The sequence below is a fragment of the Pontibacillus marinus BH030004 = DSM 16465 genome, from assembly GCF_000425225.1.
Taxonomy (GTDB): domain Bacteria; phylum Bacillota; class Bacilli; order Bacillales; family BH030062; genus Pontibacillus; species Pontibacillus marinus.
In genome coordinates this window covers 10278-67948 of sequence record NZ_KE384332.1, presented here as the reverse complement: position 1 = coordinate 67948, position 57671 = coordinate 10278, and the positions used below count along the sequence as shown (strand labels likewise).

The window sequence follows — 57671 nt, the reverse complement described above, 5'->3', positions numbered from 1 at the left end:
CATATTTGTTGATTACACAAATATCAGGTGCAACACGGTACCGATTCTTCATGTTTTTTATTCATACATTTGCTTATTCATTTCTTTAATAGCTGCTTTTTCTAAACGGGATACCTGCGCTTGGGAGATGCCAATTTCATCAGCAACTTCCATTTGAGTTTTCCCCTGGAAAAAACGATAGTTGAGTATCATCTTTTCACGTTCATTTAACCTTCTCATGCCTTCTTTAAGTGCAATTTCATCGATCCAAATTGTATCTTTGTTTGTATCGTCACTTAATTGATCCATAACAAAAATAGGGTCTCCACCATCATTGTAAATAGGTTCAAATAATGAAACAGGATCTTGAATAGCGTCTAATGCGAATACAACATCGGAATGTGGTACGCCCATCTCTTCAGCAATCTCCATGGGTGATGGATCCTTTGATGTTTTACTCATTAGCTTCTCTCTTACTTGTAAAGCTTTATAAGCGATGTCACGTAGTGAACGGGACACTCGAATTGGGTTATTATCTCTTAAGTATCGTCGAATTTCCCCAATAATCATTGGAACTGCATAGGTGGAAAACTTAACATTCTGACTCAAGTCAAAATTATCGATTGATTTCATTAAGCCAATGCAGCCAACTTGAAATAAGTCATCCACATACTCGCCTCTGTTATTGAATCGCTGGATTACACTTAAAACCAGACGTAAGTTACCATTAACGAGTTCTTCACGGGCCCAATGTTCCCCTGCTTGCATGCGTTTAAATAGTTCTCTCATTTCATCGTTTTTAAGTACTGGTAATTTGGATGTATCGACTCCGCATATTTCAACCTTATGTTTTGTCAAATCTATACCCTCCTATGTGGAGATGCTGTCAAAAATCAGTATCTCCTCATGAGGGAAAAATATGCAGAACCCAATCCAAAAACACGACAGAAATCGACAGAACCATTCTCTAATCCTTGGTATTAAAGGACTATACCGATATAGTAAATTTTTTCAAAAAATTCTCTATAGCGTTAAGGCTCTTATTCCGTAAAAGCCCCCTATTGTTGAAAACTTAATATCGAGATAAGTTGAGAAGAGTCCGTTGCTTCTGTGAGGAGTAAGGGGTTCGTTGAAACGGCAATACTCCTGCGGAAGACCAGCTGAGCCTCCTCATACGCTACGCTCCTTGCGGGGTCTCATCTGCCCTTTCTACCGCGGGAGTTTGCCGTTTCCCTCACCCCTTTGCTGTTGTGCAGATTAACGGACCCAAGATGTGTGAGTTCTAAACCTTACGGACATCTGTTCCGTTATTTTAATTTAAACTAACTTCTTTGAAGAGCTTACGAACATTCATTCCGTTATTTGCTTCAAATCACCTTGAATAATACCAATTTGTCACAAATAAGGGATCATATGTCCGTAACGATTCTCGAAATGCCTTTAAAGTTCAAAATAAAGGAACAAATGTCCGTAAGCATTGTCCACTTAATATCGCTGCGGTTCCGTTATTCCCCATTCGGCCAAGGTGGGCTGTGGAACGGGTTGACTCCAGCGGAAGAACGGAGTGACGAGACCCCGCAAGGAGCTTGCGAATGAGGAGGCTCGGCGCTTCGTCCGCAGGAAAGCAACCCGTTCCACAGCCTGCCGCACTGCACATTAGCAACGGAACCACTCCACACCTTATTCAACATTACTGCCAGATTGTTGAATAACTAATGAACATAAAATTTGTCCTAAAACACAAAAAGAGGGCTGAATCCTTCTTAGAATTCACCCTCTTTTGACTTGTTATTATATTTTCTTTCGAATTACACCATTTTATTAAATTCTTTCTTCAATCGGCGAATGATTTTTTTCTCAAGTCTCGAGATGTAAGACTGTGAGATGCCTAACATATCTGCTACGTCTTTTTGTGTCATTTCATCTTCACCAATTAACCCAAAACGCAACTCCATAATTTGCTGTTCTCGCTCATTTAACGACTCGAGTGCTTTTTTCAAAAGGCGCTTGTCCACGTGGGCTTCTAAATCACGCGTAATAATATCATCATCCGTTCCTAACACATCAGAAAGTAAAAGCTCATTTCCATCCCAGTCAATGTTAAGAGGCTCATCAAAGGAGACTTCACTTCGAATCTTGTTATTTCTACGTAAATACATTAAAATTTCATTTTCTATACAGCGTGAAGCATACGTCGCTAGTTTGATTTTCTTTTCAGGATTAAAGGTATTTACAGCTTTAATAAGGCCAATCGTACCAATACTAATTAAATCTTCAATATTAATTCCTGTATTCTCAAACTTCCTAGCAATGTACACGACAAGTCGTAGGTTTCTTTCGATTAGCATAGCTCGCGCCGCTTTGTCCTCTTTCGGTAATCTTTTTAAAAGTTCTTGCTCTTCCTCTTTAGATAAGGGAGGCGGCAGGGCATCATTTCCACCTATGTAATAAATCTCATCTGTCTTCCACCCAATCTTGATTAAAAACTTATACCACCATAATTGTAATTTGAGTCGCCATTTACCCATCATACTCCTCCTTTATGAACACGATCTTATGCAGAGTCCACTGCAATCGTCTTTAATAAGTGTGGATGCATTAAGCAATGATAGCTATCATCTGGAGCTAGTTGTCCAAATTGAAAGCCAATTAAGACTTGATTGATGTTTACATGCTTCTCTTGAATAGTAACTTCAAGCCAGTCAGGTTTTATCGACATCATAAATGCCCCCTGACCGCCGACACCTTGATACGGAATGATACGTATTTTATCACTCCATCTTTCGGGTAGTTGATCTAAAGCAAGGTCATCATTAGCTTTCTTCAATTGCCCCCATTCCCCCTCTGAAAACCACTTTCTCATCAATGCTTCATCACATATAATGACTGGTCGTTTTGTAATCGGATCGGTCAATTGATTTCCACTATCAATAAGCGCAGTTGTTTCATGAATTTCTCCTTCGATGCTCAACCTTACTTGGATCATCTCATCATATTTCATTTGCTGTACGACCAATTGATCCATTCGTTTTTTTGTAAACCACCAAACAATTGGAAATCCAATAAATACAAACAACCAGCTAATACCATCACCAAATCCAGTTTGATACGTCACAACTACACCATTCGATACTTGAATTTGTTCATTCAATACAAAATAGAGTCCAAACAACCCTCCTCCTATAGCGAAGGTAATAAAATAAAAGTAGAGAATATGACGTACAAAAATACGAAGATTCCTAAACCCGAATGCAGTTAATATAATGATGGCTGAAAAGATTGCCTTGACTAAAGGAGATGACCAAATAGATGCTGGATAGTAGAGGTTTATAGGTACGAGCAATGAGGCAACCATAGCACCTATAACAAGTCTCCACCGGTTATTTTGTGATTTGGATAAGCTATGCGTAAGCATCAAGATCATCCAGTCCAAGAAAAAGTTCAAAAGCCAAACGGCATCTAAATAAATGGTCACAATGTCCTCCCCTTCTTGCCTTCCTACTAGAAAGTTCATCTTGTGAGAGTAAGTATAGCGAAGATAGAAATAGAAGTCTGTCATATTCTGTAGAGAGAGTTGAACTTATTTTTGAAGATTTTCAACGATTTTGTCGGCTAACAAAAACTTATCTTGAATAAAAAAAAGCCTTGGTAAACGCAAGACTTTTTAATCCTAGACACTAATATTTTCATTTACAGTGGTTGGTCTCGCCATGGCTTTGTTCGTAGCGCCCCAGTATAAAACCACTACCACCAAGAATACTATTCCTGTAGTCACCATGATTAAACGAGGGTCAATTACATTCCCTAACCAACCATAGCCCCAATTAGCAATAGACATAAGCCCTGCTGCTAACACATAATAAACACTTGTTACTCTTCCACGGACATGCTCATCGGTCGCTTCTTGAATAAATGCATTTGTTAATGTCATAAATAGGGCTTGTGAAGAGCCAACCAATAAAATAGCGATGATGGCAAACGTTTTATTACTACTTAATCCTAGGAAGGATAAAGATAATCCACTAAGCACAGAACTAGCCCAAAATAACTTAACCTTTAAGGCATGACTTTTTAATCCCGCCAAAGACAAAGTGCCGAATATGGCACCTAGACCTACCATACTCATAAGAAATCCATAAAAGTCTGACTTTGATCCCAGACCTTTGGTGACGAAACTCGGTAACATTCCCATAAATGCCATTGTGAGTGCACAATGCAAACCAACTAAGACGATGATGCCAAATATATATCGATTATTCCGAATATAATTCAAACCTGTTATGAGAGAAGAAATAAAATTCTCTTGATCTACTAAATCGTTCTCAACCATTTTAGGGACGTTCAGGAATCCAACAAATAAGATAGCTAACACATAAATGACAGCACCTATGATATAAACCAATTGCGGTCCCATGAATGCTAAAAGTGGAGTGGCTAATAAAGGACCGACAAACTCGGAACCTCTTTGTCCAACAGCCTTTAAAGAATACGCATTATATAAAGTTTTCTTTGGGACTATACCTGGTACAATTGTGTTCATTACCACATTAATCATACTGGAACCCAGTCCAAACATGAATGATAGAGCAACCATCCCTATAGGTGATAATAGGCCAGTCATTGTGGTAATGGTTAACGTAGTTAATACCAGTAGTGTAAATCCAATAGCTACGTAAATTAATTTTCGGCGTTCAAATTTATCTGCTAATACTCCAACGATAGGTGCCCCTACTAAATTTGGAAACATTAAAGCAAACATAATCGCACCGGACCAAAAAGAAGACTCTGTTATGTGATAGACGTGCCATGTTACACCTAGTGTAAATACCCATTTCCCAGTATTCGTAAATGTAACGGTTAACCATAGCCATAAGTATGTAATATATTGAAATGATAGAAACCATTCAGATACTAACTTTTTCAAACAAGTCACCCCATTAACGTTTAAGCATGTATTTTAAAACAACTTATAATAGCCTAACATAAAAAATCCTGTCATGTTGAGATAACATGACAGGATTTTTTAGACCTTCTATTTTTTTAAAACAATAGAAGCTTATCGTCTGCGATTACGGTTACGCAAGAACGTTGGAATGTCTAATGTTTCTTCCTCTTGGAAGTTCTTTTGATTATTGGATCCAGATGGCTGTCCAGATGTTTGCATATCACGCTGTTTTGGTTCAACGCGCTGCTTTTTCTCAGCTGGCTGCTGTTGTTGCTGTTGTTGCTGCTGAGAATTGATAGATGGACGACCTTGTCCTTTTCTCTCAGCTTCAAGTTGACTTTCATCAAATCCTGTAGCAATAACCGTTACAACAATCTCATCTTTTAAGTTCTCGTTAATGACTGACCCGAAGATCACGTTAACTTCTTGGTCTGCTGCTGATGTTACAATATCAGCTGCTTCTTGAACTTCATACAAGCTTAGGTTTGCTCCACCTGTAATGTTCATTAGAACGCCATGTGCACCATCAATTGATGTTTCAAGTAATGGTGATGAAATAGCTTTCTTGGCAGCTTCTACAGCTCGACTCTCGCCAGTAGCGATTCCGATACCCATCAGGGCTGAACCTTTATCTGCCATGATTGTCTTTACGTCAGCAAAGTCAACGTTAATAAGACCTGGAGTTGCAATAAGGTCTGAAATACCTTGTACACCTTGGCGTAGTACGTTATCCGCTTCACGGAATGCTTCAAGCATTGGTGTGTTTTTATCAACGATTTCAAGTAAGCGATCGTTAGGAATCACAATTAATGTGTCTACGTTACTCTTTAATGCGTCGATACCTCCTGCAGCTTGGTTGGAACGTTTGCGTCCTTCGAACATAAACGGACGAGTTACAACACCTACTGTAAGAGCACCTATTTCTTTCGCTACTTGCGCAATAACGGGTGCAGCACCTGTACCTGTACCGCCGCCCATTCCAGCTGTAACGAATACCATATCTGCTCCTTGTAAAGCTTCCTCAATCTGCTCTTTGCTTTCTTCAGCAGCTTTTCGACCCACTTCAGGGTTTGCACCTGCACCTAAACCTCGTGTAAGCTTCGTTCCAATTTGCATCTTCACTTCTGCTTTGGATAAGTTTAATGCTTGTGCATCTGTATTGACAGCGATGAACTCAACACCTTGAACACCGTGCTCAATCATACGGTTAACGGCGTTACTACCACCGCCACCAATTCCGACAACTTTTATGGTTGCTAATTGATCCATATTTGTATCAAACTCTAACATTTTTTCGTTCCTCCCACTTTGCAAGATTACAAGTTTCTTTTACTAGCTATGATATACGGCCAAGGGAACGCCTTTATTAATCGAAAAAGTATTTAATTAAATTAGATAATCCTGACTCTTTCTCTTTTTTAGGTTCCTTTTGAGTTGTTGGCTTCTTTTGTTTTTTCACTTTTGCTTCAGGTTCTTCAATAGTTACTGCTGGGAATAATTCTTTTCCTTGAATTTTTGCATTGTGATATGCGAACTGTAAAATCCCTACCCCAGAGGTGAATTGCGGTTCTCTAACACCTATGTAATCAGGGATAGCAATTCTTACATTAGACTGAAATACATCTTGTGCAAGATCTAAACAGCCAGGCATGCTCACCACGCCACCAGTTAAGACCATGCCGCCTGGAAGTTCTCGATATCCCATTCGACGTATTTCTTGTTCTATAAATGCATAAATCTCTTCTAGCCTTGCTTCAATCATATCAGATAATTGTAATTGGTTAAATGATTGTTTCCTATCACTTCCTATGATGGAGACTTCAAAAGATTCATCTTCTTGAGCTTCATCGAAGAATGCATGACCATAATTGCGTTTAATATCTTCTGCTTCTTCTGTAGAAGTGCGCATTCCAATCGATAAATCCTTGGTAATGTTATCTCCACCAAGTGGTACGACACTAGTTCCTTGTAATGTACCTTGTTCAAAAACGGATATGGTTGTACAACCTCCGCCAATATCAATTAATGCAACACCTAAGTTCTTTTCATCTTTTGAAAGAGCTACAGAACCAGCTGCTAGTGGTTGCAAGCAAATGTCTAAGACTTCAAGATTTGCTCGCTCCACACATTTTAAGATGTTATGTAAGACCGTTTTAGAACACGTTATGATGGTTCCTTCCATTTCTAGACGAACTCCGATCATGCCGCGTGGGTCTGTAATCTCATCTAACCCATCCACAATAAATTGCTGAGGAATTACATCAATAATTTCTCTCTCTGGTGGAATTGACATCACCTGAGCTGCATCTAGCACACGATTGATATCTTCCTCATCAATTTCTCGGTTTTCACTTTGCACTGCAACGACACCGTGACAAGGTTGTAATTGAATATGATTACCATTGATCCCTACGACAACACGATTAATTTGCATCCCAACCATGCGTTCTGCTTGTTCTACAGCACTTCGTATGGACTGTACAGTTTGATCTATGTCAACAATTGCACCTTTTTTCATGCCGTTAGAGGCAGCTGTTCCTACCCCGATAATATTTAATGAATCATTCATCACTTCGCCAATAATGACTTTTATTTTTGATGTACCTATGTCAAGACTGACTAAAATATCATTGTTGTTCAAATCCAAGGCACCTCCTATGTTAAGGCATATCTGAATAGTTCACATGTTACCTAATCTTATATTATATAGCAATTCATTTTCGACACAGAAAGGAATATTTTAAATATTTTGGATAAATTAATCCAAAAGTCCTATATTTGAAAACGATCTACATAACTAAAACTTTTTTGGATCATACATAGACTATCTCAGAAACTTAATTATAATTTCAACAGAATTAAAGGAATATCCTTTTATTTTCTTCTGTTTTTTTCATCTTCCTTCTTTTTTCTACTTCGTTCAATCATATACCTTCTAATCAAAGCTATATTTTGAAATAATCGAACTCCAAAAGCGAATACAGCTGCTAAATATAAGTCAATTCCAAGTTGAACCCCAAGAAAAGCTAAAAGAGCAGCTAGAGATACGTTAAAGAAAAAACCTGACACAAAAACGCGTTGATCAAACTTTCCTTCTAAATGAGCCCGTATCCCGCCTAACAATGTATCAAACGCTGCAAGAACAGCAATAGACAGATAATCTGCATATTCTTCAGGAACTTGAAAATCTGTTAATAACCCTAATGTTAAACCAATGAGTAAAAATAAAATCGGAAGCCACATTACGATTCACCTGTTTCTCTATTCTCTACTTCTAAATATTTCAGCTTCGGTATTTGCTCATATGCCGGTAATGTCAGCTCTTCTCTTTTTGACATTTCTAATTCTAGGTTTTCAATGGCAAAATCATCTTTTGATTGGCTAACTTGCATGTAATCCAATAGCCTACTCGCATTTTCTGATAATACTTTAATCGTTATCGGCAACGGCGGTATAGGATGATTATTTACATATGTGTGCCCATTTACATCTCGAATGGGTGACACATTTGTAATACGCTCACTAGAAATGGCAATGTCAGAAGCTCCGTATGTATTCAATTCATTGACTAATCGGTGTAAGAGTCCTGGTGATACACTTGGGTACGTTTGCTCTGAATCAATGTTTTGAAAAATGGGTGTGACTTTAATAACGATTCCTTCACCTGAAACTTCAGTAAGCCCGGCTTCTCTTTTAAGCACTTGAATAGATTCCTTTAAGGTTTCTACTTTAGCCGCTTGGGTTTGACCCTCATATTGCGCAATCATTTCATCCAACTCTGCAATTTTATTGTACAGTTGTTGTTGTACTTTTTGCTGGTTTTGTAATTCCTTTCGCACTTCCCACAAGTCACGAGTATCACGTTGTTCTGAGTTCTGTGTACTTTGGAATTGAATGGCGATCATAAAACCAACGCTTGCAAATATGATAGAAAATAAAATTTTGTATCGTAGGCTCACATCCATCACCCCTCCCCTGTCATTTGAGCAGGCATGGATATACGATCTCTTTCTTGCAGGGTAACTTCTACATTATCATTTACAAGTTGATCCACTACTCCATGGGTTAATTGTAAACTAGGCATTAATACATCTGGATCTCCTATAGCTGTGATAACAAATGGTGCAGGATGTTGAACACCATCTACGGATACAACAGGACCGATACAAGCTATATAACTTTCTTTCAGGAGTCGTTGACCATTTATCGCAATTGCATCTGCCCCTGCTGATAGTAATTCGTTAACTACTTTGTGAATGTGACTTTCGTGAACAATATATTGATTAACATTTTCTTCCGAGGGGATGTAATCTGCGTCACGAAGTTGCACTTCAACCCCAGGCCCTTCTACTGGAAGATCTCCAGTTAGTTTTTGTAGTTTCTTTTTTTCCTCAACGTAATTCCCAACCTTTTGTTCCTGGTTAGCCAACTGATCTTCAAGATTTTGAATTCGGTCTTTTTTCTTTTCGACTTCTTCACGAAGCTCTTTATTTTGGGCTTCAATATCAATGAGCTGCTGCCTGTAATAGTAATCTTTTTCAAGCTGATCATCACTCATCTGCACAACTTGAGCATTGTTTTTAGTTTGTTGATAACTAAACGCTACTAAAAAACCTGAGACTAGTAAAACTAAGGAGATAATAACATGCTTACCGGTTATCTTCATTACTGCTCTCTCCCTCAGCCTCTGAACTTGGATAGGCCTCAAAGTAAGCTCCTACATCAATATGAATAATTCCTTTTTGACCCGGATCTAATTGAGACACAATCGATGGATAGGTTCTCATGTTCTCAGAGAAATTTCGAATGGAGGCTTCGACTTCAAACCCATCATTCATGTATAAATGAATTTTATATGGGTTCTTCTCTGTAGGTGTCCAGTACAATTCAGAGATTTGTCTAGTTACACTACTTGGTAACTGCCTTAGTTCACGAGTCATTTCTTCTAAGTATGTCTGTTTTTCCCATCCCCTTAATAATGGTGCATCACTACCAGGAGAAGAAAGACTGTATGAGGTTAAACTCTCTCCTGTTTCAAGGATCGGATAAAAAGCCCCATTTTTTTGTACATAACCCACTCGTTCAAATTCATTCACTTGAATAGAAATGGTTGATGGAAAGTCCTTTTCAACTTTAACAGAGTTGACTTCTGCATGCTCATTAACTTTCTTTTGTATTGCATCTGTATCAACTTTCCAGAAATTATCCTCGTTTGATAAACCAGTCAAAGATACAATCGTTTCCTTTTTGATGTTTGTATTTCCCTTAACGTTTATGGTACTTACATTGCTTAAGGATGATTGAAGATATAGTATGACGACAATCAGTAAAAAGAAAAGAGACAAATACAGGACGAGTCGTCGATTTGCCTTCTTTTTACGGTTTTCTTTGAGCTTTGGTATACGATCTTCAATAGATACAATTTTTTTCTCTGCCATGGAATGTTCCCCTAGACAATTAAATTTTTGCATAATGAAACGGCATACCAGGATGCCGCTTAATATGCATATCAAAATTATATCACAACTTCAACAAAAGTTCGTGATGATACATACCTAGTTCCTGATGTTTTCACCTTTTTCCCATGGCAACCAGTTTATTTAAATGTAGGAAATTACCTGATCATTATTAATGAGTTTCAAAGATCAAGCCTTCTTGCCTCATTCCCCAAATAAAGGAGTGTAAAACAGAAAATCAAAATTCATTTCAAGAAATATATGCTATGTCTTCTAAATTTTTCTAACTCCACTTCTCATTCCATTAAAGCCCCCTTATCTTGAAGACTTGGTTTCGAGATAAAGTGCGTATGGTTCCGTTGCTTTTGTGCAGATCGGCGGGCTGTGGAACGGGTTGCTTTCCTGCGGACGAAGCGCCGAGCCTCCTCATTCGCAAGCTCTCTGCGGGGTCTCGTCACTCCGTTCTTCCGCTGGAGTCAACCCGTTCCACAGCCCACCTTTGCAGAATGAAGACTAACGGAACCGCCGTAGTTCTGGGAGAGGTTGTTCTGATTCCAGTAGTATAATCCTATCATGACAAGGGTGTGAGCAACTTCTATGAATAAGAATTCCAATCCATATGAGGTGGGACAGTCCAAATTATGGTCCGTTAATCTCCATAATCGTGTGGAGGGAAGGAAACGGCAAACTGTCGTGGTAACAAAGGCAAGACGAGACCCCGCAAGGAGCGTAGCGTATGAGGAGGCTCGGCTTGTCTTCCACAACAGGCTTGCCGTTTCACTGACCGCAACAAACTACTCAACAGCAACGGACTCCTCTCAATTTCAAGTCTTCTACAATCCTGCCATAATACTGAATAATTCATAAATACATCCAACAAAAAACCCCTGACCATGTCAGAGGTTAAAGTTTGGCGTATCGACTTATATTTAAAAGAATTCCGACTGAACACAGCGTGAGGGTTAGGGATGAACCTCCGTAACTTAAAAACGGTAAGGTGATACCTGTTACTGGCATTAGTCCTGTCACAACACTAATATTAATCATAACCTGAATCGAAATCATACCTACAATACCTAAAGCAAGCAAACTACCGAACATGTCCGGAGCTGCCAAGGCCACTCGAATGCCTCGCCATAACAGAAGGAAAAATAACAGTAAGGTAAATGTCCCACCTATAAACCCTAACTCCTCCGCAAGAATGGCAAATATAAAATCGGTTTGAGGTTCAGGTAGATAAAAAAACTTTTGTAGGCTTTGTCCTAATCCAAGGCCCATTAATCCACCAGGTCCAATTGCGTATAAGGATTGAATGATTTGAAACCCTGCACCTAGTGGATCTTCCCAAGGGTTTAGAAAGGCTGTAATACGTTGGATTCGGTAAGGTGCGGATATAATCAATCCCGCAAATCCAACTACCCCTAAGATTCCTAGTCCTACAAAATGGGCAATCCGAGCACCCGATACAAATATCATGAGCATACAAGTTCCAACAAGCACTACCCCTGTTCCTAGGTCTGGTTGTAACATAATAATCCCAAACGCTAAAAACACTAACGATAAGGATGGAACGAAACCTTTATAAAACGAAGTGATCTTCTTCTGGTTCTCGGATAAATACCTAGCGAGAAAGATGATCAGTCCTAGTTTCATAAACTCTGAAGGTTGAATACTAAAGGCACCTACCCCAATCCAACTCCGTGCTCCACCACGAACCATCCCTACACCAGGTATTAAGACCGCTATCAGTAAAACAAAGCATACTAGAAGGAGTATCTTTGAAATATTTCGCCAACTTAAATAGGGAACATTCATGAACCCAAACATAGCTACAATCCCTAAAATCGCAAACAACAGTTGCCGTTTAGCAAAGAAGAATGAATCATCAAATTTATAATCAGCCCATATTGCTGATGCACTATAAACCATAATGACGCCGACCAATAAAAGTGAAAAGATAACAATCATCAGTAAAAGATCTGGTGCATCTTTTATATTTTGTCCACTTTTCTTCCGAAACATAAAAAATCCCCCTTGGTTCAACCACTTGAACATTGGGGGCATTTTTTATCGAGTAAACAAGCCCCCTACTCTAATGTATGCACCGCTTCCATAAACATGTCTCCACGTTCTTCAAAAGTACGATATTGATCCCAACTAGCACATGCTGGTGATAAAAGAATCACATCGCCTTTATTCGAAATACGGTACGCCTCTTCGGCTGCTTGTTTAACATTATCGACTATGATCGATTGCTCTATTCCATTGTTTTGAGCCAATTCTTGAAGTTTCGGTGCTGTTTCACCAAAAAGGATCATGGCACGGACGTTTTTCAAGTACGGAGCTAAATCATCAAATTCATTACCTCTATCCAATCCACCTGCTAATAGAATGGTGGGTGTGTCAAACGCAGATAAAGCTTTTGATGTTGCTAGGAGATTCGTAGCTTTTGAATCATTAAAAAACGTTCTTCCCTGAAGCTCTTTTACAAATTGCATTCGATGTTTAACACCCGAAAATGTTTTTAAAACGCTCGTAATACCATCATTTGTTGCTCCAGAAAGTTTTGCTGCTGCTACAGACGCCATAATGTTTTCCATATTATGAGCACCTACTAGCATAATATCTTCTAGTCGTACAATTTTCTCTTGTTTCAAATACAACCATTCATCATCTTTCCAAACACCTTCAGGCTGATAACTTGTCGTTGAGAATGGAATGGGTTGACTTTTCGCTTGTTTCACGTAATTTGTTACGTCCTCATGATCGGCATTATAAATGACGTAATCCCCTTCATCTTGATTCATAAACACTTGAGCTTTTGAATACCCATAGTGTTCCATTGTTTTATGATAATCAAGGTGAGCTTCATATAAATTTAAAAATACCGCGATATGAGGCTTAAAGGTTTCAGTGCCAATTAATTGAAATGAAGAAAGCTCAATAACTAATGTATCCTTATCTGTAGTTGATTGAGCAACTTCACAAGAAACTTTACCTATATTGCCAGCTAGCTTCACTGGCCTTTTGCTTTCTTGAAGCATTTCATAGGTCAGTGTTGTCGTTGTTGTCTTCCCATTGGATCCTGTAATGCCTATAATAGGTCCTTCAGCTAATCTATAGGCAAGTTCAACTTCGGTTACGATAGGAAGACCACGTTCTTCCGCTTCCTGGACAATTGGATTCGTATAAGGAATACCTGGATTTTTCACCAAATAATCTATTCCCTCTAAAACAGAAAGGGGATGTCCACCTGTCACGACTTCAATCCCTTTTTGGGTTAAAGTTTTAGCTTGAGGGTTATCTTCATATGGCTTTTGATCATTTACTCGTACTTGTATGCCACTTTCATGAAGAAGAGTTGCTGCAGCTTCTCCTGACTTGGCAAGGCCTAGAACAAGTACGTGCTGGTAAGGGAATTTTTCTAACGTCTTCATTATAGCCACACCTCAATATAAATCCCGAGAGCTGCAAACAAGATAGCAACAAGCCAAAATGTAGTAACTACTCGCCATTCAGACCAACCTACTAACTCATAATGGTGGTGTAATGGACTCATCTTAAACACGCGTTTTCCAGTCGTTTTAAATGAAATAACTTGGATAATAACAGAAAGCGTTTCTAGAACAAACACACCGCCAATAATAATTAGTAAGATTTCTAACTTTGTTAATATGGCGATGGCACCAATGGCTCCCCCGAGCGCAAGTGATCCTGTGTCCCCCATAAACACCTTAGCAGGATGGGCATTAAATACAAGAAATCCTAACAATGCCCCTACAACAGCAAGTGAGAATACAGCAATTTCAAACTGGGGATGACCATGAAAAGCTAAAATACCAAATGCACCAAATGCTACAGCTGCTGTTCCGGCTAATAGACCATCTAACCCATCTGTTAAATTCACAGCGTTTGAAGAACCAACAAGCATAAATAAAATTAAGATGGCATAACCCCAACCTAAATCAAACTGCATGGTAGTACCTGGTATTCCGATATGTGTCGGGAAATCATGACGGTATAAAATAATATAAAAGACCGCAGCGATAAAGATCTGGCCTAACATTTTTTGCTTAGAAGTTAAGCCAAGATTTCGTTTCATGGCTACTTTAATAAAATCATCTAGAAATCCGAGAAGTCCGTAGCCAATCATCACAAATAACATGAGGAAGACTTCAAAGCTCATCGCTTGAGGATTAAATTTAGCAACCATAAACAAGGTTGTAATACTTACAGAAACCAAAATCATCAACCCACCCATTGTTGGTGTTCCTGATTTCTTCTGGTGGGATTTTGGACCTTCATCTCGAATTTCTTGACCAAATTTTAACCTACGTAAAAAAGGAATAAAGATCGGTGAGATGAGGACGGTAATTAAAAATGCTATTGCCATAGTGATTAATAGTACTTGTGCATTCATTGTTTTCCTCCTTTTATTCGCATATGACCGTCCAATTGTACATACAATTTTTCATTTACTTCATTTTGATTAAAAAAGTCCTTTATAGAATATATCATGTGAAAGGTAAAATCTTTCCTAAACTTCATCAAACCTTCTCCCTATTTTTGGATTGTGGGAGTGGACAAATTTGTCTGATAGTAATGGGTATTTGTTAACCCCGTCTGTATAGATGCTTGATCTAGACCTATTCTTTCACCAATGACCACAGCAAATCCCAAGTACTTCAGTAAGCTTTTGTCCACGTTGTGATGATGATAAGAACACGTATTTACCATAAAACTCTCTTCTTCAGAGTCAATAATGACTTCTTTATTTTTTTCTTTGAAACCACATGTTAGCACGTTTTCTTTCGAAAAAAGTGCTGAAAATAAAGGGTCATCTCCATCTAAAAGGACATAACTATTCTCTTTTAGTCCAGCAAATATTTCAACACTTTTTTGTATCAAATCTTCTGAATGCCCATTGCTAGAAACATGTGAAATAACACCAAAATCCAATTTGACTAATTCCACTAAGTCTTGGAGGTCAACAACACCGTCAAGTTCAACCCCCAATACAAACATCTCCGTATCAGAAGGCATTTGTAAAAGTTGAAGAAAAAGCTCTTCATCGGAGCTTTCTGTCCAGTTTACTTCATAAACTTCAAATTGCTGTGATAAAACGGAAGATAAGCAATTTTGAGTCATATCTACCCCTTCATCTCCAGTAACAAATACTGTACATGGATTCACTTCTTCCAAATAAGCCTCTGTTACTTCATTTAAGGAAGATTGTAAATGATCGACAAAGAATAATGGAAAATCGGTTGGCAAAAAAGCTGGTACAGGTGTTAGCTTATCCCAAATAGCTGCAATAGCTCCATTTGAAATAGCCTCTTTTAACAAGTCTGCATGATCACCCTTTTTATCAAGAGGAATATACAGCCCTTTTTTCATGGAATGAGCAGGGTTTTGTTCAACATCCCTAATCTCAATTCCTAAATCGACTGCACCTTGATAATCAGGAAGAATTTCAGCTAGCCAATCAGTCGAGAATCCCATTCATTCAGCTCCTTTAGTATCTGGATTGAATACTCTCCTTAGCAACCTCTACATCATCAAAGTGAGTTCGCTCACCATTAATTTCTTGATAGGTTTCATGACCTTTACCAGCAATCACGATCACATCTCCGGCAGTTGCATGTTGAACAGCTTCATTAATCGCTTCTCTTCGATCCACGATAACCGTATAACCTTCGCCTGTTATCCCCTTTTCCATATCCTCTAGAATGGCTTTTGGATCCTCTGAACGAGGGTTATCTGATGTTAAATAGGTATGATCTGAATACTTAACTGCCACTTGAGCCATTAATGGCCGCTTTGTTCGGTCACGATCTCCACCACAACCAACAACAACAAAGATCCTGTTTTCAACAAAGGATTTCACTGTCTTTAAAACATTTTCTAAAGAATCAGGTGTATGAGCATAATCAACAATAACACCGAAATCTTGACCAGCTAACACAGGTTCGAATCGCCCGCGTACACCTTTCGTATGTTCCAAGGATTTTTTTATGGTTTCGAGTGATATTCCTGATAACCATGCTGTACTAGCTGCTGCCAGCATATTATACACACTGAACTTTCCAACAAGAGGGCTTTCAATGTAAATGTCCCCCTTAGGAGTCCCTAGTGTGAAAGAGGTTCCGCTTGCTGTTAAGCTAAGATTTTTTGCAACGATATCTGCTCGATCATCTAATCCATATGTAATGACTTCTTGTGCAGTACTTTTAATAAGAAAATCACTATGTTCATCATCACGATTAATGACAGCATATTTTGGCTTTTGGTGATATCCATTTCCCAATTGAGAGAAGAGAAGGGATTTAGCACGCAAGTAATCATCCATGTCTTTATGAAAATCCAGATGATCCTGTGAAAGATTGGTATAAACCGCTATATCAAAATCACATCCATGGACCCTCCCTAAGTCTAAGGCATGAGATGATACTTCCATTACGGCTGTATCTACACCTTCATCAACCATTTGAGAAAAGTTTTGCTGTAAAAATAGCGAGTCTGGTGTTGTGTTTTTTACAGGATATGTATTCTCACCAATCTTCATTTGAATGGTCCCAATTAAACCTGTTGTTTGCTGAGCCTCTTGGAAAATAGAATCAATCAAATAGGATGTTGTTGTCTTTCCATTTGTCCCTGTTACCCCAACTAAATGAAGATGATTGGTTGGGTAACCATAAAAATGATTAGAAAGTTTAGCTAGCGCCTTTGTGCTATCGTTAACTAAGATTACAGGGATTGAGGCTTCAATCGGTTTCTGGGCAATGATTGCACTCGCTCCTTTTTCTTCAGCCTGTGCGACGAAATCATGACCATCTACCGTGAAGCCTTCAATACAAATAAATAAATCATTCTTCTGTACGGCTCTTGAGTCCATTTTAATTCCATTCACTTGTACATTCTCTATACTCTTCGTTGCAGTATATACATGAAGAGTCTCTAATAAGTTTCCTAGTTTCATAAATGTGACTCCTTACATTGTTTGAATTTCTTCACTTTACACCGTTTAATTATAGCAAAGTAAAGGGTGCTCTGCGATTGTTCTTATTGAGATGTGGCATTTTTAGGAGGTTCGTCAGTTAAGAAAAGGCGAATTTTGGAACCCTGTTCAACCTTTATTCCCGCTTTAGGTGCTTGATCTACAATGTATTTCCCTTCCCCACTTGTTTCTATTGACAAATTCACCAAATACTTGGTTAAATCCTTTTTTTCTAAACCAATCAGATCGGGTACTTCCACTCTTGGCAGATCAGGCCATTGAATATCTTTTTCAAGCCCATCCGTACGTTTTTCCACACCTATTGCTCTAAGGCTATCTCCCATCATATTACCAACAATTGGAGCTGCTACGACTCCACCAAATTGAACCGTGTTTTTAGGGTTATCAATGGCTATATAAACGACCAATTCTGGATCATCTGCTGGGGCAAACCCAATAAAGGATACAATATGGTTATTGCTCATATACCTTCCATCTTCCCCCACTTTTTGAGCAGTACCTGTTTTTCCTCCTACTCTATACCCTTCAACATACGCACCACGCCCTGTTCCTTTAGCCACGACGCTTTCAAGTGCTTCACGAATCTTTTTCGAGGTTTCAGCAGAAATAACACGTTCTTTCATTTGGGGTTCACTCTTCTCAACGACTTCTCCACTGGCTGGATCAATCCACTCCTTAGCTATATAAGGTTGATATAAGTATCCTCCATTCACCGCAGCAGCAACAGCTGTTACTTGCTGGATAGGGGTTACAGAGACCCCTTGCCCAAAAGCAGTTGTTGCTAACTCTACAGGTCCTACCTGACTTTCTTTAAATAAAATCCCTTTTCCTTCACCTTGTAAATCAATTCCTGTCTTTTGACCAAACCCAAAGTCTCGGATATACGTGAAAAGTTTTTCTTTCCCTAAACGCTCACCCATTGTAACAAAGCCTGGGTTACATGAATTTTGTACGACTTCTAAGTACGATTGACTACCGTGACCTCCACGTTTCCAGCAATGCAGGGTAGCCCCATCAACTTTAATGGATCCGCTATCATGAAAGTGGTCATCATATAAATCCACCAGTCCTTCTTCTAAGGTGGCTGCTAACGTTATAATCTTAAAAGTTGAACCTGGCTCATAGGTACTCCATACCGGCAAGTTGCGGTTATAGACTTCTTGGTCAACATGCTGATAATTTTCCGGATGAAAAGTGGGACGGCTAGACATTGCCAAAATTTCTCCTGTATCTGGATCCATTGCTATAGCTAAGGCCCCATCGGGATTGTATTTTGCCTGCGCATTATCCAGTTCCCTTTCGATGATCGTTTGAACCCTATCATCAATCGTTAGCTTTAAATTATACCCATCTTTCGGAGGTTGATAAACATCAGCGAGCTTGGGCATTTTTCTACCTTTTGCATCAGCGAAAAAGGATAGATATCCCTCTTCTCCTTTAAGATAATCATCATAATACAATTCAAGCCCCATTAACCCCTGATTATCAATACCACTAAAACCTAATACATGTGATAGATACTCCCCTTTAGGATAGTGGCGTTTGGAATCTTTCGCGATATAAACACCGTCAAGATTAAGTTGGCTAAGTGTTTCGGCTTGCTCTTCCGTTAACTTTCTTCCTTCTGGTTGGATTTTCTCAATATTCGCATTCTTCGTCGCATGCTTATAAGCTTTTTCGACTGATATACCAAGTACTTCTGAGAGTTTTTCAGCAACAAGCTGAGGATTTTTAATTTGACGTGGTGCGAGCATCACAGATGGAGCGGTCACATTTTCAGCTAGAATTTCTCCGTTCCGATCTACAATCTCACCTCGTTCTGGCTGAAACGGGATATCACGACTCCAAGATTCTCTTGCTTTTTTCATAATCCCATCACCAATAATAAATTGAACATACCCTAATCGAATGTCAATAATGATAAAAACAGCCATTGCAAGTAAAAAGACAGTGACTAATCGTTTTCTTAGCGTCACATTGGATACACGTTTCATGGTACATCTCCTTTATGTCCATAGTAAGCTTGTATCCATTTTATGTGTGGCTAATCGCGATTAGAACACTGCCTGTCTTATTACGTCTCTTCATCTTCTTTTTCTTCTTGTTGCTCTTGCATAGATCGTTCGTTCTCGTCAGAAGGGATTTCAGGTGTCTGCCCCTGCTCTCCAGGTGGAGATAGTTCTACAGTAAGATAGTCACTTTTTCGAACGACTGAACCAGGTTGAATACTTTGTTTATATACAAACCCACTTCCCATATAATCAAGTTTCAATTTCATTAAGTCACTAAACTTCAATACATCTCTTAGGGACCAAGAACTCATATCTGGCATTTTTACGTCCCCTTTAGTTAAAAGCATGACTCGTTCATTTTGAAAAACTTGTTTTCCTTTAGCAGGAAGTGTCTTCTGTATAGTTGATCCTTCACCTAATACTACAGGTTTCAGGCCTTTCTTCTGTATCTGACTTTTCGCTTGCTTGACCGATTTACCTGATAAATCCTCTATGGTTTTCGGTTGTACATCCATCTTTTTGTTCTGTTTATCTGGTTGGATATTTAGATAATGTAAACTGTTTTCGATTACCGTTTTAAAAATATAGGAAACAGGTTCTGAACCCAATTCATTCCCTTTTAACTTTGGTTGTTTTACAGAAACATACATCATTAACTCAGGGTCTTCTTTAGGAGCCATACCAAGGAAAGAGAAAATGTAATCCTCATCGGAGCCACTTAAGTAGCCTGGACCATCTGGATCAGGGATTTGGGCTGTACCTGTTTTACCAGCTACTGAGAAGTCATTTAATTTATAATTTTTCCCTGTGCCGTGCTCACCTGTAACAACTTTACCTAGAAGTTCTCGTACGGACTTAGCCGTAGATGCATCAATTGGTTCCCCAACGACTTCTGGCTTTGTTTTTTGAATCGTTTCATTTGAATTAGGGTCTAAAACCTTGGAAATCACATAGGGTTTCATCATTTTCCCATCGTTCGCTACAGCAGTTGCTGCTTTCATAAGTTGCATTGGCGTAACGGTGGTTCCTTGACCATATGTTGTCGTTAACTTTTCTATTGGCCAGTTATACAATATATTTCCTGCTTTTTCACCTGGAAGATCTATACCTGTTTTTTGATCAAAGTCAAAATCTCTTAGGTAGCTTAAAAACTTGTCTGTGCCAAGTTTCTCCCATACTAGCTTCGCTGCCGCCACATTGGAGGAACGTTGAATCCCTTCGTTATAAGTGATCTCACCCCAACCAGGTCGATAATGGTCTCGAATAGGTCGGGTAATCTCTTCAATTTTGTAAGAGCCCGAATCATAGGTTTCCTTACCATCATATACACCAGCATCCATTGCAGCAGCAACAGTGAAGATTTTCATAGTTGAGCCAGGCTCATAAGGGTAAGCTACTACGTCGTTATACCAATTTTGGATATTGGATCGGTTATTAGGATCAAAACTTGGTCGATTACTCAAGGCGAGAACTTCTCCAGTTTTGGGATCCATCACCACAGCCATCATTTTTTTCGGTTCATATTGCTTTTCAACATGTGTCATCGCATCTTCTAAAAAGGTCTGAATCTTTTGATCTAAGGTTAACTGAATGGTGTCCCCATCTTTAGGTTCTTGGATGACTTCTTCAGGGTTTAGAAGCTTTTGATTATATTTATCTCGTTGAAAAGATATAGAACCATTCTTTTCAGTGAGCTTCTTGTCCATTTGGTTTTCAATCCCTAGGATCCCTGTAATCTTACCATCCTCACCTTTTCGTTGAGCAAATCCAACTACGTGAGAGGCAAACATTCCGTTTGGATAATATCGTTTTGCTTCCGCTCTAAAATTAATACCTGGTAGATTGAGAGATTTTATTTTATCTCGTTTTTCCTGTGAGAGGTACCGCCCATTTGAGCCGAATTCAACTTGGAAACGATCCTGTTCCTTTCCTTGTTGAATGATTGAGGAGATTCTGGATTGATCCATATTCAATATGGGAGCTAGCTTTTCAGCTGTTTTGGAAGGATCAACAACGTGCTTTGGTTCGTCTAATCCTTTTGAATATTCTTCATTTACAATAGCAAAAATGCTATAAGTTGGACGATCATAGGCTAATGTCATCCCATTCCGATCAACAATCTTTCCCCGATTTGCATCAATGGAATATGAGCTCGTCCGCTTTTTTTCAGCCCAGTCTTCAAGGGTTACCCCTTTAATTTCACCTGTCGACTGGATATAAAAAAAGCGTCCGAACAATACCACAAAAAGCAGCGTGAAAAAGACCATCATGATTTTCGACATACGATGGGTTGTTTTGCTTTTTTTCATAGCCGTCGATTCTCCTTACTTAGCTACCAGAAACTGTATCAGCTTGTTTAACTTTAGACTGGTGGATCTTTAACCCGTTCTTTTTAGCAATTTTCAAGATGCGTTCAGGGTCACTCAATTCTTTGATCTTGTACTGCAGGTTTTCATTCACTACCTTTTGATCTGAAATATTTCCCTCAAGCTTTTGAATATCTCGATTCATACTATCTAAAGAGGACGAGTAAGACACAATAAAGACACTCGCAGCAATGGCAAGACTACTCACAAGGGTGTACAAAACTTTTTCACCTGTTGAGACCCACTTTTTCTTATGTACATGAACTTTCGTCTGTTGTTGCTGCGTTTGCGTTTGTTGTTGTGAATCATGTAAAACTTTTGCTTTTTCTGCGCTCATCTCTTATTCCACCTTTCATCAAGTCGGAATTCTTCATTCCAAGGTCGGATTTTCTTTACAACTCTTAATTTGGAAGAACGAGCTCTTCGGTTTTGATCAAGCTCTTCTTCGTTCGGTGTAATGGGTTTTCTTGTCGTTGATTCAAAAGGAGGTTGCTTATCCTCAGGAATAACTGGGATATTCTTTGGCAATGGCGGGTTACTACTCCACTTTTTAAAAGCTTGTTTACATATACGATCTTCTAAAGAATGGAACGTAATGACAGCAATACGTCCTTCAATCGATACCATCTCTGCGGCCTGATGTAAAGCATCTTCAAATGCACCAAGTTCATCATTAACAGCAATTCGAATTGCCTGAAAAACACGTTTACCAGGGTGACCACCTTTTCGTCTAGCAGGTGCAGGGATAGCATCTTTAATAATATCCACTAGCTGAGTAGTAGTTTCAATTGGTGCTTTTTCTCTAGACTGTTCTATTCCACGAGCAATTTGTTTAGAAAATTTCTCTTCCCCATACTTGAAGAATATTTTCACTAGATCGTTAAACGACCATTCATTCACCACTTCATATGCACTAAGAGCTTGCTCCCTATTCATACGCATATCTAACTTGGCTTCTTGATGATAACTAAACCCTCGTTCTTCTTCATCTAACTGCGGAGAAGAAACACCTAAGTCAAATACAATCCCATCCACTTCATGGACGCCTAATTCAGTAAGCTTTTCCTGTAATTGGCGAAAGTTCGCATGAACGAATGTGATCTTTTCCTTATGGGAGTCCAGTCGTTGTTTCGCATGTTCAAGTGCTGTTGTATCCTGATCGAAAGCAATCAGCCTTCCCTCTTCATTTAGCTCTTGAACAATCTTTTCAGAGTGTCCTCCACCACCTAAGGTACAGTCAACATACACACCATTCGGCTTTATATCTAATTCATTGACGGTTTCTTGCTTTAATACTGTAATATGTTCAAACATACTTTCACCCTTTTGTCGTTTGTTTCTTGTTGTATTCCTTGGATGATTGGCTAGAAAAATAAAATTTGTTCGGATTAAATATCAAAGTCCATCATATTCTCTGCAATTTCCGAGAAAGAATCCTCAGACTCTTCAAAATATGTCTCCCAATGATCTTTGGACCAAAACTCCACTCGATTGGATACACCAATCACCACACACTCTTTATCCAATTCACCATAACTCCTTAATGGTGAGGGAATATTTATTCTTCCCTGCTTGTCTACTTCACATTCGACAGCGCCAGAAAAGAAAAAACGTGTGAAAGCACGAGCGTCTTTTTTCGTTAGTGGGAGTTTTTTTAATTTCTCTTCTAGAGCCTTCCATTCTGAAAGTGGGTACGCAAATAAACAACGATCGAGTCCTCGCGTAATGACAAACGTCTCACCGAGTCCTTCACGAAACTTCGCAGGAACAATAATACGTCCCTTTGCGTCTATATTATGTTGGTATTCACCCATAAACATATAGACCGCCCCCACTTTCTGACTCTAGGGTACCACATTCCCCCACTTTCCACCACTTAAAACTATATATTCTTTTCCCACAAAAAAAATCCTGCCATTCATGGCAGGATTTTTAACTTTTTTTTAATTTTAAATTTTTATAAATAAACTACGTGGTGAGGTTTCGTCCAGTCATATTCAATATTACAAAGACGTTCTCCCAAAGTGATGCCATGTTTGTTGATCCACGGCAAGATATTCCAGGTACGTTCTTGTAATTTCCCTTCTGGATTTAATGTTAAGTCGACTGCATCAAACACTTCCAGCTCTCTAGAATGTTTATCCTCTAAGGCATGAATCATACGTTCTTGAAGGAACTCTACATCACGGAACAATTCAAATAAATTTTTCTCAGCTAATTGCCCAATATCATCTCGTATAGTATGCGCTTTTTCTTTAAGTGGACGATGAGCACGTTCGATCGCCTTTTTTACTTCATCCGAGAGTTGTTCAATCGGTGGATAGCTTTGCATGGAAATCCAGTAGTTCTTATCTTCACTTACACCTTCATTAACCGCTTTTTGGACCTGAAGCGAATGCTTGTTCATCCACTTTTCACTTTTTCGATCCAATAGAGAAATGGATAAACGTGGTGTTACAGGTGGCATTTCAATATCAAGTGCTTCAAATGCTGGCTTTAATGCTGCCCAATACCCGACCTCACCTGGTCCAGCTATAAATGATAATGTAGGAAGAACGAATTCTTGCATGAGTGGACGGGTTACTACATTATTACTTAGCTTCTCTGGATGTTCTTCAGCAATTTGTAACATTTCTTCAGTCGTAAAGGAGCATTCATTTTGCTTCCCTTCCCAATTGCCTTCCTCATTTCGAACTAATAATGTTCGACCACCTTGATCATAAAACAAGTGACCATCTAAGGGATCCGCTTCTAAATTAATCGGATACCCTTGTTGTGCAGATTCATGAAGTGCTCGAACCACACCTTCACTTATACTCTCCTGATTATGGATCATATCTTTGAAATAATCACTTTCTAGTTGTCTTAGGTTAGGGTCATCAGAATCCATTAGAATAAGCCCTTTTTCAGGAAATAGGTAAAACAAGATCCTTGCAAAATAATCAACAAAGCTTTCAGAAACAGAAAGTTCCTTTAGCAATGTGTCAAATAAATCATTTGTGAGTTCTGTTTCGTTAAGTTGGGAGAATAAACGCTCAAGCCAAGTTTTAATAGCCTCTTTATCCATCTCCATATCTGAAACAGATAACTTCTCGTTTTGTTTTTGCATAATTTTAAACTTTTTCATTCGCTGACCATAAGGCATGTAAATATGGTTAATTTCATCAAAGTCATGATCCTCTCCAGCAATCCAAAAAACAGGCAGCACCGGAACTCCTAACTCACTTTCCTGTTGTTCAGCTAAAACGAGGATAGAAACGATTTTATGAATCGTATATAAAGGACCTGTCAGCAAGCCTGCTTGTTGACCTCCTACTACTACAACACTTTCTGGATCACGTACTTTTTCAATATTAGATAGCGTTTGTTCTGGTGCTCCCCATTTGCTGTTCACTTGATGGAGATGGTCCGCTAATTCATCCCGTTTATAGGACCTAGTTTGGATATGCTCCAACCTTTGTTTATAATCGCTCTGTTTATATGGGTTGTAATGAAACTTTTGAAGTATATTGTTTGATTGGCTTCTATAGTCTTGCATAAGCCGGTTTTCATTCGTTAGATCAATCGGTTGAATCCTCATGAATGACCTTCTCCTTTGTCTATATGGGTCTATGTATTTCATCTACGTATTGTACAGAATTGGAGCACCGATTTCATCCATTTAGGCTTATTGAAGCTGTACGAATGTTTCATCTGCCTATACTACAAAGCTAAAAGACGGTCAGTAAGTCCGAACAATGTTAAACCAATATAGGCAAAAGCAAATAGAACAAAACTAAATCGCCAAAATCCTCTCCAAGCCTTTGTAAAATGAATTTCATCTTTATACTTCCATTGAAGAAACACAAACATACCTAATAGAACTAATAAGAAAATAAGGATATACCAGAAAAAGGATTGGTCAAAAATGGCTCCCATCGTTGCATTAACCGATAAAATGTACAGTAATGTCATCGAGTTTACGGTTACATGCAAAGACATTCGCTTACTTCGACTGATTTTTCTCGTAAGCATATACACGATGATAGTCATAGGAATTGGCAATGTAATCGCAGCCGCTAAGAGATAGGCTAAAAGATCACTCATACTTCCCCCTCCTTTTTAAATGAGTACTCAATAGCTTTTATACTTTCATACATATATTGAATGGTTGGAATATCAAATGATGCTTCATGTAATAAAAAACCTAAAATGGCCTCAACTTCTGTCTCTCTTTTTCCTTGTATATCTTTTGCCATAGAGGATGTATTTTCCTCTGTGAATCTTGCAATTTGATAAACATTTTCCCATTGATTTTGTGATTCGAGTTTTAACACATGACAAGCCTCTTCACACAAGCGCTTGGCTATACGCTCTAAAAAGGGATTTTCGATCACTTGTCCATTCTTAACTTGGAATAATGCTGTAATGGGGTTGATAACCACATTGATAACAAGCTTTTTGGCTAGCATGTTATACCAGTCATCTTCTATATCTATAGGGAATTCATCACAAGTCATATTAGACCTCATTGTTTTTAATTCTTGCTCGTTCATATTCACGGCAGCTATACGTAGCTTTCCTTTTCCTGTATGTTTAACTGTATGTTCGTCCACCCTCAATGCTCCATGTTCCATAACCCCTACAGATACAGGATTTGAAAGGTTTTGAACCTTGTATATATGCCCCATGCCGTTTTGAAGAAAAAGCAAAGGACAAGTAATATGTTTATCCTGCAAGTTTTGTATGACGTTATCTACCGCTTGTTGCTTCGTACATATGATCAGAACATCCTGATTTTCAAGATCATCTGTTAATGATGTATTTATTTCCACTTTTTTATCGATTGGATGAACGTGCAGGCTTTTTTCTTGAATAGCCTCCATTTGCTCTTCTCGACGGACATAAAGTGTTAGGGCATGCCCTTGTTTATGGAAATAATAAGAAGTGAGTAGCCCTATAGCCCCTCCTCCTATAACTCCTATGTTCAAGACAAATCACCACCTGATCTATCCTCTTTTTATCGGATCATTAGCTCTTTATGAAATATTCCATTCGAACCACATTAAATCCTTCTATTTTCCTATTGTAGCAAATTTTTTATGAAATGGTAGATCAAATCTTGTAGGACCATACTGTGAAACACAGCTAAGCCCCATTGTACTTTTTGTTCTTCCATTAAAGTCCCCGTTTGTTGAAGACTTGGATTCGAGATAAAGTGTGGTGGAGGCAGTGCAGGGGCTAAGGGAATTCCGCGCCTACCCGAGCGATTCCGTCGTCTACCCGAGCAATTCCGTCGTCTACCCGAGCAATTCCGTCGCCTACCCGAGCAATTCCGTCGCCTACCCGAGCGATTCCGTCGCCTACCCAAGCAATTCCATCGCCTACCCGAGCAATTCCATCGCCTACCCAAGCAATCCCACCGCCTACCCGAGCGATTCCGTCGTCTACCCGAGCAATTCCGTCGCCTACCCGAGCGATTCCGTCGCCTACCCAAGCAATTCCATCGCCTACCCGAGCAATTCCATCGCCTACCCAAGCAATCCCACCGCCTACCCGAGCGATTCCGTCGTCTACCCGAGCAATTCCGTCGCCTACCCGAGCGATTCCGTCGCCTACCCGAGCAATTCCATCGCCTACCCGAGCGATTCCGTCGCCTACCCGAGCGATTCCGTCGCCTACCCAAGCAATTCCATCGTCTACCCGAGCAATTCCATCGCCTACCCGAGCGATTCCGTCGCCTACCCAAGCAATTCCGTCGCCTACCCGAGCGATTCCGTCGCCTACCCGAGCAATTCCATCGCCTACCCGAGCGATTCCGTCGTCTACCCGAGCAATTCCGTCGCCTACCCGAGCGATTCCGTCGCCTACCCGAGCGATTCCGTCGCCTACCCGAGCGATTCCGTCGCCTACCCGAGCGATTTCGTCGCCTATCCAAGGGAATACTGTTCCTTCCCACAAGAACATAGCCCACCGAACTCCACAAAAGCAACGGAACCTCTCCGCACAAGATTATTCCATATTACTGCCATAATACTGAATAAACACCTTGCACCTTATCATTGTTTTCTTATTTTCTCAGAGGGTTCAATAAAAAAATTTTAATAAAAAAGATAGTTTAACCAAATGGTAACTTTGTGTATATCCCTATTAAAATAAAACTCATGTGTAAGGGTGTGCAATTTTCATTTCATTCAGAAAATTTTTGTATTATAATGGAGTATATAAAGAACATAGCATCAAGGGGGATATTGGCCATGATGGAACCAATGAAGGTAGAAAGACTTGTAATTAACTATAAGACATTAGAGGAATTTAAACGATTTAAAGAATACGGGAACCAGGAACTCTCCATGCTTGAGGATTTGCAAAATAACATGATCGAAAATGATAGCGTATCACCATTCTTCGGCATTTATTATGGAAACGCTTTAGTAGCAAGAATGAGCTTATACCGAGTGAGTGCCAAATATGATCACTATTTCGATCCACCACAGGATTACCTAGAACTCTGGAAGCTAGAAGTCCTTCCAGATTATAGAGATAAAGGATTCGGTAAAATGCTTGTTGATTTTGCAAAAAGTCATGAGTTGCCAATCAAAACAAACCCACGCATTAATTCTCATGGTTTTTGGGAGAAAATGGGCTTCCATAAGGCTAAATATGAAATGGAACGTGACCTTGGAGAGAACCCACTGATTTGGACCCCTGAAGGTGTTCAAGAGAAAAATGTTTCTTAAGACCAAAAGCGGAAGCGCCCGTTTAGCAACGTATATGCTGGACTGAGCCGCAGTGAGATAAAGGAAACACGATGAGCTTTGGCGAATCGATGTTGACTTATCGATCGGAGGCGAGGGAAACATACTAGTTGCTGGGCGCTGGAGCTGGATGTGGCCACACTTTCATTTAAGAGTTAAACACAAATTAATTAATTTAAGATATAGAAAAAAGGCTGATTAGTAACTAATCAGCCTTTTTCTTGTGTCGTATGAACCCACTTCCAAAGTCTTCCCATTTCTTCCCACGCTTGATGGTATCTTCTCACTTGCTTCTTTAATGTTTCATTCTCTTCATGTAATTTCTGAATTTCTCGTTCTTCTTCAGAGGTTTGATTACCATACGATTCCTTCATCGTTTCTAGAAATGAAATCGCATCGTCGATTGAGAAGCTTGATGAGGGCTGTAAAGTAGCATTCGAAACATTACTAAGAACTACTTCTTGCGATGTCTTTCCAGCTTTCTTTCGTTCTTCTTTCGCTAATTGGATACCTTTTTGATATTGTTTACGAACCGTTGCATTCCAGCGAAATCCGCATGCTGCAGCAGTTCTGGATAAACGCTTCGCAACTTCTTCAAAAGCCTCCAATTGAGTTTTTCCATGGCGGATATAACGCAAAACTGTCTCCGCTAACAGAACATCTTCATCCTGTGTCCAGGAATCCTGTCGTGTGGCGTTCATTCTATCCCTCCTATCACATTTAGTAAAATGTATGCGCTTAATAGGAGAGATAGACTAGATCATCTCTATTTTATTTTAAAAACTGCTGTACAGCGTTTGTATGCTTGTCATTCCCCCATAAATTTGCACATTGACGGACCTCTTCATCCATCTCTGCTGAAACATATATGGGCATATGCCTCTTTTTATACTGATCTTTAAATCCCTTTAACTGATCTGTAGATTTTTCAAGAATAGGAGATAATATTCTATTTAATTCAGGCTCAAAATTATGATGGTCATACGTACCTTGTAGCCAGCCTAACTCTTGTAATTGCTCCGTGTTATAACGCTTTGAATGAACAAGCATCTCATAAGCTCGCAGTGGATCAATTCGTTGGTATAACAATGTGCCACCGCCCCATCCAGGAGCAATCCCTAACGTACCTTGAATAAAGCCAAAGGACGCTTGATCGTTGGCGTATCGAAAATCACAGGCTGTGGCCAGTTCACAACCTCCCCCCATTGCATGTCCATTTAAGAATGCATAGGTGGGCATAGGAAAACGTGCAATCTCATACAGCACTTCCTTCATTTGATAGAGTGCTTTAAAAGCTTCCTCAGTACTTAAGTCACTGTGAAAATCTTCTAAATCTCCTCCAGAACAAAATGCTTGATCACCTGCCCCTGTAATCACTAAACATTTCAAATCGGCATTTTTAGCTTTTTCCAGAGCTTCTTGAAGTTCCTGTATCATTTGAAAAGAAATCGCATTCCTCTGTTGAGGTCGATTTAGGGTTAAAATGGCTATTTGATCTTCTCGGACGGAATAATTAATGAATTCACTCATTATTTGTACATCCTTTTCTGCTAAAGTATATTCTATATTCATTGTAGCAAAGTTTTAGGGGGCTCGTATAATTTCAATTAGATATGTATCTTAAAATTCATAAAAAAAAAGCGCCTCCCTTAGGAGACACTCTTTCTTTCAGACGGTTTATTGTTCAACCACTTGTTTTCCATTGTACTGTCCGCAAGATTTGCAAACATGGTGTGGTTTAGTGTATTCACCGCAGTTTTGGCATTCTACCATGCCTGGTACGTGGAGTTTCTTGTGAGTACGACGTTGGTTTTTAACCTTTTTTGAAGTTCTTCTCTTTGGTACTGCCATGTCTTACACCTCCTTCATGCACGATCCAGAATGTATGTGATGGATCTCTTACTCTTTGTCTTCGTCTAAAAACTTTTGAAGCTCTGCAAGACGAGGATCAACTTTATCTTCTTGCTTTTGTTCCGTGATAAGCTGCCATCCTTGTCCTTCTGTGAGCGCTTTGTCCAGCACTTCTTCATCATCAGAAAAAACTTGCAAAGGAACTTCCAATATTACATTTTCCTTGATATAAGGCGTTAAGTCAAGGACTTCTCCATCAATTTCATGGATCTCTTCATCGCCTTCCTTATGATAAGGAGATAATGAGAACATTTCCACCGCATCAAAGGAAAATGGGTACTCAACATCCGCTAGGGTTCTAGCGCACGGAAGAGTCATCGTTCCAGATACATTGAATCGAAAAGTGATCTCGTCACCATCGACCGTTGCCTCTCCTTTAACTTTAACAGGAGGTATGGAACGAATGTCATTCGGCATCGTTTCAAGTTCTGAAATATCTACTTCCTCTTCAAAACGAAGCGGTTCATCTGCTGTTTGTAATTTTTGTAACGCAAATTTCATTAATAATCACCTCAAGGCAACAAGAGTTATTTTAAAAGGAAAAAAACATTTTGTCAACATTTTTTCTTTACACCTTCTTGTATCTATCATAGCTTTTGCATGAAAAGGAGAGATCATTCTTCGGTATTGTTGATTTCCTTTCCCCAAATCGATATTGTATATTCAGAATAGATGAATTTTTGGCAGATAATTCCCTCAGAAAAGGAGACTGGAAATGAAAGCTACTGGATTAATAGTTGAATATAACCCATTTCATTATGGACATCAATATCACTTTTTGCAATCAAAAGAAGCTTCTGGTGCAGATTGTACAGTTGCTATTATGAGTGGGAACTTTTTGCAAAGGGGTGAGCCGGCCATTATTGATAAATGGCACCGTGCTCAAATTGCCCTGCAATCTGGAATTGATATTGTTTTAGAGATCCCCTACGTATTTGCAGTACAAAATAGCGACTTATTTGCAAAAGGTGCTGTCCTCTCCTTAGATGCTTTAGGTGTAGATTCCATCTGTTTCGGGAGTGAGGACGGAAGCATTGAACCATTTGTGAACGCTCATAATGAGTTGCAGGTACACGAAAAAGAATATCATGAATCTTTGCACGAGCATTTAAAAGAAGGTCTCTCCTTCCCTGAGGCAAGTCGTCATGCTTATCATAAAATTGGACTAGGTGATGATGCAATCGATTTAGGTCAACCAAATAACATTCTAGGTTTTAGTTACACCAAAACTATTCTTGATTACAACCTGAATATAAAACCTATGACGATTCAAAGAAAACAGAGTGGCTATCATGATGAAACGATTGAACACAAAATAGCAAGTGCTACAAGCATTCGTAAAGAAATTCTCTCTCAGGGTTATATTACGGAAGAGGCCAAGGGTTCGTTACCTCCACTAACAGTTGATGCACTAGAACAGTATCGTGACGTAACAGGTAGCTGGCACGAATGGGAACTTTACTTTCCTCTCCTTCAATACAAAATTAGCACGATGTCACCAGAAGAATTGGGACAAATCCATGGAGTTGAAGAGGGCCTTGAGCATCGGTTTAAACAAACCATTCATAAAGCGAACAATTTTCAAGAATGGATGAATCTTATTAAAACGAAACGGTACACTTGGACACGTTTACAGCGTACACTCACTCACATCTTAACCAACACAAAAACAAAAGAGATTGAAAGTATAAGCACTATAAACGAAGCACCATATGTTCGATTACTAGGAATGACTAACATGGGCCAACAATATATTTCTCAGCAAAAGAAAGAAATGGATTGCCCTCTTATCACCCAATTACACAAAGGGGTACACCCTTTTCTTACAATCGAAGAGCGGGCAGTAGATAGTTATTTATCAATGTTTAAGCCCACTATAAAACGGGAAAGAAGAAATCGAGAATTTATGCCTCCAATTCTACCGTAATTTTGAAACTTTTTGCTTCCTTTTGTCGTCTTATGTATAAAAGGGGGCTTAACGGATGAAGAAGAGAAAACTAACATGGACCATTACTCTGTTCCTAACATTCACCATTTTACTTGGTACAGTGACCATGATCGTTTCAGACAAATACTTTAATGAAAACAACCCGTATTCCGTTATGAAAGGCATCATACAAATCCAGTTAAGCGAGGATTCAGTTGTGAACATCAACCAACAAGAGCATCGTTACATCACCCCTAACAAAACGTTTGAAGGTGATCCATACGGGATTGTGAAGCAGTTCATGCAAAAGGAAGGTTGGACATTTCAAAGTCAACAAAAAGGTGTTTTAACCTTTATAAAAGGTGATGAAACAACCTCAGTAAAAACGAAACCATTTACATCTGACTATTACATTTTTGATATTACAGATCATAGTGAAACGTTATCTTAAAGAAAACTTGCCGATTGGCAAGCCTTTTAAGGCGCAGACAGAGGCTTAGCCTTGGCTTATACTTCATACTTTCAAAATTTTTACTACGTCGAACTTCTCCATTGCTAAAATTTTATGCTTTCTTAACGTGTAATAAAAAAACTCCTACGCTTAATTCATAGCGTAGGAGTTTTTGCATTATGATTTAGGTTCTAACTTTTCCAAATAGTCTAATGCGTCTTGGAATGTATCAACAGGTACAATCTTCATATCAGTCCCAATTTCTTCAGCAGCTTTTTTAGCCACTTCATAGTTCGAACCTTCCTTACCACCTTCATTTGGCGCGAAGAAGATATCTACTCCAGAGTCATCTGCAGCGACAACCTTTTTATCGATACCTCCGATTCGACCTATTTCTCCTTCATATGAGATTTCTCCAGTACCTGCAACTTGATAACCTTTCGTGATATCTTTATCTGTTAATTGATCGTAAATTTCTAAGGAGAACATTAAACCAGCACTTGGACCTCCAATATCTCCACTTGAAAAATCAATTGATGGATCTACTTCAACTTCACGATCCGTAACGAGTGATATTCCGATAACAGCACGATCTTCTTTAGGATGCTTAACAAGTTCCACTGTCTCCGTCATCGATTTACCATCCCGCATAAACGTGATATCAAGTTGTCTTCCTACTTTCATTCCCTTTACATATTCCAGAAGATCTTCAGATTTATGAATCTCTTTATCGTCGACCTTTGTAATTCTATCCCCAATTTTCAGCTTATTGTGAGCCGGAACATCTTCAAGGATGCTCATCACATAAACGCCATCATAATTAATGTCTATTTGCTTGTTTGCAGCTTTGTAGGCGACCACGGTGGCTGCTTCTTGAGAGGACTCCATCATTTGGAGTTGTGCATGATAATATTCATTTTTGCTAACCCCTTTTGGGCGGATCTGTTCAAGCTCATAAACTTCGTGAAATGGACGAATTTTGGCTAAAGCAAATTGGAGTGCTGTTGCTTGCCCTCCCCTTACCGTAACAAGGTGCATTTCTCCTTGACTCGTAAAACCATCTTGTACTTGAACAACATCATTTAAACCATCAGCTGATCCTGGTTGATATACATAATAAGGGAGACGATATACTCCTAGCAAGAAAGCTATGAGGACGACGATCGCTCCCACTATAAAATAGCGTTTATTCTGCTTCATGATAAGGCTCCTTCCAATTCTCAATGCATTGTTTGATCTGTTCTAGGTGTGTTTGCGCGATCTTTTCGCCTTCTTTAATAATATCTTCAGTATCTGTGAACGCACGGGAACTATACTGAGCTACTTTCGGTTTAATCATAATGTCAGCATCCAATTCGATTTGTCGTATGAATTCATCTTGCATAATATCTATACTCTGAATAATGACATCATAAATGGATAATATCTCATGATTTGCTTCAAAATGAGCACAGTCAACGGCTATAACAATGTCAGCTCCCATATCCCTTGCCACTGATACTGGAACTCGATCAATGACCCCTCCATCGATCAGGAGACGATCATCAATTTTTTCCGGCACAAAAATCCCAGGTATAGAAATACTTGCTCTTACTGCATCAGCGACATCACCACTATTAAATACCACTTTTTCTCCTGTATATAAATCTGTTGCTACAACTGAAAAAGGGATATCTAAATCTTCGAACTGCTTTCGATGTGTGAACAATCGAATGTATTCTTTTACACGTTTCCCTTGTATAAACCCCATTTTAGGAACGGTAAAGTCCAAGTAGTATTTTCTCTTAAATGTTCTTGCAAGCGTGTACATATGGTCAATATCCTGCCCTGCACAATACAGAGCTCCTACTAGAGCGCCCATACTACTTCCTGCCACCATATGTACAGGAATGTTTGCCTCTTTTAGTGCTTTTAAAACTCCTAAATGGGCAAAACCTCTTGCGCCTCCTGACCCGAGGGCTAATCCAATAACCGGCTTCCTCAACGTCAGCCCTCCCCCTTTGATGGTTCCTTTTATCATTTTATGGCATAAAACCGTTTCTCATGTGCGTATAGTGATAGAGAAATGCTTGTACGTTTTTCCCTACTCAACGTATTTTTCGATGTACCTATTTATGTAAAAAACATTTATGAATATTTTACTATGTTCAATAGCAGAAGTACAGATTTGTGACTGCGCTCAATGTCTAGGGGGCTACCGAATGAAATCTCATGTAAAATCACTTGTACTTGCCACAAGTGCATTCTTTATAGCTGCATCTTTAATGGTCTATCCAGATCAAGCTCTCGAAGCTTCGATTCGAGGATTGAATATGTGGTGGGAAATCGTATTCCCGTCCCTTCTTCCTTTTTTTATAACGGCTGAATTACTCATTGGTTTTGGAGTTGTCCGTTTTATCGGTATCCTATGCGAACCCTTCATGAGACCTATTTTCAAAGTTCCTGGTGTAGGAAGTTTTGTTTGGGCTATGGGTATGGCAAGTGGTTACCCATCTGGGGCAAAGCTTACGGCAAGGTTACGACAAGAGAAACAATTAAGTAAGGTAGAAGCTGAAAGACTTGTTTCCTTTACAAATGCTTCGAATCCTTTATTTATTTTTGGCGCTGTTTCTGTAGGTTTTTTTCATGACCCAACTCTTGGTTTACTATTAGCTGTTAGTCACTATGGAAGCAATGCCTTAGTGGGCTTCTGTATGCGTTTCTATGGTAAGAATCATGAAAGAGGTCCATTGGAGCGAAAGCCTAGAGAATTCTTTTTGAAACGTGCCTTTCTTGCTCTTCATGAAACAAGAGTTGAAGATTCAAGACCTTTTGGCAGGCTGTTTGGGGACGCTGTTCTATCATCGATCCAAACCTTACTCATGATTGGTGGATTTATTATTATATTCTCTGTTTTTAACAAGCTTTTATTTCTAGTGGGAATAACTCCTATAATAGCTGGTGCACTTGGTGTTTTCTTTCAGTTACTTACGCTTCCAACCGATTTATCTCTGCCGTTTATCGCAGGTTTGTTTGAAATTACGTTAGGTTCGCAAATGACTTCAGGAGTAGAAAACGTCACTCTTTTACAGCAAGTTATTTGTGTCAGTTTTATATTGGCCTTTAATGGCTTCTCCGTACAGGCTCAGGTAGCTTCGATTCTGGCTGATACAGATATCCGTTTCGCACCATACTTTTTTGCCCGTATATTACATGGTTTTTTTGCTGCTTTACTTTCTGTGGCACTTTTCGTCCCTCTATATATCGAGCGACAGGCATTTGGGAGTAAGGAAACACCGGTCATATCTCCCATAGAGCACCAAAGTATATGGACAAGAATATTGGAAGAATTCGCTGAGTTTGGACCATTGATCACTTTAGCATCTCTTGGATTAGCCATCATCATCCTGATCCGACGACAGTGGTTTTCGTCTATCCATAACCATGAGATTCACAAGTGAGTTTATGGTTATGTTAGAAAAGCAACTGCTCAGTTTTATTCCGTTAAAGCCCCCGTTTATTGAATACTTGGTTTCGAGATAAAGTGTGGTGGAGGTCCGTTGCTTTTGTGAGAGTAAGGGGATCGGTGAAACGGCAATACTCCTGCGGAAGACCGGCCGAGCTTCCTCGTTCGCAAGCTCTCTGCGGGATCTCGTCCGCCCTTTCTACCGCGGGAGTTTGCCGTTTCCCTCACCCCTTTGCTGATATGAAAGTTAACGGACCCATGGCTGAGATCATTTTATCTTATGCTTAAGGAAACTGTATTTTAGCTCTACATATAAGGCTTTAGATCACTTTGGTGCATATATGACTCAACCCCATAATCTACATCAGAAAACCTTACGATAGCTGCGGTTCCGTTATTCACCATTCGGCTAAGGTGGGCTGGGAAAGGGGTTGACTCCAGTGGAAAAACGGGCTAGCGAGACCCCGCAAGGAGCTTTAGCGGATGAGGAGGCTCGATAGTTCGTCCACAGGAAAGCAACCCCTTTCCCAGACCACCGCACTGCACATTAGCAACGGAACCACTCCACACCTTATTCAACATTATTGCCATATTGCTGAATAACTCTTTTTCAATTAAAAAGCAGTTCAATTAAGAGAACAAACTCGTCTGCTCTCTAAATTGAACTGCTTCTCCGTAATATGAGGTTTCATAAAATCATGAAAACTTCTCTTGTAAAGCTTGCTCTACTACAGGTGGCACTAAACCTTGAATCGATCCACCGTATTTCGCTACTTCTTTCACCATACTTGAGCTTAAGAACGAATATTGATTATTGGTCATCACAAAAAACGTTTCAATATCCTCGTTTAATGTACGATTCATCGCTGTAATTTGCATCTCATATTCAAAATCACTAACAGCTCGCAACCCGCGTAAGATCACATTTGCCCCTTTTTCCTGAGCATAGTCCATTAACAACCCGCTACTTTCATCAATTGATACGTTATCAAAATCTTTGGTGACTTCCTTTAGTAGCTCTATACGCTCTTCAACTGAAAAAAGCGGACTCTTTGACCGGTTATTAAAAACCGCTACAGTCACATGATCAAAAATTTTAGCCCCTCGTTCAATAATATCTAAATGTCCGTATGTAATCGGATCAAAGCTACCAGGACAAATGGCTAATGTGGCCATCTTCATCACTCCTCTTCATCTTATTCTATTCTTTATATTGGTATAAACTAATCGTAATAATACTTGAATAAGTTTCAGATTTTGTTTGTTTAAACGGACCAATTTCTTCAGGCAGTGTTTGTTGGGCTGTGTGCTCACAAACGATCGTTGCATTCTGTGATACGATTTGATGCTCATGTAATGCCTCTAATGTGTCCTCAAAGGAAACCTTACCATAAGGTGGATCAAGAAAAATCCAGTCAAACTGTAAGCCTCGTTTCCCAGCAGCTTTTATAGCACGAAATGCATCTGTTCGAAACACTTCTGCTTGATCTTCAATCTTTAACATTTTTAAATTTTCATATATCGTTGAGATCGCCTTCTGATAGCGATCGACAAATATAACCTTCTCTAAGCCACGGCTTAATGCTTCGATTCCTAAGCCGCCACTTCCTGCGAAAAGATCTAAACCCATTCCTCCCTCAAAATATGGACCAATCACTTGGAAAAGTGCTTCCTTAGCCTTATCTGTTGTTGGGCGTGTTTGATTAGATGGAACAGGACGTATTTGTCTACCTTTATGTTCACCTGCTATGACTCTCATGCAGTCTCACTCCTCTTAGCCTATTCGACCTAATCCTACCATAAAAAAAAGGAAAACTAAAAGTTCAGCTTTCCTCGTAAAATGAAATGGTTATCAAAGAAACCAATTCTTTGTGTATATTACATTTTTAATCTGGTCATAATACTTAAGGAGCAGCCAGGGTTTCCCCTGTTAGCTCTGAAGACGGAGAAGACTTACGTTTCCCCATAAGTTCTTCCTCCGGTTTCTCCTCTCCCTTTGCCTTTTTGTTTGATTTAGTTCAATCCAAAAAGGTGCCTGCAGAAATTTTTCTGCAGGCTTTTTTTTATTTAATAAATCAAATTAATTGAATAAGACCCTTCATCCGCTCTAATGCCGAGTAATTCTTCTATATATTTTTCTTTTATAAAGACTTCCCCTTGGATTTCTATTAACACATCTGAAACTACACCAAAGTTTTCTTCGTTATGAACAAATGTTTTCTTATTAAGAGAAAAACGCCATGATTCTCCATCCTTTCTCAAAATATAAAGAGATTCAGACGGTAAAGCGACAAGATCGAATTCAAATAGAGACGCAATTCCCGCTAATGGGTAATATCGATCACGCTGATATACTATAGGTTTCCAAGGAATATCCGCTTCCTCTCCCCCGACTTTTAGTGACTTGTTCTCTATAAAGTATAAAGGTACATAAAGATCTTTTTTACGCTTGTTTTGTTTAAAAAAAGCTGTTGGCTTTCCGATTACCCTCTGCAAGTCCTGATCTAGTTCTACTGGTAATTGAGTTGTTTCTGCTTTAATAATTTCTTGGAGAAACTGTTGCTTTTGACTTAATGATAATTGTTTAGATAAATCTTTAATCATCTTCTCGGATTTTTCATCTTGAACCGGGATGTCATAAAAATAATGCGTAAGCACGGAAATAAGCCAATCTTGTTTTACATTATAATTAGATTGCAGGGACTGAGAAAGCCAGTACATGCTGATTGCTTCTTCATCCACTTCTGATAAAATCATATGTCTTTTCCCTACGGTCCCTTGCAAGTCATTGTTAACAATAATAATGAAAGGTCCTTCTAGTGGTGACCCCTTCCATGCATTAATTAATTTCTGATATTTTTCACCGACAGAACCCTTTGCATATATGTATAAACCATCCTCTTTGTACACCTCATAGGAATTCATCTCCATCCGTAATAAAGGAAATGACCTAGATGAATCAGAGCTCCATCGATAATAATGAATATACTCTTTTTGAATATCGGCATGTAGTTTTGCTGGTGCCATCCATTGCCAGAATGGATCATTTTTCTCGATCACCTCTACATTTATGCTCGTATCAATCGGTTTATTGTTTCGCTGCAATTTTATGTACCAATTTGAATAAACCTTATCATCCTTATTAAAAGAAAGTTGGTATTGCCAGCGTATTTTTTGATTCTCACTTATGGTTATTTCTTGATTTTGTACTAAACATGGTTTTCCTTCTTCATTTTCACATTGAACCTTGTCCGCATTTGAAGGTATAACAAATGAATAAGTGCCTTTTTCTAAGTTTGTTACCGTCTGTGTAACAGATATGGAATCATTCGAATGAGTTAAATGAAGTTGAACTTCAGGTGGTTCTGAAGAGGTTCTAGTTGTTTGATCACCGTACACATACATACTCCATTGATAGGTTAATAATAGAGTCGACAGTATAAGCATTGGGAAGATGACCAGTGAAGCTTTTCGTAACATCTGGTTGGCTCCTCTACTAAAATAATTTCGTCCTTATTTTATCATGTTTTTGCTAGCCGCATAAAAATTATATTCAGAAATGTAGTGCCCATTCACATATGAGCACCTTCATGCTACCCTTACATTAGAAAATGACAATTTTGTAACTAGCGACATATGAATGAAGAGGTGTAAAAATGATTCAGCGTTTTATTGAACTAGGGCAAGGGTATTCAGACATTTATGAGCTGATTACGCTTGGTGAGAATATGAGTGAAAGAGTACAGCATGTCATGGCTTTTTACACAGTTTTAACAAATGGTGAAAATCGCACATCTGTGGCAATCGTTATGAAACCAACCCAGCCAGGAGATTTCCAGCCTATTTACATCTGTCGTGAAGGAATTCCTTATCCTCATGACTTGGCAAATAAAAGATATGACATGTTTCAAACCATGGCAGAACGTATAAACAAAAGTATCATTGAATTAACCGTCCGTCCAAGTGGGATTTTTGGTGAAACGGAACTCTACTACCAACATTTAATCGGAATTCTCCGTATGAATAACTATATCGCACCTTTAAAGTAATAGAAAAAGCATGGGAGTAATCCCATGCTTTTATATACTACCAAATTTATAATCATACTCTTTTGCTTTATCTGGCTTTGAATTTTCATATTCTGTAGCAATAAATGGCTTGTAAGATGGCTCAACCTTTGAAACATAATTCAGGCGATTTAACTTTTCCATTGTATGATCGAGGTCTTCTTGGTTTATGTAAATAATAGCGTGTTTCAGCGTTTTCGAAACATATACCAAATGACCATATCGTTTAATCTGCCGAACATTTTTCATGTTTTGAAACCATACTACCAAACCTTGACGTTGTGTGAACATATGGAATCCTCTTTCGTTCAATTATTTTATAACTTGTAATAGGACATCTAAATATTTATAGTTGTAAGTCAGAGATTTTCAGTTATTTCTAACAAGTTTAGCAAACTTTCAAAATTCCTTCAATAAACTTGTGTGATAAACCCATGAATGAGGTGGTGAGAATCATGAATCAATTAGAATCTGCTTGGGAATTGTTTTTAAAAACAATGAGTGCTCAAGAACCTGTTTTGGATTGTTACAGAAAATTTGTAACAGGACTCCCCTTTATATATGTAAAAAAGAAACATTCACAAGTCTCTAGAGAAGAAATTGAAGAATCGCTTAAAATCTCAGCTGCTAAGGCAATGAAAGGAAAAACCCTCACCCTCTCCATGTATTACGTTAGAGAAAGTGAGGATCTATTTGTTTATCGTATTCGCTTTTTAGTACCACAAAGAAAAATGTTTTGTTGTGGGAATTTATGTGAGGATTGCATTCGATTCCAACGCTAAGTTAGGAACAACCGCAACCTCCACCACTTCCACATCCACAACCGCCAGAGTCTTGGAATAACATCCCATCTTTCGGTACTTTGATTTGCTCACTTATGCTAAATGCGACAATTTGACTTATTTCGTCGAGCAGTTTCTGCAAGTTACGCTCTGCAATCTTATAGGTTGCAACTCGATCATGCATATCCATCTCACGCTTTTTTTCACGGACATCCTTCATGATGGTATTATAATCTGGATGATATCTTCCAAAGCGCTGAACGTCTTCATAATGATCTTTTGTATCCTGAAAACCTTTAATTAAACGTTGAGCTTCTCTATCTTTTTCAAGCTCTTCTTTAGCTTGAATGTATTGTTCATAAACGTCTGATTGCAAAACGATTTGACCTAAATTTTCGCATCTGTCTAAAATTTCTACGGTTTCTGTAGTAGCTATCAAGCTATCCACCTCCACCTTAAATAATACCAAATTCGAGTAATAATGCGAAACCATCTATTTAAATCCTTTTTACTTTTATTACTCTTTCATAGCTTGTGCCATTTGCATAAGCATTTGCACCATTTGGATTTGATTATTTACTCTTTCCATTTTTTGCGTAACGGTTTGACCAAAATAAACTTTCGACTCTTGCTCCATTGCAGGTAAAACACTAGGATCTCTTGTTATTTTTCGATACCATTCGGGATTCATACGCATGAATTTGAGTAAATCCTCACGACTCTCAAGGTATTGATATAAACCAGGTTGCATCTTGGCCCTCCTAACGATATGTTTTTAGTGATAAATTCTATTAGTCACGACCGAAGCTAAATGGTGATCTACGTTGAGAGCGCGCTTGATTTTTACCCGGTAACTGCTTTTTCATATCCTGAAACTGTCCAACGAGTGATTGGATATTTTGAACGGCACCATTTAATTGTTGAATATGTTCCTGCACTTTATTCAGGTCAACCTTATCCACCATACTCATTAATTGACCCATAAATTCCTGATTATTACTTTCACTGGGTTCTTCTTCTTTGTTTTCTTCTCGTCTCTTGGTTTGAACCACTTCTTCTCGATAAGGATCCCAGAATGAGTCCTCCTCCCCTAGCAAAACCCATTTTTCATAAAAAGGTTGCCAGGAAGAACCTTGATCTTTTACTTCTTTGACTAGTTTCGGATGTTTATTAACAAACTCTTTAAACTGCTGAACTGATGGATGCAAATCGTTTCCACTCATGAATCACGTCACCTCTTTTTTACTACATACGTGTTTATACAGTAATGTATGTGACTCATGCCCATGTCGTGAATGCATACAAAAGTGTTTTGATAATTTATTTGATTTCCTTACTCCTTACACATTTGTTATTGTGGCTTTTGTAAAAAGTTTTGCGTGTAATAATAGCGGTACACCCCTACACCTAAATGTGTATAATCTTCATTCAGCAAGGCTTCCCTGTGCCCTTTACTATTCAACCACCCCTCTACCGTAGACGGTGCATCAGGGTATTGAGCGGCAATGTTTTCACCTGCAGAAAAATAATAGACTTTATTCTCTTTCAAACGTTCTTTTAGTCCGTCTCCTTCAAGTGAAATATGTGAAAAGTAATTATGGATAGCCATGTCTTTACTATGATCAAACGCTACAGAAGCTACCTTTTCATGCCACGTTACACTTTTTTTATCAAAACGATTTCGGATCATATTTGTAATATCAAAAATTTGTTGTTCTACACCCTCTTCAATCTTATTCCAATCTCTCTTAAGGATTAGTGGTTGATTAGGAAGTTCTCCTCGGTAGTACACCTCATAAGGTTGATGAACCAACAAAACGTTTGCAGTAAATAATCGTATGGAAGATAATCTTTCTGTAAACTGATCAAAATAGAGTTGCATATATATATCTTTTCCTAGTGGGATTAATGGCCTCTGAACCACATCATCCTGTGATAATTTAAATTGATAGGAACCATTTTCGTATTCAACGTTCACATCGTTTGATATCTCAAAAATATCACCTACCGATTCATAAGGTTGTCCAGTTAAAAGAGGTTCTGCAGAGATTTTTGGTCCTATTGTATAAATTGTTACAGCCTTCCCACCTTCAACCCCAATCTGAGTATATACACCATCCTGTTTGTAAATCCACCAGGTGTATCCATAAGGACTCTGATCTTCTCTTTCTGGTTCACCGTATTTTGCTTTAATTTCCTTTTCACTTAGACCAATAACTTCATAAATGGATCCAGAAAGATCATACTTATATTCTTCCTGTGGTTCTGAAGATGATTTTTGTTGTTCTTCTGATTCTTCTTTTTTGGGTGATATCGATGTTTTTGTTTGGGTTTTAGAGGATGCTAATTCTTGCTGATTTTCTCTTTCTTGAAGTTCAGGGAACCCGAAATAGAAACAGATGAATGCAATGGACATAATCATAATGACCTTTAAGCTTCTCATAGACAAACTCCTTTTTGATCTATATCTACTTCATTATAGTAGGACATAAGAGGAATTATGATAGGAAAAATAGAGGAAAAGAAGAGATCTAAAATTGGGTTCGAGAGAAATGCAAAAGAAATCCTACCATGATTGAACCACGGTAGGATTGAGTGTGAAATATGGCTTAGTGAACTTCTGGACGTTCAGATATTTCTTCTAAAGCATGTCCTGCTGCTTCATTTGATTGTTGCTCGACAGAAAGGTCTCCAAGAGATACGATACCAACTAATTTACCGTTTTCTACAATGGGAAGACGACGAATTTGCTTCTCTGCCATCAACTTACTTGCTTCTTGGATAGAAGTATCTGGAGACGCTGAAGTTAAATGGTCACTCATAGCTTGTTGAATTTTTGTAGACCCAGAATGTTTCTCTGCATACCCTCGAATAACAAGGTCACGGTCAGTTACCATGCCAAGTAAGTTTTGGTCATCGTCACATACCGGAATGGCTCCAACGTTTTTTTCCTTCATTTTCACTGCCGCTTCATACAGTGTGTCGTTTGAAGTACATACGGAAACATCTGTTGTCATAACGTCACGAATGGCTTTCATGTAAATCTCCTCCATTTGTTTCATTGTATTCAATGGTGAAAGTGAAGACATTCTTAACTTCTCACCCATTTCAAGCTTAGTGTGTCCGAAAAATTTAATTTTTTGCATAGGGTTCTTGGTCTATGCTAAAAATTTAACTGAACTGGTTACAACGGAATCACATTCTTTCACACAATAATGAACATATTTTAAGGAGTTTTCTTGAATTTTTCTTGAATTCGTTTGTAAACAATTGCAACGTTGCCAACTTTTTTATATGATGGATTTAGATTATGAATTTAGGTTAGACAGAATTTTGTGAGGTGGAAGGTATGAAAATCGAGGGTAAAGGAATTGAAGGTGCAGTTGTAGACCTTCATAAATTAGATTACTTAATGGATAAAGCAGGCTTTGTTCGCGGTGGTCAATGGGACTATGAACGAGTTACATATGACTATAAGCTAGACGCAGCAGAAAAAAATATAACGTATTACCTACGCGTGCAAGGTTACGCTGTTGAAGGTGACGTAGACAAAGGTAATGCTGCTGTTAAACTTATGACACCATTACTTGGAAAGCATTACTATCCACATGGCGTTGAATATGGTGATGGAGAAGACTTCCCAACATCCCTAGTGGATCGTTCAAATAGCTTGCTAAATAAAGCTAAAGAACTTATTCAAGAATTTAAAAAGGTTGATACGACAAGCATCCCAGTAAGTGATGTAATGAAAGAAGATGTTGCCGTTTGTACGCCTGAAGATAACTTATCTACAGCTGCATCCAAAATGAAAGAAAATGACATCGGTGTAGTTCCAGTATGTGAATCCGAGCAAAAGTATGTTGGTCTTCTAACTGAACGCACTATGATCAATAAAGGGTATGCTGAGAATAAAGAAGGTTCTACTAAAGTACAAGAAGTTATGGATGATCATGCTCCTTCAGCTACTCCTGACACTACAGTAGAGGAAGCACGCAATCTAATGAATGATAAAAACCTTCAACACTTACCTATTGTTAAAGGTGAAAAGCTTGTAGGCATCATCTCATTATCAGAGCTACCTACTGATCAACACCAACATTAAGATATCTTTGGAAAAGGGTTGGGTTACTACCATCCCTTTTTCTTATTTCACTTTAAGTTTGATCTCAGGTCTTTTGTCAGCATTTTGTTTTTTTGTTTGATGAGAATCTTTTACAATATCTCGGATCTCACCTAGTATTTGATCCGTTGTTTCTTCTTGAAACTGAAAACTTTTTGATTTCCCTCTAAGTTTGAAAATCACCTTCAGAAACATAAAAATTCCAAATGCAATAATAAAAAAGTCTACCATCGATTGCAGAAATGCTCCATATTGGATGGTAACTTCATGTATGGAGAATGATAAATCCTTTAGGTTCACTCCTCCTAATAAGAGACCAGCAGAAGGCATTATAATATCATTCACAAGAGAATCGACTATTTTACTAAAAGCAGCACCGATAATGACAGCGATAGCTAAGTCAAACACATTCCCTTTAACAGCAAAAGCTTTAAATTCTTTCCACATAACGTCCCTCCTATGTTATTACAAACTTATGCAATAAAAGCGTAGGACATGTTATCGAATCAAGCTGATAAACTGTTCAAAAAAGCTGCTTCATGCTATATTTAAATAGAGATGTAGTGAAAGGAGCCTCCAGATCAAAATTGTTTCGATTCCTTAGTAAAAAACAATGGATAATACTTTTCGTAGGCATATTATTTTTAATTGCCGCTTATTTTATATTACCTGTATCGATTCCTATCATAACAGCGTTCATTACAGCTTTATTTTTAAATCCGGCTGTACGTATGTTGCAGTATCGATTTAAATTCAAACGAAAACTATCAGTAATTATTGTGTACATAGCTTTCCTTGTATTAATTTCCATCATTGGAACCTACGTCGTAACCAAGGTTGTTACACAAGTCATACAAGTTGCAGAAAACGCTGATACGTATATTTCACAAGTTGAGGATTTTGTATTTGAGTGGGAAGAAGATTACAATCAGCTAGCCGATCAATTCCCTGAAAAGTACACTAAAGCATTTGAAGATCAAATGTCTGAACAATTTAAAAGCTATAAAGAGAGTTTTCAAGTCATTAATATAGATAAAGTTACAAATTGGGCAAGCCAATTACCTCAATACTTGGTTAGCTTTCTAGTTTATTTAATTGCTTTATTCCTCTTTATGTTGGAAATGCCAAGATTAAAAGCGAAATCTTATGAGTATATGACAACGAAAACTGCAGAGAAAGTACGCTTCATGAACTCACGACTTTCTTATGTTGTATTTGGCTTTCTTAAAGCGCAATTTCTCGTATCACTCATTATCTTTATATTTAGCCTGATTGGATTATTGTTTATAGCACCAAAAGTCGCCATCATTATGTCACTCATCATCTGGGTGGTAGATTTTATTCCAATAATCGGATCAATCGCTGTGGTTGGCCCATGGGCATTGTACGTATTTTTAACTGGAGATGTCGTGTTTGGTACAAAGCTCTCCATATTAGCCATCGTCTTATTAGCCATTCGTCGTACTGTTGAACCGAAAGTCATGGGACGCCATATCGGATTATCTCCACTTGCAACACTAATAGCTATGTATTTAGGCTTGAAGCTTATCGGAGTTCTTGGATTCTTTGTCGGTCCACTAATCGTCATAGCATTTAACTCAGCTAAAGAAGCTGGTATTATCAAAATGAATTGGAAGATATAAAAAGAGGGAAGCCATTTGGCCGCCCTCTTTTCTTTATATCCTATTAGAAAAAATCTAACAATGCAGGGGTTTCCTTAACGATCAGAGCCTTTAACTGTTCTAAATCCCCTTCAATCTGTAAGCGGTCAAAAAACAATAAATCCTCTACTTTTTGTGCATTTAGCCATAAAGCTGTTAAGGATTGAATATCCCCTTTCACATAAACATCAGCTTCCTTAGACTCGTTTGTAATTGAAACCTGTTCGTTTTGTATAGATAAGAACCAAGAACCATTATTCCACTCAGCTGCCTCATCTGTAACATCTAGCTGAACGGTTACATCTGAAAAACTTTGATAAGGATATTGTGTGAAAAACGATTTCACATCTACTATTCTTGACATAAAATAAGCATGTCGATCCTCTTTTACACGTGGATTATGTAAATAAAATAATATAGGATCATTTGGAGCTAATGTCAATTTGACCTTAGGGACCATCGAATCATGATTACGCATCCAAGTAAGTAACCGTTGTGATGCTTCTTTTGAATCATAAAACCATTCTTCTATTGTTAGTTGGTCTTTACTTAAGTTAGCTAGGAGAAATCCATCTTCTTCTCCCTTTTCGTTATAAGACATTAGAATAAAGTCATCCTCAGAAATAACTCGGTATTTCCACCAATATTCATTTCTATCTAGCATCAGTCCATAACGTTTAGCATGACGTTCGTATATCTCATGTAAAACACGTTTATTTTCATCATATTTCACTCTGGCTACATTCCCCTTTGTTTTATAGGAAGGAATATCTCCAGGCTTTAACTCAACTGTGTGTGCGTATTGAGTTAACTCCCAACCAAACTTGCGATAAAAATCAATATCAAACGGGTGTAACATGGAGAGAGGCATATGTCTTGATCGCATTTCTTCAAGAGATTTATTCATTAATTGACGCACATGACCTTTACGTCTAAATTCAGGCCATGTAGCAACGCCTGCAATCCCTCCAAATGGTATGGATTTACCACCCAAATATAAGTATTGTGGAAGTAAATGAACTTTAGAAGCAAGTTTCTTCCCATCAATGATAGCTATAATATGTTCTTGCTTCATTCGTTCTTTTCTATGGTCACGCTCTGACTCACTTAATTTATAGCGAAATGCATACTCCCCTAGATCCAAAATTGCATCATCATGATTCTTATCACAATGTACGATCTTTTCCATAATGTCTCTCCTTTCGGTTCTCAAACCAAACGACGCCATCCTCCTCTCGACTCTTCATAAAACCACATGATTCCAAAACACGACAGGAGGGAATGTTACTCGGTTGGCACGAAGCTGTTACAATTGTAACATCCTCATGACTAAACGCCCACTGTAACATCGCTTCCACAGCTTCTTTAGCATATCCTTGGTTTCGGTGTATTTTCGACACGGAATAACCAATCTCAACGATTCCACTAATAGGAGAACCTTTAAAACCTATATCGCCAATCACCATTTGTTTATGCTTATCAAGCATAATCCATGGACCAAACCCATATTCCTTTTCATCTTTTTCAAGTGCCTCAACATAAATAGGTAGTAGAGCTTTTAATCCATCATCAGGCCAAAGGGCATCGTAAGGAACATTAAGCCAGTCGGGATAACTTTCTGCATCTACCATTAAATTTTGTGCCTCTTCAATTGAAATAGGTTTAATAAATAACCGTGGACTTTCTATATCCATATTTCTTGTTGCCACCTTTCATACCACATCTATATTAGCTACATACGCTTATTTTTTTGATTGAGGTAAACTTATTTTCTTTCCTTTCTATTGATACCTTTAATTTAATAGATATAAACCATATATACTAAAAAAAATCACCTGTGGATAGGTCATCCCTACACAGGTGATTTCATGAATTAAAAACCTAATATTGCTTTGATCATACTTGTAGTTTCTCCACCATCATAGAGAATGTAAAGTAAGAGGTAAACTACAACACCAGTCGAAGCTGTAAAAAACCAAATGATACTAGTAACCGGACCGATTTTACGGTGTTTGGCAATGTTACGCTTAAAAGCAAGCGTTAATGTAACAAGACCAAATACCGCTCCTGTTGTTGCTAAAATAATGTGAAAGATTAGAAAGATTGTATAGTAAATCTTTATATCATCAGGTCCACCGAAGCTCGTATTTCCTACGAATATCGTACGTGATAAATAGATGATAAAAAAGGTTAAAGCACTAATTGCAGCTGCAATCATAACCTTTTTATGAGCTTTTGGTTTCCCTCTTGCAATTAATGTCCAACCAATTGCCACAAGAATGGCACTTATTACAATAAAGGTTGTACTTAATGTTGGTAATAAAGGCATAATTCTCCCCCTAAAAAATCTTCATCTTTCTGTATTTGTCCATTATGATTCTGATGGTAATGGGTCTATGCTTGTGTTTTCCCGTCTAAACCATGAGAAGAATATTATAGCCAAGATAGCTCCATAAACAATCTCTTGTGTTATTTTCATTATGATTCCACCAAGCTGTTGATCATGCATAGTGGAAATGGGTGAAAATAATTGCGGACCACCTAGAGACATATTACTTAATACGCCATCCGGCACACATAAGCTTAATGCAGCTGTCCAAGCTCCAGGGTCACTATAAGTACTATATAAAGGTTCACCAGCAAAAATAATCAAACCACACGCAGGCGTAATAAGAACCCCATTAGCGAAAATATAACCAATTTTAAGTAATGGAGATAATCCATCTAATTCCTCTAAAGGTGCAAAAACAGGTAACCAGACACAAAATGAAGTAAATAGGATTACTGTTGTAATAACCGCGTGTGCTACTGGACTCGTCTTAGTAAAGTCAAATATTGTAGGGATATGATAAAGTGAAAACAATCCGTTAAACAATAATAAAGCAACTAAAGGTTTTAACAATACTTTTAGTACTGGTCTCAAAACCGGGATATAGAGAACTTTCTCCCAAATCCATGTAGGCAATCCTTTTATAATCAGTATCGGAAAAACTAAATAATATAAAGCCATTTGTCCCATATGTGCGGTAAACATTATATGACCAAGCAAATCCAGTGGTGATCCTTTAATGATATATAATAGAGCAAGACCTACATAAAACATGATTTGCTGTGCGATAGTGGGTTTAACATTGTTACCGAATTTATGTCTTAATGGACCTGTTAGTAAATAATAACTAACAGCGAGTGCTAGTACAAAAAGTAAGTAATATGGGCTCCATAAAGCACGAAAGCCAAACACTTGTAACTCTAACCACATATAATTCACTCCATATTCCTTCTGAGGTGTCTATCTACTCTCCCATTATAACCTATTTTAACCCCTACACATACCCTTACCGCAAAGGATTATGCAAAGGAAATTGACAATATCGTGAACACAATTAAGTGGATACAATACCGGATAAAAGGAGATTAATATCCATATAAAAAAAGACCGGAGAATTTCTCCGGTCTTTTGGCTCATCACCACCAAACGATGGTTTGCATAGCAAGGATGGTAAGGAATGCTACTCCTACTCCTGAATAGAGCATAAGTGCAGGCAACCCGTGTCCCTTATGACTCATGTGCATAAAGTAGTAAAGCTGAAATGCAACTTGTACAACTGCCATAAGAATAATAACAGGGATTGTAAATAGACGGTGGAAATCACCGATTACCATACCAAAGGCAATTAGTGTAAATACAATCATCGATGCAAACGTTATGAGGTGATGCTTCATTTCCTCTTTGTTCTTCTTCTTAGCAAATTCGAAGCTTTCTGAAGTTTTGTTTGCCATGGATTAACCCACCTTTCCCATCAGATAAACAACTGTGAAGATGAATACCCATACAACGTCAATAAAGTGCCAATATAGACTTGCTACATAGTACTTCGGAGCGTTGTAAAGGTTTAAACCACGCTTAGCGTTACGGACCATTAATGTTACGATCCATAAAAGACCGAACAATACGTGTCCTCCGTGGAAACCAACTAGTGTATAGAAAGCAGAACCAAAGGCTGAAGATGTAAATGTGTGATGATATTCATGCACGTAGTGTTGGAACTCGTATATCTCCAGACCTAGGAAGCTTGCTCCTAATAATACTGTGATCCCTAACCATAGTTGCATCTTTTTAAAATCAAGATTCTTCATATGGTAAATGGCATATACACTTGTTAGTGAACTTGTTAAAAGAATGATGGTCATAATGAATACTAATTCAAGACCAAATAATTCTTGTGCTTTCGTTTCAGCACCTTTATCTTTAAGTGCTAAATATGTTCCGAATAAACTTGCGAATAATACGGTTTCTCCACCAAGGAAGAACCAGAAACCTAAAAATTTATTTTTACCTTCAAGGGTGGCTTTTTCAGGTTCATGTGGACTCTGTCCTGGTTTTAGTGTTTGTAATTGCTCATCACTCATTCAGAACCAGCCCCCTTTTCCTCTAAATCTTCTTTATGAATATGGTAACCAAGGTCATCTTTAACAGAACGGACAAACATGGATCCTAATGTAATTAGGAGACCTGCAATGGCTACAAATAACCAACGACTATCGTCGACTTGATAGATCAAACCGTAACCCATGACAAATGAACCTAAAGAAATCATAAACGGAATGAACGAGTTATTAGGCATGTGAATGTCACCTAGTGGTTCGGCAGGAGTCATTTTTCCGTTTCCTTGACGCTTCTCTACCCATAAAGGATCTAAACCACGTACAAGCGGTGTTTGTTTAAAGTTATAAAAAGGTGGTGGTGATGGAATTGACCACTCAAGCGTACGTGCATCCCATGGGTCTGCACTTGCTTTTTCACCTTTAATTGATGTGATAATCACATTGTATAGGAAAATGAGTGTTCCTAGTGTCATAAAGAATGCACCAATTGTACTGATCAAGTTTCCTAGATCTAACCCATCGCCCGAGTGGAATACCCAGTAACGACGTGGCATCCCCATTAATCCTAAGAAGTGCTGAATAAAGAACGTTAGGTGGAATCCAATAAAGAATGGCCAGAAAGCAAGCTTACCAAGTTTCTCATCAAGGATTTTACCAAACATTTTCGGCCACCAGTAATGTAGTCCCGCAAACACACCAAATACTACACCACCAACGATAACGTAGTGGAAGTGTGCAACAACAAAGTACGTATCATGGTACTGGAAGTCAGCTGCCGCTGCTGCAAGCATAACCCCTGTAAATCCACCAAGTGTAAAGGATGGAATAAAGGCTACAGTCCAAAGCATTGCTGCCGTCATACGGATCACACCGCCCCACATTGTAAAGAGCCAGTTAAAGATCTTAATACCTGTAGGCACGGCAATTGCCATAGTTGCAATCGCAAAGATTGAGTTTGCAATTGGGCCAAGACCTGTTGTGAACATGTGGTGAGCCCAAACCATGAATCCTAAGAAACCAATAAGTACGGTCGCAAATACCATTGCTGAATAACCAAATAGACGTTTCTTAGAGAATGTAGAAATAATGTCACTGAATAGTCCGAAGATCGGTAGTACAAGGATATACACTTCTGGGTGTCCGAAGATCCAGAATAAGTGCTCCCAAATAACGTGGTTACCACCCATCGTTGGATCAAAGAATCCAGCACCGAATAGACGGTCAAACATCATTAGGAATAATCCAACAGTTAATGCTGGGAAAGCAAATAAAATAAGTACACTTGTAACAAGCGCAGTCCAAGTAAATAGTGGCATACGCATATATGTCATACCTGGGGCACGCATATTAATGATGGTTACGAGGAAGTTAATCCCCCCGATTAATGTTCCTGCACCAGATATCTGTAAACCTAATACATAGAAGTCCATTCCATGACCAGGTGATGTAGTTGACAATGGTGCATATGCAGTCCAACCGGCGTCAGGTGCACCAGTGAACCAAGAAAGGTTAAGTAATACTCCTCCAAAGAAGAATAACCAAAACCCAAGTGAGTTTAAAAATGGAAACGCTACGTCACGCGCACCAATTTGTAATGGTACTGCAATGTTCATTAATGCAAATATAAATGGCATGGCTGCCAGGAATATCATCGTTGTACCGTGCATGGTAATCAATTGGTTGTACATTCCAGATGAGACAAAGTTGTTATCTGGAACCATAAGCTGAATACGAATCAGCAAAGCTTCAAGTCCGCCTGCAAGGAAAAAGATACCACCGGAAACTAAGTAAAGAATGGCAATCTTCTTGTGGTCCACTGTGGTTAAATAATCCCATAGGGTAGCACCAAAGCCCTGCTTTTGTGCAGTCGCTGTACTCACGCTACGACCTCCCTTTTCTTCTTCATAATATGTTATTTCTCTTCTTCAGAGTCTGAATCCGTTGATTTAGCATCTTCCGGTGTGATTTCTGAAGGTTGAAGTTGTAATAAATAATCTGCAATTTGACTTGCTTCTTTTTCAGAAATTGGGTTAACAGGATCGCCATTTCCGTATTTACCAGTCATTTTGTTTCCTGGCTTAAACTTCTCAGGGTCAAGCAACCATGTTACAAGGTTTTCTTTTGTGTTTTCTTTGTAACCTACAAGCTTAGCTCTATCACCAAAGTTTGTTAAGTTAGGCCCTGTGCTAGCACCGCCACCGGCACCAACTGCGTGACATCCAATACAAGACTTTTCAGTGAATAGTTCTTTACCTCTTTGAGCTGAATCAGACTCAGGTGTTGCATCAGTATCAACATTTTGCATGTCGCTTACCCATTGATCAAATTCCTCAGGACTTACTGCAATTACTTTAAAGTCCATTAACGAGTGAGATGGTCCGCAAAGCTCGGCACATTTACCGTAGTAAACACCTTCTTCATAAGCATGCAGGAACATTTCGTTCGTGTTTTCACCAGGGTTTGTATCCATTTTTCCTGAGATCGTCGGAACCCAGTATGAGTGGATAACATCACTAGCATTTAATTTTAAGTATACGCGTTCTCCCGTAGGGATATAAAGATCCTGACTTGTCTGGATCTTTTGACCATTATAGTTATAATGCCACCAATACTGTTTACCAGTAACCTCAATAGTTATGGCATCTTCTTTATTCTCCTCTGAAGGAGTCGTATCTGCTAACATAAATGTTTTCTGAACAGTTGGAACTGCCAGAATCACTAATAGCAAGATTGGGATAACTGTCCAAAGAACCTCAAGAAATTGATTCCCCTCAGTTTGCTTTGGAATGAAGTCTTCTTGGTCTTTCTTCTGTCGAAAACGGATAAGTACAAAAAAGTAAATAGCCATAACGACAACACCGACAAACACCATTATGATAACGCTTAACATCATTAGGTCAAAAATAACATCGGCGCCTTCGCCTTTAGGCTGTAAGGCTGTAAGGTTTGATCTACCACACCCTGTTAATACAAGCATTAATGAGCTTAATAAAAACAGAATACGGGATTTACTCACCCATCCTTTCATGTAATGATACCTCTCTTTCTCTTTGTAGTCTTTCAAATTTTTATTATAAGAACCAGAGAAACTTGAATGCAAGTTTCTCTGTTCATATTAAAATGGATTTGGTAACGTTGCTACAACCATCGCTACAAATAAAATGGTCAAATAATTCAAGGAATACACAAACATCCATGTTGCCCATTTAAGTTCATTCTTCATAAAGAAGCCTGCAACACCAATTGCGAACCAACCTATTGTTAGTAAAGAAGCAACAATTAGAAAGATTGTTCCTAGTGAATGCAAGTAAAACGGTAGCGGAAGTAAGCAAGCTACATAAATAATAATTTGTCTCTTTGTGATAGAGAATCCATGGACTACTGGAAGCATTGGAATTCCAGCTTCACGATATTCCTCTGTCTTTTTCATTGCTAAGGCTAGGAAATGTGGTGTTTGCCAAATAAACATAATGAAAAAGAGTCCCCATGCAACTGGGTGCTGTAAGGAAGGATCAATTGCAGCCCAACCGATTAATGGAGGCACAGCACCAGAGAAGCTTCCTACAACTGTATTGATTGTATATTTGCGCTTGCTCCACATCGTGTACAAGACGACATATACAAACCAACCGAAAGCACTGATGAGACCAGCAACTAAACTGGTTAATGATACAAGAATAATACCTATAGCTGTTGTACCTATTCCCATTAAAAGTATATGTTTTAAAGCGATACTCCCTGTCACTGTAGGTCGGTTCTGTGTTCTTGACATAACTTGATCAATATCTCGATCATAATAGTTGTTAATAATACACCCACCTGCAATGACTAAGCCTGTACCGACCATCACCAATAAAAATTCCTGCCAATAGTTGAAAAAGTTTAAGCCTGTAAAGTGCAGTGCTAACCAAAAACCGGCAAATGTGGTCATCAAATTTGAATTAATAATACCTATTTTTATTAATGAGAGGATATCTGCCCATAAGTTTGTGTGGACTCCTTCCTCTTTGGTCGAGTGCTTCATCACCTGAGACGTTGATTCCATAGTTCTTGGATTATTCATCGTACTCAACCTTCCTCCTTAAACCTTCCCTCTTAAAACTATTCATTCTCAGGAGGGTTTGTCATTTCTTGATGAATGATATCTAGTTGAATAAGTTCATCTATCAGAAGTCATTCTGAACTGAATTCATTCCTTGGATAAGGACATGTTTCAACTGGGATTAAAAGGAGTTCAATCCCAAATAAAGCTCATTAGTCCTACCTATTGTATCACGGAATGAAGTTTGTTTCTATTTGATTTGGGTGATTTTCCACTGTGACAAATATGTGAACAACTTTTTTCAAAATTCTTTTTCATCTAACTCTAACATTTTAGTCTCTTGTTCAATACCAGTTTTCATTCACAAATTCTTAGATTCTTTAATCTATACGTTTCAAAACCTTAAGGGAACAAATCCCCTATTTATTTCTAGCAAACAATGGTAGGTATTGCAAGCACTTTTTTAATAACGTCATAAATTATTAACTATTTAACAAGCTCCCTATGTTCCGCCTGAATACCTTGTACTCCCCTAAAGATATTGACGTTTAATAAGTATATTACATGATGAAAATATATGTGAAACATGGTAGGATAACATTTGTGCCAATTTCGTGAACAAATGAGATCTGCAATTGCAACTTGTATTCGGAATATATTACGATAAATTTAGTTCCACTAAAGGATCGAGGTGGAGAAATGATAAAATTGTTAAAATGGCTTTCTGTACTGTCTTCTTTAGGAATGCTATTTGTCCTTATAGGTGGAGCACTGGTAACGAAGACTGAATCAGGGATGGGCTGCGGTAAAAGTTGGCCTTTGTGCCACGGAGAGATTATTCCATCTAATATCACTATGGAATTAGTCATCGAATTAAGTCACCGGTTAGTATCAGGAGGAGTAGGCTTTTTAGTCCTATTGCTTTCCATATTAGCATGGAGAAAACTTGGACATGTAAGAGAAACAAAACTACTCTCATTTCTATCGTTGTTTTTCTTAGTATTACAAGGACTCATTGGTGCTGCTGCAGTAAAATGGGGACAATCTGATTTTGTATTAGCAATGCATTTTGGAATTTCCCTAATCTCTTTTGCATCCATCTTTCTATTGACCTTACTTATATTCGAAGTTGATCAAAAATTTGATGCAACGTCATTATATATAAAAAGAAAACACCGCAAAGGGTTTTATGCCTTAACGATTTATACACTAATGGTCGTTTATACTGGTGCATTAGTACGTCATGTGAATGCAAGTCTCGTATGCGGTGGATGGCCTTTTTGTAATAATGAATACCCATTACAGTTTGGATACTATAACTTCTTACAATGGGTTCAAATGGGTCATCGACTAGCTGCAGGACTCATATTTGTTTGGGTTATTATTCAATTCGTTATCATCCGTAAATCCTATTCGCATAGTAAGATCATGTCAGGTGGATGGTCAATTGCCCTCCTCCTCATAACCATACAAGTGATTTTAGGTGCTATGATCATCTTTACATCTTTAAATCTATTCGTAGCTCTACTACACGCGCTTGTTATTGCATGCTTTTTCAGCTTACTATGTTACTTTGTACTCCTTTCTTCAAGAAGTGCACGTGCAGACAAAAAAAATCGATAGAAAAAGAAAACCACAGCCTAGGCTGTGGTTTTTTCTATTTAAGGGTGTTCTGTTGTGATTTGCCACCTTACACCGAACGGATCTTCAACTCTCCCAAACATAGGGCCCCAGAACATTTTGTCAAAAGGCATAATCACTTGGCCACCTTTTGCTAGTCCATCAAATGCTTGTCTTGCTGTTTGTTCTGAAGAAAACTCTAGAACTAAATCTAAATTCGTGCCGGCTTTCGTCTCTCCTTTAACATCATCTGCCATGAAGAAGTGTTGCCCCGCAGCTTGTAAAACTAGGTGCATGACACGATTTTGAATTTCTTCAGGCATGTCAGGTGCTTCTGAGAAAGTTTTTACATCCACAATTTCACCGTTTAAAGCTTCCTCGTAGAATTCAGCTTGTTTTCTCGCGTCATTAGAAAATAGATATGGATATAGTTTCCCCATATGTAACCCCTCCTTGTGTTTTATTATATACATTCGCCCAATAAAGAACAAATGTTCGCTTTTAGGTCATTTTCTATGTCATTATTAAGGGACATCTTTATTTCATTATAGCCCCCTTATCTTGAAGACTTGGTTTCGAGATAAAGTGCGAGGCGGTAGTGCAGGGGGGCGAGGGAATTCGGCGTCTAGCCGTGGGATTCTGTCGCCTACCCGAGGGATTCCGTCGCTTACCCGAGCGATTCCGTCGTCTACCCGAGCGATTCCGTCGCTTACCCGAGCGAATCTGTCGCTTACCCGAGCGAATCC

The 57671-nt window shown here is 38.6% G+C and carries 59 protein-coding genes and 1 pseudogene; 9 read left to right on the top strand and 51 right to left on the bottom strand.

The genetic code is table 11. The annotated features are described in order from the left end of the window. Positions 1-57 precede the first annotated feature (57 nt). From sigG to H514_RS0117910, 24 genes are all read right to left on the bottom strand, one after another. The gene (gene sigG / locus H514_RS0118030) at positions 58-837 is read right to left on the bottom strand and encodes an RNA polymerase sporulation sigma factor SigG (protein WP_027448206.1); all 780 of its coding nucleotides are present in this window, start codon (positions 835-837) and stop codon (positions 58-60) included. A 950-nt stretch (positions 838-1787) separates the two neighbouring features. Beyond that, entirely contained in the window at positions 1788-2507 is a 720-nt protein-coding gene (gene sigE / locus H514_RS0118025; protein ID WP_027448205.1) for an RNA polymerase sporulation sigma factor SigE, read from the bottom strand. A 26-nt stretch (positions 2508-2533) separates the two neighbouring features. Then, a complete protein-coding gene (gene spoIIGA / locus H514_RS0118020; protein ID WP_027448204.1) occupies positions 2534-3454 on the bottom strand; it encodes a sigma-E processing peptidase SpoIIGA in 921 nt (306 codons plus the stop codon). Positions 3455-3649: 195 nt separating this feature from the next. After that, entirely contained in the window at positions 3650-4903 is a 1254-nt protein-coding gene (locus H514_RS0118015; protein WP_027448203.1) for an MFS transporter, read from the bottom strand. 132 nt (positions 4904-5035) lie between these two features. After that, on the bottom strand, positions 5036-6214 hold the full coding sequence (gene ftsZ / locus H514_RS0118010) for a cell division protein FtsZ (RefSeq protein ID WP_027448202.1): 1179 nt from the start codon (positions 6212-6214) through the stop codon (positions 5036-5038). A gap of 76 nt (positions 6215-6290) precedes the next feature. After that, a complete protein-coding gene (ftsA, locus tag H514_RS0118005) occupies positions 6291-7565 on the bottom strand; it encodes a cell division protein FtsA (protein ID WP_027448201.1) in 1275 nt (424 codons plus the stop codon). Between the two features lie 233 nt (positions 7566-7798). Then, positions 7799-8167 carry a small basic family protein gene (locus tag H514_RS0118000; protein ID WP_027448200.1) on the bottom strand — a complete coding sequence of 123 codons (369 nt, stop codon included), beginning with the start codon at positions 8165-8167 and terminating at the stop codon, positions 7799-7801. After that, on the bottom strand, positions 8167-8889 hold the full coding sequence (locus H514_RS0117995; protein WP_027448199.1) for a DUF881 domain-containing protein: 723 nt from the start codon (positions 8887-8889) through the stop codon (positions 8167-8169). Before H514_RS0117995 ends, H514_RS0118000 begins: the two co-directional genes overlap by 1 nt. Next, positions 8889-9590, bottom strand: a complete 702-nt coding sequence (locus H514_RS0117990; RefSeq protein ID WP_027448198.1) for a DUF881 domain-containing protein — start codon at positions 9588-9590, stop codon at positions 8889-8891. Before H514_RS0117990 ends, H514_RS0117995 begins: the two co-directional genes overlap by 1 nt. Then, positions 9574-10362 carry a cell division protein FtsQ/DivIB gene (locus tag H514_RS0117985; protein WP_027448197.1) on the bottom strand — a complete coding sequence of 263 codons (789 nt, stop codon included), beginning with the start codon at positions 10360-10362 and terminating at the stop codon, positions 9574-9576. The genes H514_RS0117990 and H514_RS0117985 overlap by 17 nt, the downstream gene beginning before the upstream one ends. A gap of 921 nt (positions 10363-11283) precedes the next feature. Beyond that, positions 11284-12402 carry a stage V sporulation protein E gene (gene spoVE / locus H514_RS0117980; protein WP_027448196.1) on the bottom strand — a complete coding sequence of 373 codons (1119 nt, stop codon included), beginning with the start codon at positions 12400-12402 and terminating at the stop codon, positions 11284-11286. A gap of 65 nt (positions 12403-12467) precedes the next feature. Then, positions 12468-13817, bottom strand: coding sequence for a UDP-N-acetylmuramoyl-L-alanine--D-glutamate ligase (gene murD / locus H514_RS0117975; protein WP_027448195.1), 1350 nt, complete (start codon positions 13815-13817; stop codon positions 12468-12470). Further along, positions 13817-14800, bottom strand: a complete 984-nt coding sequence (gene mraY, locus H514_RS0117970; RefSeq protein ID WP_027448194.1) for a phospho-N-acetylmuramoyl-pentapeptide-transferase — start codon at positions 14798-14800, stop codon at positions 13817-13819. The genes murD and mraY overlap by 1 nt, the downstream gene beginning before the upstream one ends. A 140-nt stretch (positions 14801-14940) precedes the next feature. Next, complete coding sequence (locus H514_RS0117960) at positions 14941-15882, bottom strand: Mur ligase family protein (protein ID WP_027448193.1); 942 nt, start codon at positions 15880-15882, stop codon at positions 14941-14943. 13 nt (positions 15883-15895) lie between these two features. Further along, complete coding sequence (locus H514_RS0117955; protein ID WP_027448192.1) at positions 15896-17359, bottom strand: UDP-N-acetylmuramoyl-L-alanyl-D-glutamate--2,6-diaminopimelate ligase; 1464 nt, start codon at positions 17357-17359, stop codon at positions 15896-15898. Positions 17360-17442: 83 nt separating this feature from the next. Next, positions 17443-19392 (bottom strand): stage V sporulation protein D, encoded by a 1950-nt coding sequence (locus tag H514_RS0117950; protein WP_027448191.1) that lies wholly within the window; start codon positions 19390-19392, stop codon positions 17443-17445. Between the two features lie 80 nt (positions 19393-19472). Further along, positions 19473-21719, bottom strand: a complete 2247-nt coding sequence (locus H514_RS23475) for a penicillin-binding protein (protein WP_036843323.1) — start codon at positions 21717-21719, stop codon at positions 19473-19475. A 19-nt stretch (positions 21720-21738) separates the two neighbouring features. Continuing rightward, positions 21739-22113 carry a cell division protein FtsL gene (gene ftsL, locus H514_RS0117940; protein WP_027448190.1) on the bottom strand — a complete coding sequence of 125 codons (375 nt, stop codon included), beginning with the start codon at positions 22111-22113 and terminating at the stop codon, positions 21739-21741. Next, positions 22110-23090, bottom strand: a complete 981-nt coding sequence (gene rsmH / locus H514_RS0117935; protein WP_027448189.1) for a 16S rRNA (cytosine(1402)-N(4))-methyltransferase RsmH — start codon at positions 23088-23090, stop codon at positions 22110-22112. Before rsmH ends, ftsL begins: the two co-directional genes overlap by 4 nt. Positions 23091-23164: 74 nt before the next feature. Then, positions 23165-23596 (bottom strand): division/cell wall cluster transcriptional repressor MraZ, encoded by a 432-nt coding sequence (gene mraZ / locus H514_RS0117930; protein WP_027448188.1) that lies wholly within the window; start codon positions 23594-23596, stop codon positions 23165-23167. Between the two features lie 137 nt (positions 23597-23733). Next, positions 23734-25356: a bacillithiol biosynthesis cysteine-adding enzyme BshC gene (gene bshC, locus H514_RS0117925; RefSeq protein WP_027448187.1), complete on the bottom strand. Its 1623-nt coding sequence runs from the start codon at positions 25354-25356 to the stop codon at positions 23734-23736. Between the two features lie 122 nt (positions 25357-25478). Then, positions 25479-25862 (bottom strand): DUF3397 domain-containing protein, encoded by a 384-nt coding sequence (locus H514_RS0117920; protein ID WP_027448186.1) that lies wholly within the window; start codon positions 25860-25862, stop codon positions 25479-25481. Then, positions 25859-26746 (bottom strand): 2-dehydropantoate 2-reductase, encoded by an 888-nt coding sequence (locus H514_RS0117915; RefSeq protein ID WP_027448185.1) that lies wholly within the window; start codon positions 26744-26746, stop codon positions 25859-25861. Before H514_RS0117915 ends, H514_RS0117920 begins: the two co-directional genes overlap by 4 nt. Positions 26747-26996: 250 nt before the next feature. Continuing rightward, positions 26997-27722 (bottom strand): hypothetical protein, encoded by a 726-nt coding sequence (locus H514_RS0117910; RefSeq protein ID WP_027448184.1) that lies wholly within the window; start codon positions 27720-27722, stop codon positions 26997-26999. 293 nt (positions 27723-28015) lie between these two features. Between H514_RS0117910 and H514_RS0117905 the strand changes: the two genes are divergently transcribed. After that, the gene (locus tag H514_RS0117905; RefSeq protein ID WP_027448183.1) at positions 28016-28495 is read left to right on the top strand and encodes an N-acetyltransferase; all 480 of its coding nucleotides are present in this window, start codon (positions 28016-28018) and stop codon (positions 28493-28495) included. A 227-nt stretch (positions 28496-28722) separates the two neighbouring features. Here the strand turns inward: H514_RS0117905 and H514_RS0117900 are convergent, their stop codons facing one another. The 4 genes from H514_RS0117900 to H514_RS0117885 all read right to left on the bottom strand — a co-directional run bounded on the left by H514_RS0117900 (position 28723) and on the right by H514_RS0117885 (position 30925). After that, positions 28723-29214 (bottom strand): RsfA family transcriptional regulator, encoded by a 492-nt coding sequence (locus H514_RS0117900; RefSeq protein WP_027448182.1) that lies wholly within the window; start codon positions 29212-29214, stop codon positions 28723-28725. Between the two features lie 70 nt (positions 29215-29284). After that, on the bottom strand, positions 29285-30043 hold the full coding sequence (locus H514_RS0117895; RefSeq protein WP_027448181.1) for an enoyl-CoA hydratase/isomerase family protein: 759 nt from the start codon (positions 30041-30043) through the stop codon (positions 29285-29287). Between the two features lie 147 nt (positions 30044-30190). Further along, positions 30191-30364, bottom strand: a complete 174-nt coding sequence (rpmF, locus tag H514_RS0117890; RefSeq protein ID WP_027448180.1) for a 50S ribosomal protein L32 — start codon at positions 30362-30364, stop codon at positions 30191-30193. Positions 30365-30412: 48 nt separating this feature from the next. Continuing rightward, positions 30413-30925 (bottom strand): YceD family protein, encoded by a 513-nt coding sequence (locus H514_RS0117885; protein ID WP_027448179.1) that lies wholly within the window; start codon positions 30923-30925, stop codon positions 30413-30415. 214 nt (positions 30926-31139) lie between these two features. Here H514_RS0117885 and H514_RS0117880 point away from each other — a divergent pair, with 214 nt between their 5' ends. Together H514_RS0117880 and H514_RS0117875 are read left to right on the top strand one after the other, a co-directional pair. Next, positions 31140-32351: a nucleotidyltransferase gene (locus H514_RS0117880; RefSeq protein ID WP_027448178.1), complete on the top strand. Its 1212-nt coding sequence runs from the start codon at positions 31140-31142 to the stop codon at positions 32349-32351. Between the two features lie 55 nt (positions 32352-32406). Then, the gene (locus H514_RS0117875) at positions 32407-32802 is read left to right on the top strand and encodes a hypothetical protein (protein ID WP_027448177.1); all 396 of its coding nucleotides are present in this window, start codon (positions 32407-32409) and stop codon (positions 32800-32802) included. 177 nt (positions 32803-32979) lie between these two features. On the opposite strand, the gene H514_RS0117870 is transcribed toward H514_RS0117875, so the two are convergent. Continuing rightward, positions 32980-34002, bottom strand: coding sequence for a SepM family pheromone-processing serine protease (locus H514_RS0117870; protein WP_027448176.1), 1023 nt, complete (start codon positions 34000-34002; stop codon positions 32980-32982). Next, positions 33989-34822: a patatin-like phospholipase family protein gene (locus H514_RS0117865; RefSeq protein ID WP_197063127.1), complete on the bottom strand. Its 834-nt coding sequence runs from the start codon at positions 34820-34822 to the stop codon at positions 33989-33991. The genes H514_RS0117870 and H514_RS0117865 overlap by 14 nt, the downstream gene beginning before the upstream one ends. Before the next feature lie 181 nt (positions 34823-35003). Between H514_RS0117865 and ylbJ the strand changes: the two genes are divergently transcribed. Next, the gene (ylbJ, locus tag H514_RS0117860; RefSeq protein ID WP_027448174.1) at positions 35004-36242 is read left to right on the top strand and encodes a sporulation integral membrane protein YlbJ; all 1239 of its coding nucleotides are present in this window, start codon (positions 35004-35006) and stop codon (positions 36240-36242) included. Between the two features lie 701 nt (positions 36243-36943). Here the strand turns inward: ylbJ and coaD are convergent. The 3 genes from coaD to H514_RS0117845 all read right to left on the bottom strand — a co-directional run bounded on the left by coaD (position 36944) and on the right by H514_RS0117845 (position 39727). After that, on the bottom strand, positions 36944-37423 hold the full coding sequence (gene coaD, locus H514_RS0117855; protein WP_027448173.1) for a pantetheine-phosphate adenylyltransferase: 480 nt from the start codon (positions 37421-37423) through the stop codon (positions 36944-36946). A gap of 25 nt (positions 37424-37448) precedes the next feature. Beyond that, on the bottom strand, positions 37449-38006 hold the full coding sequence (rsmD, locus tag H514_RS0117850) for a 16S rRNA (guanine(966)-N(2))-methyltransferase RsmD (protein ID WP_027448172.1): 558 nt from the start codon (positions 38004-38006) through the stop codon (positions 37449-37451). A gap of 308 nt (positions 38007-38314) precedes the next feature. Continuing rightward, complete coding sequence (locus H514_RS0117845; protein ID WP_027448171.1) at positions 38315-39727, bottom strand: hypothetical protein; 1413 nt, start codon at positions 39725-39727, stop codon at positions 38315-38317. 176 nt (positions 39728-39903) lie between these two features. On the opposite strand from H514_RS0117845, the gene H514_RS0117840 reads away from it, so the two are divergent. Further along, on the top strand, positions 39904-40296 hold the full coding sequence (locus tag H514_RS0117840) for a DUF7147 family protein (protein WP_027448170.1): 393 nt from the start codon (positions 39904-39906) through the stop codon (positions 40294-40296). A gap of 30 nt (positions 40297-40326) precedes the next feature. Here the strand turns inward: H514_RS0117840 and H514_RS0117835 are convergent, their stop codons facing one another. Next, complete coding sequence (locus tag H514_RS0117835; RefSeq protein ID WP_027448169.1) at positions 40327-40605, bottom strand: YlbG family protein; 279 nt, start codon at positions 40603-40605, stop codon at positions 40327-40329. A gap of 164 nt (positions 40606-40769) precedes the next feature. Between H514_RS0117835 and H514_RS0117830 the strand changes: the two genes are divergently transcribed. After that, positions 40770-41096 carry a hypothetical protein gene (locus tag H514_RS0117830; protein WP_027448168.1) on the top strand — a complete coding sequence of 109 codons (327 nt, stop codon included), beginning with the start codon at positions 40770-40772 and terminating at the stop codon, positions 41094-41096. Position 41097: 1 nt separating this feature from the next. On the opposite strand, the gene H514_RS0117825 is transcribed toward H514_RS0117830, so the two are convergent. From H514_RS0117825 to H514_RS0117805, 5 genes are all read right to left on the bottom strand, one after another. Continuing rightward, positions 41098-41535: a YlbF/YmcA family competence regulator gene (locus tag H514_RS0117825; protein ID WP_027448167.1), complete on the bottom strand. Its 438-nt coding sequence runs from the start codon at positions 41533-41535 to the stop codon at positions 41098-41100. Between the two features lie 78 nt (positions 41536-41613). Continuing rightward, entirely contained in the window at positions 41614-41847 is a 234-nt protein-coding gene (locus H514_RS0117820; RefSeq protein ID WP_027448166.1) for a YlbE-like family protein, read from the bottom strand. Positions 41848-41887: 40 nt separating this feature from the next. Further along, complete coding sequence (ylbD, locus tag H514_RS23470) at positions 41888-42319, bottom strand: YlbD family protein (protein WP_036843161.1); 432 nt, start codon at positions 42317-42319, stop codon at positions 41888-41890. Positions 42320-42447: 128 nt separating this feature from the next. Beyond that, complete coding sequence (locus H514_RS0117810; protein ID WP_036843159.1) at positions 42448-43539, bottom strand: CAP domain-containing protein; 1092 nt, start codon at positions 43537-43539, stop codon at positions 42448-42450. Between the two features lie 166 nt (positions 43540-43705). Further along, positions 43706-44134, bottom strand: a complete 429-nt coding sequence (locus H514_RS0117805) for a CBS domain-containing protein (protein WP_027448164.1) — start codon at positions 44132-44134, stop codon at positions 43706-43708. A 311-nt stretch (positions 44135-44445) separates the two neighbouring features. Between H514_RS0117805 and H514_RS25385 the strand changes: the two genes are divergently transcribed. Further along, positions 44446-45198 carry a YugN family protein gene (locus H514_RS25385; protein WP_081673085.1) on the top strand — a complete coding sequence of 251 codons (753 nt, stop codon included), beginning with the start codon at positions 44446-44448 and terminating at the stop codon, positions 45196-45198. Between the two features lie 42 nt (positions 45199-45240). On the opposite strand, the gene mscL is transcribed toward H514_RS25385, so the two are convergent. Further along, complete coding sequence (mscL, locus tag H514_RS23460) at positions 45241-45663, bottom strand: large conductance mechanosensitive channel protein MscL (RefSeq protein WP_036843158.1); 423 nt, start codon at positions 45661-45663, stop codon at positions 45241-45243. A 140-nt stretch (positions 45664-45803) separates the two neighbouring features. On the opposite strand from mscL, the gene ytvI reads away from it, so the two are divergent. After that, positions 45804-46859 carry a sporulation integral membrane protein YtvI gene (gene ytvI / locus H514_RS0117790; protein ID WP_027448163.1) on the top strand — a complete coding sequence of 352 codons (1056 nt, stop codon included), beginning with the start codon at positions 45804-45806 and terminating at the stop codon, positions 46857-46859. A 43-nt stretch (positions 46860-46902) separates the two neighbouring features. Here the strand turns inward: ytvI and H514_RS0117785 are convergent, their stop codons facing one another. The 9 genes from H514_RS0117785 to cyoE all read right to left on the bottom strand — a co-directional run bounded on the left by H514_RS0117785 (position 46903) and on the right by cyoE (position 55326). Continuing rightward, on the bottom strand, positions 46903-48066 hold the full coding sequence (locus H514_RS0117785; RefSeq protein ID WP_027448162.1) for a GNAT family N-acetyltransferase: 1164 nt from the start codon (positions 48064-48066) through the stop codon (positions 46903-46905). Next, entirely contained in the window at positions 48044-48571 is a 528-nt protein-coding gene (locus tag H514_RS0117780; protein ID WP_027448161.1) for a GNAT family N-acetyltransferase, read from the bottom strand. Before H514_RS0117780 ends, H514_RS0117785 begins: the two co-directional genes overlap by 23 nt. 179 nt (positions 48572-48750) lie before the next feature. Then, positions 48751-49206 (bottom strand): DUF420 domain-containing protein, encoded by a 456-nt coding sequence (locus tag H514_RS0117775; protein ID WP_027448160.1) that lies wholly within the window; start codon positions 49204-49206, stop codon positions 48751-48753. A 42-nt stretch (positions 49207-49248) separates the two neighbouring features. Continuing rightward, positions 49249-50136 (bottom strand): cytochrome c oxidase assembly factor CtaG, encoded by an 888-nt coding sequence (ctaG, locus tag H514_RS0117770; RefSeq protein ID WP_027448159.1) that lies wholly within the window; start codon positions 50134-50136, stop codon positions 49249-49251. A 206-nt stretch (positions 50137-50342) separates the two neighbouring features. Beyond that, complete coding sequence (gene ctaF / locus H514_RS0117765; RefSeq protein WP_027448158.1) at positions 50343-50657, bottom strand: cytochrome c oxidase subunit IVB; 315 nt, start codon at positions 50655-50657, stop codon at positions 50343-50345. A gap of 3 nt (positions 50658-50660) precedes the next feature. Then, the gene (locus H514_RS0117760) at positions 50661-51287 is read right to left on the bottom strand and encodes a cytochrome (ubi)quinol oxidase subunit III (protein WP_027448157.1); all 627 of its coding nucleotides are present in this window, start codon (positions 51285-51287) and stop codon (positions 50661-50663) included. After that, a complete protein-coding gene (gene ctaD, locus H514_RS0117755) occupies positions 51284-53143 on the bottom strand; it encodes a cytochrome c oxidase subunit I (protein ID WP_027448156.1) in 1860 nt (619 codons plus the stop codon). Before ctaD ends, H514_RS0117760 begins: the two co-directional genes overlap by 4 nt. Before the next feature lie 32 nt (positions 53144-53175). Beyond that, on the bottom strand, positions 53176-54291 hold the full coding sequence (gene coxB / locus H514_RS0117750; protein WP_027448155.1) for a cytochrome c oxidase subunit II: 1116 nt from the start codon (positions 54289-54291) through the stop codon (positions 53176-53178). Between the two features lie 87 nt (positions 54292-54378). Beyond that, a complete protein-coding gene (gene cyoE, locus H514_RS0117745) occupies positions 54379-55326 on the bottom strand; it encodes a heme o synthase (protein ID WP_027448154.1) in 948 nt (315 codons plus the stop codon). Positions 55327-56004: 678 nt separating this feature from the next. Here cyoE and H514_RS0117740 point away from each other — a divergent pair. Then, a complete protein-coding gene (locus tag H514_RS0117740; RefSeq protein ID WP_027448153.1) occupies positions 56005-56928 on the top strand; it encodes a COX15/CtaA family protein in 924 nt (307 codons plus the stop codon). A gap of 38 nt (positions 56929-56966) precedes the next feature. On the opposite strand, the gene H514_RS0117735 is transcribed toward H514_RS0117740, so the two are convergent. Together H514_RS0117735 and H514_RS24855 are read right to left on the bottom strand one after the other, a co-directional pair. After that, entirely contained in the window at positions 56967-57365 is a 399-nt protein-coding gene (locus tag H514_RS0117735) for a VOC family protein (RefSeq protein ID WP_027448152.1), read from the bottom strand. Between the two features lie 105 nt (positions 57366-57470). Beyond that, positions 57471-57671 (bottom strand): annotated as a pseudogene (locus H514_RS24855) (hypothetical protein); the annotation flags it as partial.

Excerpts from the sequence above, each read along its gene's own strand:
- sigE (WP_027448205.1), bottom strand. The coding sequence starts at position 2,507 with ATGGGTAAATGGCGACTCAAATTACAATTATGGTGGTATAAGTTTTTA.
- ftsZ (WP_027448202.1), bottom strand. The coding sequence starts at position 6,214 with ATGTTAGAGTTTGATACAAATATGGATCAATTAGCAACCATAAAAGTT.
- H514_RS0118000 (WP_027448200.1), bottom strand. The coding sequence starts at position 8,167 with ATGTGGCTTCCGATTTTATTTTTACTCATTGGTTTAACATTAGGGTTA.
- H514_RS0117995 (WP_027448199.1), bottom strand. The coding sequence starts at position 8,889 with ATGGATGTGAGCCTACGATACAAAATTTTATTTTCTATCATATTTGCA.
- H514_RS0117990 (WP_027448198.1), bottom strand. The coding sequence starts at position 9,590 with ATGAAGATAACCGGTAAGCATGTTATTATCTCCTTAGTTTTACTAGTC.
- H514_RS0117985 (WP_027448197.1), bottom strand. The coding sequence starts at position 10,362 with ATGGCAGAGAAAAAAATTGTATCTATTGAAGATCGTATACCAAAGCTC.
- spoVE (WP_027448196.1), bottom strand. The coding sequence starts at position 12,402 with ATGTTTCGGAAGAAAAGTGGACAAAATATAAAAGATGCACCAGATCTT.
- murD (WP_027448195.1), bottom strand. The coding sequence starts at position 13,817 with ATGAAGACGTTAGAAAAATTCCCTTACCAGCACGTACTTGTTCTAGGC.
- mraY (WP_027448194.1), bottom strand. The coding sequence starts at position 14,800 with ATGAATGCACAAGTACTATTAATCACTATGGCAATAGCATTTTTAATT.
- H514_RS0117960 (WP_027448193.1), bottom strand. The coding sequence starts at position 15,882 with ATGGGATTCTCGACTGATTGGCTAGCTGAAATTCTTCCTGATTATCAA.
- H514_RS0117955 (WP_027448192.1), bottom strand. The coding sequence starts at position 17,359 with ATGAAACTAGGAAACTTATTAGAGACTCTTCATGTATATACTGCAACG.
- H514_RS0117950 (WP_027448191.1), bottom strand. The coding sequence starts at position 19,392 with ATGAAACGTGTATCCAATGTGACGCTAAGAAAACGATTAGTCACTGTC.
- H514_RS23475 (WP_036843323.1), bottom strand. The coding sequence starts at position 21,719 with ATGAAAAAAAGCAAAACAACCCATCGTATGTCGAAAATCATGATGGTC.
- ftsL (WP_027448190.1), bottom strand. The coding sequence starts at position 22,113 with ATGAGCGCAGAAAAAGCAAAAGTTTTACATGATTCACAACAACAAACG.
- rsmH (WP_027448189.1), bottom strand. The coding sequence starts at position 23,090 with ATGTTTGAACATATTACAGTATTAAAGCAAGAAACCGTCAATGAATTA.
- mraZ (WP_027448188.1), bottom strand. The coding sequence starts at position 23,596 with ATGTTTATGGGTGAATACCAACATAATATAGACGCAAAGGGACGTATT.
- bshC (WP_027448187.1), bottom strand. The coding sequence starts at position 25,356 with ATGAGGATTCAACCGATTGATCTAACGAATGAAAACCGGCTTATGCAA.
- H514_RS0117920 (WP_027448186.1), bottom strand. The coding sequence starts at position 25,862 with ATGAGTGATCTTTTAGCCTATCTCTTAGCGGCTGCGATTACATTGCCA.
- H514_RS0117910 (WP_027448184.1), bottom strand. The coding sequence starts at position 27,722 with ATGTTCTTGTGGGAAGGAACAGTATTCCCTTGGATAGGCGACGAAATC.
- H514_RS0117905 (WP_027448183.1), top strand. The coding sequence starts at position 28,016 with ATGGAACCAATGAAGGTAGAAAGACTTGTAATTAACTATAAGACATTA.
- H514_RS0117900 (WP_027448182.1), bottom strand. The coding sequence starts at position 29,214 with ATGAACGCCACACGACAGGATTCCTGGACACAGGATGAAGATGTTCTG.
- H514_RS0117895 (WP_027448181.1), bottom strand. The coding sequence starts at position 30,043 with ATGAGTGAATTCATTAATTATTCCGTCCGAGAAGATCAAATAGCCATT.
- rpmF (WP_027448180.1), bottom strand. The coding sequence starts at position 30,364 with ATGGCAGTACCAAAGAGAAGAACTTCAAAAAAGGTTAAAAACCAACGT.
- H514_RS0117885 (WP_027448179.1), bottom strand. The coding sequence starts at position 30,925 with ATGAAATTTGCGTTACAAAAATTACAAACAGCAGATGAACCGCTTCGT.
- H514_RS0117880 (WP_027448178.1), top strand. The coding sequence starts at position 31,140 with ATGAAAGCTACTGGATTAATAGTTGAATATAACCCATTTCATTATGGA.
- H514_RS0117875 (WP_027448177.1), top strand. The coding sequence starts at position 32,407 with ATGAAGAAGAGAAAACTAACATGGACCATTACTCTGTTCCTAACATTC.
- H514_RS0117870 (WP_027448176.1), bottom strand. The coding sequence starts at position 34,002 with ATGAAGCAGAATAAACGCTATTTTATAGTGGGAGCGATCGTCGTCCTC.
- H514_RS0117865 (WP_197063127.1), bottom strand. The coding sequence starts at position 34,822 with ATGATAAAAGGAACCATCAAAGGGGGAGGGCTGACGTTGAGGAAGCCG.
- ylbJ (WP_027448174.1), top strand. The coding sequence starts at position 35,004 with ATGAAATCTCATGTAAAATCACTTGTACTTGCCACAAGTGCATTCTTT.
- coaD (WP_027448173.1), bottom strand. The coding sequence starts at position 37,423 with ATGGCCACATTAGCCATTTGTCCTGGTAGCTTTGATCCGATTACATAC.
- rsmD (WP_027448172.1), bottom strand. The coding sequence starts at position 38,006 with ATGAGAGTCATAGCAGGTGAACATAAAGGTAGACAAATACGTCCTGTT.
- H514_RS0117845 (WP_027448171.1), bottom strand. The coding sequence starts at position 39,727 with ATGTTACGAAAAGCTTCACTGGTCATCTTCCCAATGCTTATACTGTCG.
- H514_RS0117840 (WP_027448170.1), top strand. The coding sequence starts at position 39,904 with ATGATTCAGCGTTTTATTGAACTAGGGCAAGGGTATTCAGACATTTAT.
- H514_RS0117835 (WP_027448169.1), bottom strand. The coding sequence starts at position 40,605 with ATGTTCACACAACGTCAAGGTTTGGTAGTATGGTTTCAAAACATGAAA.
- H514_RS0117830 (WP_027448168.1), top strand. The coding sequence starts at position 40,770 with ATGAATCAATTAGAATCTGCTTGGGAATTGTTTTTAAAAACAATGAGT.
- H514_RS0117820 (WP_027448166.1), bottom strand. The coding sequence starts at position 41,847 with ATGCAACCTGGTTTATATCAATACCTTGAGAGTCGTGAGGATTTACTC.
- ylbD (WP_036843161.1), bottom strand. The coding sequence starts at position 42,319 with ATGAGTGGAAACGATTTGCATCCATCAGTTCAGCAGTTTAAAGAGTTT.
- H514_RS0117810 (WP_036843159.1), bottom strand. The coding sequence starts at position 43,539 with ATGAGAAGCTTAAAGGTCATTATGATTATGTCCATTGCATTCATCTGT.
- H514_RS0117805 (WP_027448164.1), bottom strand. The coding sequence starts at position 44,134 with ATGAAAGCCATTCGTGACGTTATGACAACAGATGTTTCCGTATGTACT.
- H514_RS25385 (WP_081673085.1), top strand. The coding sequence starts at position 44,446 with ATGAAAATCGAGGGTAAAGGAATTGAAGGTGCAGTTGTAGACCTTCAT.
- mscL (WP_036843158.1), bottom strand. The coding sequence starts at position 45,663 with ATGTGGAAAGAATTTAAAGCTTTTGCTGTTAAAGGGAATGTGTTTGAC.
- H514_RS0117785 (WP_027448162.1), bottom strand. The coding sequence starts at position 48,066 with ATGGAAAAGATCGTACATTGTGATAAGAATCATGATGATGCAATTTTG.
- H514_RS0117780 (WP_027448161.1), bottom strand. The coding sequence starts at position 48,571 with ATGGATATAGAAAGTCCACGGTTATTTATTAAACCTATTTCAATTGAA.
- H514_RS0117775 (WP_027448160.1), bottom strand. The coding sequence starts at position 49,206 with ATGCCTTTATTACCAACATTAAGTACAACCTTTATTGTAATAAGTGCC.
- ctaG (WP_027448159.1), bottom strand. The coding sequence starts at position 50,136 with ATGTGGTTAGAGTTACAAGTGTTTGGCTTTCGTGCTTTATGGAGCCCA.
- ctaF (WP_027448158.1), bottom strand. The coding sequence starts at position 50,657 with ATGGCAAACAAAACTTCAGAAAGCTTCGAATTTGCTAAGAAGAAGAAC.
- H514_RS0117760 (WP_027448157.1), bottom strand. The coding sequence starts at position 51,287 with ATGAGTGATGAGCAATTACAAACACTAAAACCAGGACAGAGTCCACAT.
- coxB (WP_027448155.1), bottom strand. The coding sequence starts at position 54,291 with ATGAAAGGATGGGTGAGTAAATCCCGTATTCTGTTTTTATTAAGCTCA.
- cyoE (WP_027448154.1), bottom strand. The coding sequence starts at position 55,326 with ATGAATAATCCAAGAACTATGGAATCAACGTCTCAGGTGATGAAGCAC.
- H514_RS0117740 (WP_027448153.1), top strand. The coding sequence starts at position 56,005 with ATGATAAAATTGTTAAAATGGCTTTCTGTACTGTCTTCTTTAGGAATG.
- H514_RS0117735 (WP_027448152.1), bottom strand. The coding sequence starts at position 57,365 with ATGGGGAAACTATATCCATATCTATTTTCTAATGACGCGAGAAAACAA.